Origin of the sequence: Actinomyces naeslundii, from assembly GCF_001956585.1 — a bacterium.
Classification (GTDB): Bacteria; Actinomycetota; Actinomycetes; order Actinomycetales; family Actinomycetaceae; genus Actinomyces; species Actinomyces naeslundii.
The window spans coordinates 1-57,671 of record NZ_MSRR01000019.1 but is presented as its reverse complement, the minus strand read 5'-3'; the positions used below and the strand labels follow the sequence as shown (position 1 = coordinate 57,671).

Below are 57,671 nucleotides of genomic sequence, written 5' to 3'. Positions count from 1 at the left end.
CCAGGTCTTGCGCACGAAGAACTCCCCCTGGCGTACCCACTCCTCCGGCTCGACCTCATAGACCGGGATGACCGGCCCGGCCACCGCCTGGCAGCCGGTCGAGGCCTGGAGCCCCACGAGGGCGGCGAGCCAGCCGGGCTCGGGCTCCTCGTCGTCGTCGATGAAGATGAGCAGGTCGCGCTCAGTGGTCTCATCCAGTGCGCGGTTGCGCACCGCCGCCACACCGGGCCGCTCCTCGACGACGTAGCGCACGTTCATATCCCCCGCCGTCGGCTCATCCGCCGAGGCACGCACCGCCACCCCGGCATCCGCCGCCGCGGCAAGAGCGGCCTTACGCCCAGAGCACTGCGCGTCGTTGTCGATGACGAGGACCTCGGCGTCGGAGACGGTCCCGCCACTGGGCTCGCGCGCAGCCTGCTCCGCGACCTGTTTCAGGACCCCTCCGATGGCCCGCTTCAGGTCATCGGGACGCCGGAAGGTGGGGATGGCGATCGTCAGCCGGCTCATGCGCCCTTCCTTCCCGTGCGCATCGCATTCCGCCGACTGCGGGGGCGACCGTACTCGCGCACGTGCCCGCCCAGCGCGCCCACGACCATGCCCAGCCCCCCGCGCGAGGAGACCTCGTAGCGGGCCTGTGCGGGCACGTCACCGCGGATGCGGGCCACGCCGGCGCGCGCCCCGTCGACACCGGCCTTGGCCAGCCCCTTGATCCCGTAGCCCAGACGCAGCCTCAGACGCGCCAGTCCCCCCGACGTGCCGTCGGCGGGTCCGGCCGTGTCGATACGCACCCGGGCCCAGGACGAGCCCGAGCGCAGGGAGCGCTCCAGCACCCAGGTACGCCTGGCTCGGGCGGCGGGCACGCGCTTGGTGACGACCGCCCCGGCCGCGAAGCGGATGACACCACCGGCCCGGGTGAGCTGGCGGGTGAAGAGGGAGTCCTCGCCGCCGGTGAGCCCGTAGCGCGGGTCGAAGCGCAGTCCCAGGCGCTCGACGACGCCCAGGTCCAGGAGCAGGTTGCCGGTGTCGGCGCTGCGAACCTGGGCGCCGTCGGCGGCCTCCCAGGAGTCGAAGGCTCCCGAGGCGGTGACCCACGGCGAGGGGGTGTCCTCGAAGGTGGGCGGCGTGGGGCCGGTGACCGCGGCGCATTCCTGGGATCGCCAGGTGCTCACCAGGGAGGCCAGCCACCCCGGTGAGGGGATCTCGTCGTCGTCGATGAAGACGAGGGCGTCGGAGCCGCGGGCCTCGCTCAGGGCTCGGTTGCGTCCGGCCACGATCCCCGGCTCGGGCTCGTGGACGTAGATCAGCCGCGACGTCAGCGCAGAGACTGCCGAATCATCCTCCCCGAGCGGTTCCGGCGATTCCGCCGGATCGCTCCCCAGCGCCGCCCGTGCGGCCTCGACGACGGCTCGCGCCCCGGCCTGGGGGTCGTTGTCCACGATGAGCACACCCGCCGTCGCATCCGGCCCGGAGACGTCGTCGGCCTGCTCCAGCAGCTGGGGGATGACCTGCGCCAGGTACTCGTTGCGGCGGTAGGTGAGCATCGCGATGGTCAGGTGCACGTCCAGCCCGTCCTTCCTCCCGCCTACCGGCGGCTCACGGCGTGACATCAGGGTCTAACGGTACTATCACGAGCCGGGTACGCCCCCACGGTCCGTTCCCCGCCCGACGTCGCGAATCGCCCTGTCGGTTCTCGACCCGTCCTGTCACTGGAAGGCTCCTGTCCCCATGACCGCCACTTCTGAGCCCACCCTGAGCACCGACGCCGCCGAGACCGCGGAGTCGGCCGCGCCCGAGAACGTCGGCGGGCTCTCCGGCCACGAGCTGCTCTCCCGCACGGCGGTCGTCGTCGTCAGCTATGACTCGGCGGCGCTGCTGGAGCGCACCCTGGCGCGCGTGGCCGAGGACTCCCCCGAGGCCCGCATCGTCGTCGTGGACAACTACTCCACCCCCGCCGCCCGCGAGGAGCTGGTGGCGCTGGCCTCCTCACGCGGCTGGGAGGCGGTGCTGCCGCAGACGAACACGGGCTTCGGCGGCGGCATGAACCTGGGGGCGGCACGGGCCCGCGAGCTCGGTGCCGACCTGCTCGTCCTGCTCAATCCCGACGCCGTCATCGCCCGGGCCGACCTCATCCGACTGGCGGCCAGGGCCTACGCGGACCGCTCGGCCCTGGTGGCGCCGGTGCTCAAGGACTCCACCGGCCGTATCGTCTCCGACGGAATCGTCGTGTGCCTGGCAGATGGATCGATGCGCTCGCGCCGCTCGCCGCGCCCGATCCCCCCGGGCGGTACCCAGCCGTGGCTCTCAGGGGCCTGCCTGGCCCTGTCGACGGATCTGTTCGAGGCAGCCGGGGGCTTCGACGCGCGCTACTTCCTGTACTGGGAGGACGTGGACTTCTCGGCCCGGGTGCTGGCGGCCGGCGGCAGCCTGGACCTGGCGCGCGGCGCCGTCGCCGTCCACGACGAGGGCGGCACCCACTCCGAGGCTCAGGGTTCCCATGATTCGCAGGACTCCGAGCAGGGGAACCGTTCCAAGTCGGACATCTACTACTACTACAACGTGCGCAACCGGCTGCTGTACGCGGGCCTGCACCTGGACCGGGCCACGCAGCGCCGTTGGGTGGCCACCGCCGGTCGGGCCGCTCGTGAGATCGTCCTGCGCGGCGGCAGGCGCCAGCTCCTGCGCACCCGGCGCCCGCTCGTCACCGCCGCTCAGGCCACCCGCGACGGGCTGAGACTGCTCCGGGCAGCTCGCCGTGGCGAGCTGCCGGACGTCGATGAGCCCCTCATCCGCGGCTGATTCAGCCTGCGCTTCCGTATCCCGTCGTGTCCTGTCCGCCTCGCTTCCGAGGCACGTGAGTGTCATGTCACCTGAGACACTCGCTCCGGCGGGAATCCACGGTAGGGCTGGTCGTCCTGGAGGCGACGACGAGCCGATGAAAAGGGGCCTGGCAGGTGCGGGTGTCCATGAAGCGGCATCAACACCGCGCAGGCTCCCACAGGCCGAGCCAGAACCGCAGAACTCCGAGGATCTCTGCCGGACTCATCGACGGCGGGCTCACTGATGTCCGCTGTGTGGACACCGGGCCGCTCGCGTAACCGGGGCCAGGATCTTCACGGCAGATCCTGACACCCCCGGCCTCATCCGCCCCTGCGCAAGGTCCCAGTGGCACTGACTCAACACCGGCTCCGACCCGAGCCCTTTCAGGTCGGCCCACTCCGCAGGGGTAGGGATGTACTGGCCAGGGATTGTGAGTACTGCCCGAGTCCCCGCGCCTCATGGAGTACACCCAGACCTTGCCCAGTAGCCCCCGGTCCTCGTGCAGTACACGCCAGGCACCACCCAAACGACCAAGCCCGCTGCCGACAGAACGAACAACGACAATCGCGCTCGAGATACCCGCCCTGCCGGCTTCTTGAGATGTCATGACACCGAAGCTCTCGGAAGCCACGAGACAACGCATTCTTCGTCCCGCCGCCGACGTCGAATCGGCGGCGGGACGCATCAGGCTGTCCGCCTCACAGGTAGTGGGCGCGCAGGTCCTCGGGAGTCGTGGCGGACAGGTCGGCGAGCGTCACGTCGAAGACGGTGCGCGCACCGGACTCGCCGCGAGCGGCCAACCTCGCCACCGCGCGCGCCGTGGCGGCCAGGACCGAGCCGGTGAACTCCGGGTTGGAGCCGAGCTGCAGCTCGAAGCTCACGGTCTCGGCCACGCCGTCGGAGGTGTGCCCGCGACGGATGACGGAACCGCCGTGCGGGATACCCGCATGCTCGGCGGCCAGCTCCTCGGCGGTGATGAAGGTGACGGTGGTGTCGTAGTCGGCGAAGTAGTTGGGCATCTCCACGATCTCCCGCTCGATGCGGGCCAGGTCAGCGCCCTCCTCGGCCACCACGTAGCAGTCGCGCGTGTGCATGGAGCGAGTGGTCAGCTCGACGTCGTCTCCGGCCTTGACCGCGGCGACGGTCGCCTCCACCGGGCGGGTGTACTGCTTGGCGTCCACGACGCCGTCGATGCGGCGCAGGGCGTCGGAGTGCCCCTGGGAGACGCCGGGCCCCCAGAACGTGGTGGTGGCGCCGTCGGGCAGGACGGCCTCCCCCAGGACCCGCAGCATGGAGAACAGGCCCGGGTCCCAGCCGGCAGAGATCAGGGCGACCTTCCCGGCGGCCTTGGCGGCCGCGTCGACGGCGGCGAAGTGCTCAGGGATGCGGGCGTGGGTGTCGAAGGAGTCGACCGTGTTGAACAGGGCTGCCGTCGCCGGGGTCTGCTCGATCAGATCGGTGGCGGAGCCCCCGCAGTTCAGGCAGACATCGACCTTGTCGGCCCAGGCGGCCATGTCATCCACGTGGGCGACGGGGGCCCCCTGGGTGGTGACCGAGGCCGGGTCGCGCCGGGTGAAGACGACGACGAGCTCCATGTCCTTGTTCTTGGTGATGGCCTGCTCGGCGCCACGGCCGAGATTGCCGTATCCGTTGATCGCTACCCTGATCATGGTTCCTCCTAGTGGATTCTCGCTACAGGGAGATCCTAGAGACGGACCGTGTTGCCGCCGTGTGACATATCGGAGAGTGGCCGAGTGCTGGTCGGCGGGCGTCCAGCCGGATCCATGCCTGTGGTCAAGGCGGATCACATCGACGCCACGGCACCCCCGGTCCGCGGGCAGCCGTTCCCTGTGCAAACCACAACGGGCCGGGCCGGGAAGAACAAGCTTCTTCCCGGCCCGGCCCGTTGCCAGCAGGTGTCAGTGCTGCTTGATGGTGACCTTGTCGACCGACAGGGTGACGGTCTCCGGCCCGGCCGAGCCGGACATGTAGGTGGTCAGGCCCACGTTGCCGGCCTCATTGAGGGTCTTGTCGTTGTCGACGACCTCAACACCCCACTCGGCGGGCTCGGTGTTGCCGGCCCAGAGCTTGGCCTGGATGTTGGTCGACTCCGCACCGTCAACCACCATGCGCAGGTGGAGCGGCTGGCCAGCCGTGTAACCCTGCGGCAGCACGTAGCTGCCCAGCGAGGTCTCCCGGCCCTTGACCACGCGCGAGACCGTGATAACGGGGTTGCCGGCGCTGCCGACCCGAACCGTGGCCTGGTACTGGCCGGCCTTGGTCGAGCGAGCGGCGTAGGAGATGAACGCACCGTTGCCGGAGGGCACCGCGTCCAGGGAGAAGTCCACGACGGCGTCGGTGGAGGTCGACTTGATCTCGTCAGAGATGATCGACGCCGAGGAGCGCGGACCGGCCATGGCGATCCGGCCACTGGTGCCGTCGACGGAGAAGGCCGCTGCGTTCCAGGTGGTCTTCCAGGAACCGCCGGTGGCGGCCTTGCCCCAGCCACCGTTCACGCTGCGCTCGAAGGGGTCCTCCAGCAGAGCCTTGCCCTCGGGCTGCTTGTCCTTGTCCTTACCCTTGCCGGCGTTGTCCTTGCCATTGTCCTTACCCTTGCCGTCGCCCTTGTCCGGCTCGACCTGCTTGCCGGTGGCGGCGGTGTAGTGCTCGGCGATCTGTCGGGCGGACAGCGGTGTGCTGTAGACAGCGGCCTCATCAATGTCGGCCTGGATGTTGGTGTTGGAGGGCTGCCCGTTGACACCGCTCAGGGCATCCCCACCGATACGCCAGTAACCGGAGTAGCTCTGCCCCTTGGTCATGGAGCCGTCGAAGGCGGCGAGGTTACCGTCCACATAGAGCATCGCGCCGGAGGTTGGGCTCAGCGAGGCCACGATGTGGTGCCACTGGCCGTCGTTGTAGCTCTTGGGCGTGGTGATGGTGGCGAGCTTGCCCGGGTAGAGCATGAAGCTGAGGGTGCCGTCGTCACGCATGTACACCATGCGGTCACGATTCCACGACTGGTTGGTCGCGGAGGAGCCGTAGCTCATGATCGCCCCGCCCGAGGTCGAGCTGGTGCGCACCCATGCCTCCATCGAGAAGGCCGTGGGCGCCTGGGAGGCAACGCGCGTCGCGGCGTGCGACTTGTTATTGGCGTCCGAGGTCATGGTCAACGAGGCTCCGGAGCCCAGGACGGACCCGCCCCCGCGCTTGTAGGCCTTGCCGCGGATCGTCATGTTGCGCTCGGCCACGAAGTCCTCGGCCTTGTCGCCGCTGGTCTCATCGAAGGACCAGTAGTGGGCGGCGCCGTCGGCCAGGACGCGGGCTCCGTACTTACTCAGGCCCTGTCCCTCACCGGCCTTGACAGTCACCCAGTCGGAGGTCGTGGAGGCGCCCCACTGGTCGGTGACCTGAACCCGGTAGCGGTGAGTGCTTCCGGGGTCGACGACGTCGGTGGCGCTGAGGTCGGGGCGCTCCCAGAAACCGGCGGTCACCGACTGGCTGGAGACCGGCTGGCCGTTCATGGAGTCACGGAAGACGTTGTAGGTCAGGGTCTTGTCATCACGGTCCCAGTTGGCCTTGAAGGACAGGGACACGACGCCGGCGCGCGGCGAGGAGCCGGAGACCTTGAAGGCACCGCCCTTGTCCATGGGGCCCTGCTTGTTGGGGGCGATGTCGCGGCGGGCGAAGCGCACCAGACCCTGCTGGGCAGTGCCGTTGACGGCCAGGAACTCACCTCCGTAGACGACGTACTTGTCATTGCCCTCGACGGTCCAGGTCGCCTGGACGGCGCCGGAGATCTTGCCCGGCGTGAAGTCGGGGTAGAAGTTGAGGTTCGTGGTGGCGTTCTGGCCGGCGTAGTTCTTGTAACCCCAGCCGTGGTTCTCCTCCACCGTTCCGGTGGCGGCGTTCGTGTAGGCCACCGCGTTGTGGTAGTGATACGCGACGTCCGGGAAGCCGCCGATGTTGGAGCAGTCGTGGGAGTGGCTGGCGGCGTAGACGACGTCGCCGGCGGGCAGGACGTCGTAGGAGTCGCCGTGGCAGTCGGCCATGTAGTCGATGTTCCCGGTGGTCCAGTTCAGGCGCATGACGCCTTCGAAGGTGCCCAGCCGGGAGTAGCTCGCGGCGTACAGGCCCTGCTCGTCGGCCTTCACGCTCATGACAGAGGCCTCGGCTCCGGCACCACGGACCACGCTGGAGACATTGTTCTTGCGCAGGGTGCCGTCGGTCTCGAAGACGGCGATCCCGTGACCGGGCTTGTCGCTGCCCCCGACGGACTCGAAGGCCCCGCCGATGGCCACGGCCGAGCCGTCAGTGGCCTCAACGATGCTGCGCACGTAGTAGTTGTCGATCTTCGGAGCGAAGCCTGTCACCTTCTGGGTGCTCAGGTTGATCGCGGCGACACGCTGGCGGGCCGAGGAGTTGATCTGAGTGAAGGCACCGCCGATGTAGAGCGTCTGGCCATTGGCGGAGACGCTGAGGGCCTTGACGCTGTTGTTGGCGGAGGCCCCCAGGGGCACCCGCTGACCGTCGGCGGCCCTGACCGCACCGACGCGCCACGCAGTCTGGTTGTTCAGTGTCGTGAACTCCCCGCCCAGGTAGAGGGTCTGACCGTCGGCGGAGGCGGCGATCGTGTTGATGGTGGCGTTGGTGGTGGGAGCCCAGTCGAGGATCTCTCCAGTGTTGATGTTGTAGGCCATCGCGTTGCCGCGCGGCGACTCGTTCTGGCCGGCCGGCGAGCCCGCGGGCCGGACCGCGGAGAACTTTCCGACGGCGTAGACGACGTCGCCCACCACGACCTGATCCCAGACGATGCCGTTGATCTGGGCGGTGGGCAGGGCGTCGGCGGAGACGGTGCTAGGAGCGCCGGCAGCGCCGGCGGGGGCCGGGTCCGCGGCGGCGGGTGCTGCCGGGGCAAGAGTGACGGCGCCAAGGGGGATAAGAGCCGCAGCCAAGAGGCCGCTCAGAAGTCGGCGGGGGAGCTTCACAGGTATTCCATTCAGAACATACGCAGATCACGGACACACAACCTCACGAGCGGCTGGTAATCCGTACCCGACCAGGGTCGACGGGTCGGCTTATAGTACACCGACAACAACTCCCCTGCCGAGTACTTGGCGCATACCACAGCCCAGAACATTTTCGGACGACGTCAACCTTTCGGTCAGATCGCACCAAATCCCCACTATGGCAATGGTTTCGCTACACCCATAAGTCTTAATCATCAAAACCAGACTTTGCATCGACATTATTCAGGTTGATCTCAGAGAGAGGTCAGGCAATGTCACAGCACGGCAACACGACAGCCCTTGCCTCACCGCTCAGCGCAGACACACAGGCGCCGTCCGAGCTCGCTTCGACGAGCTGCGGACGGCGCCTGGAGGGGAAGAGCCGTAGGAGGACAGATCCTGCAAGAACGACGACCTGCGTCAGCCGGCGGACCCCCGGAATGTGGCAGCACCGTGGTCCGCCCCCAGATCAACAACCACCTTGACGCTCGCGCGATCCTCAGCCGGGATGACGAAGGCGCGATTGACGGTCACCGTCTGACCGGCGGCGAGCGAGGCGGGCACTGCGTCCGAGGCCGAGACGATCTCACTGGCGGGCGTACCGCCACCCTCGCCGTAGTTGACCGTGGTGGACAGCACGCTGGCCAGTGCCAGGTCCTGACCGGAGTTGTTCGTCACCGTCACCGGCACCAAGACACCGGGACCTCCCACTTCAGCGGGTCCCGAGGCGAAGTCCTGAGCCTGGAGCTTCCCCAGGGAGATGACGACGTCCCCGTCAACGCGGACCGACTTGTCCAGAGACACCTCAGGGTACTCGTCCTTGGACAGGTCGCCAGTCTCAACGGCCTTGGGGTCGATCGAGGAGGCGTCCGGGGTGGCGACCTCGTTCGACGGCGACGGAGGAGCCGGCGACGGCTTCGCGGTCTGGACCGTCGGAGTGGTGGCGTTCGAGGCCGCGGCAGGTGCCGAGGCCGCAGCCGACCCACTGGCAGACGCGGACGAAGCGGATGAGCTGGCGGCACTGTGGGACTTCCCGCCTCCGCAGGCGGCCAGCCCCAGCCCCAGTACCAGGACGGCGGGCAGGATCAGCAATCGAGTTCGTGACACATGCCGAAGCGTACGACCTCCACGACGCGCAGCGACGCCATCGGCGGCCACTGAGTTCGGGAGCACATCGCTACCGATCTGAGAACCGGAGGACTCAGCCGGACGTCGGAGATGACGGGCGGACTCGGCGGGATTCATGGTCACCACCACCACCAACCGCCACCCTGGTTGTTGTCGCCAGCGTTCTGGTCCCAACCGTCCTGGTTGTCCCAGTCGTCCTGGTTGTCCCAGCCGTCCTGGTTCTTCTTGTTCTTCTTATCCTTCTTGTCCTTGTTCTTCTTGTCCTTGCCGTCGTTGTTGTCGCCGTTGTCGTTGCCGTTGTTGTCACCGTTGTTGCCCGGCTGAGCACCGGCGTTGCCCCCGCTCATGGAGAAGCGGACGATCCCCTGCTGGGCGGTTCCGTTGACGGCCACGAACTCACCGGCGTACACGAGGTACTGACTGTTGCCCTCGACGGTCCACACGGCCTGACTCAGCCCGCTGTAGCTACCGTTCTCAAAACCAGGCAGGAAACCGTCGTACTGAGTGGGGGCGGGCTGCCCGGCGTAGTCGCTGTAGCCCCGCGCCGTGTTGGACCTCACGGTACCGGTGGCCGTGCTGGAGAAGCCGACGGCGTGGTGGTAGACGCCCTCGTCCGAACGGTCGGAGAAGCCTCCGATGTTGCTGCAGTCGTGGGCGTGACTGGCGGTGTAGATAACGTCATTGGTGGGTAGTACGTCGTAGCTGTCACCGTGGCAGTCGGCCATGAGGTCGATGTCCCCCGTGGTCCAGCTGGCGCGGAACATCCCCTCGAAGGTGCCCTCCTGGGAGTAGCCGACGCCGTAGAGGCCCTTGGAGTCCGACTTCAGGCTCATAATGCCGGAGTCCTTCCCGCCGTTGTGGACCACGCTGGCGACATTGGTGTGCCGCAGGGACCCGTCCTTCTCCAGGATGGCCACGCCGTAGCCGTCGGAGGATCCCCCCACCGTGGTGAAGGAGCCACCGATCGCCACTGCGGAGTTGTCAGCTGCCACCGTGATGGACCGCACCATGAAGTCGTCGACTGCGGGCGCGAAGTTGTTGACCTTCTGGGTCTTGAGATCCACGGCGCCTGCGCGCTGACGCGCCGAGGAGTTGATCTGGGTGAAGGAGCCCGACATGTACAGAGTGGATCCGTCAGGCGAGAGCTCCAGGTCCATGACCGCCCCGTTGGCCGAGGCAGCCAGCGGCTTGCGCTTGCCTGCAGCGTCGACCGCAGCGACTCGGTAGGCGGTCTCATCATTGACGGAGGTGAAGTTGCCACCGAGGTAGATGGTGGATCCGTCGGCAGAGGCCTCGACCGCGCTGATCTTGCCGTTGACCTTGGGCGCCCAGTCCAGCAGCGCACCCGTGGTGATATCGAAGGCCATGGCGTTGTAACGAGGGGACTCGTTCTCGCCGTCGGCAGCGCCGAACGGACGGGCGTTCTTGAACTCTCCGACGACGTAGACCGTGTTCCCCACGACCGCCTGATCCCAGACGATGCCGTCGATCTGAGGAGTGGGCAGAACCTGCGGGGAGGCGAGAGTGACCTGCCCCTGGGCAGCAGCAGCCGGGGGCGCGGCAAAAGTAGGGGCGACGAGCGCACCAAGAGCGAGGGGGAGGGCGGTCAGGACCGCCCCCACACTGGAGACAGCACGGGAAGGATGCACGAGTGCTCCGTTCTTAAGACGTGAGGGAACCTGGGTAAGTGGCGCAATATGACGGGGCAGCCCCACTCGCAGCCCGAAGGGCTGGTGGTAAGACCGGCGCCGGTCACGAGGCTATTACAGAGGTAACGTCTTGATAACGGTTCAAGCAGACTTTGTTCCACCTCTTGTTGTGGAATCAATCACTAACGTTGCCAGAGCGTACCCTCTGCCCACTTTTCTCACAGATAGCCTCTCATTAACCTGCGCTGGGTTCCACACCTGATTCTTGACCGGAATGCCCAGCCCGCGCCCAGGTGGAGTAGACCACCTGCACCGGCGCCAGTCGGGTCCTGCTCCCGCACCCCGACGGCTCCGCGATGGCGCACCGATGGCGCGCCAGTACGGCCCCACTGGGCATCCTCGCCTGAGAAATTGCAACGGAACCGCACGCATTCCGCAGGTGTCGGATCGTGTCTGCCTCTAGACTCCTGACCAGGTGTCCCGGGGTCTACGTCTACGCGGCGCAACCACCCGGCGGGTACGCACGAGCTCGCGGGCAGGAGCCGAGTCTGCTCGTCATCCTCGTTGCCCGTATTGTCCGCGTTGTCACCACCCCGGCGTCATCCTCCTCGGTGATCCTCCACCCGGGCCGCCGTCGGCGGTCAGATCCAACCAGGGTCACCGGTTCCCATCCCTGACCGGCTCCGCCGCCTTTCGAAAGGACTCCGTTGACTGCCGTGAACCCGAACCGGCTCCGCATCGCCATGATCGGGACGCGTGGCGTCCCCGCCCGCTACGGAGGTTTCGAGACCGCAATCGAGGAGGTCGGCCGCCGCCTGGCCGACCGCGGCCACCAGGTCCTGGTCTACTGCCGCAACCCTGAGCCGCAGACCCCGCTTCCCAGCACCTACCTGGGGATGCGTCTCGTCGAACTGCCCTCGGTCAAGAACCGCAGTCTGGAGACCCTGTCTCACACGGCACTGTCGGTAGTCCACCTGCTGCGCCGTACCCACCCGGACGCCGCCTTCGTCTTCAACGCCGCCAACTCCCCCTTCCTGCCCGCACTGCGCGCCGCCCGCGTCCCGGTGGCCACCCACGTCGACGGGCTGGAGTGGCGCCGCGGCAAGTGGGGTCCCACCGGCAAGCGCTACTACCGCGCGGCCGAGGCCCTGGCCGTGCGCTACTCCGACGCGCTCATCGCCGACGCCCAGGGCATCGCCGACTACTACACCGACGAGTTCAACGCCCCCACCGACCTCATCTCCTACGGTGCGCCCCGGATCACGGCGGACACCTCGCGCCTGGCCGAGCTGGACCTGGTTCCCAAGGGCTTCCATCTAGTCGTGGCCCGCTTCGAGATGGAGAACCACGTCGACGTCATCGTTGAGGGATACGTACGCTCCGGGGCCACGCTGCCGCTGGTCGTCGTCGGCTCAGCGCCCTACGCCGACGACTACACCGCCCGGATCCAGTCGCTGGCCGACGACCGCGTCCGGCTGCTCGGAGGCCTGTGGGACCAGGAGCTGCTCGATGCTCTCTACGCCGGCGCCCTGGTCTACTACCACGGCCACTCCGTGGGCGGCACGAACCCCTCCCTCCTACGCGCCATCGGCGCTGGGGCCGCGGTGGACGCCTTCGACGTCTCCTTCAACCGCGAGGTTCTGGGGGAGGCCGGTCGCTACTGGGCCTGTCCCGACGACGTGGCCGCCCTGGTCACCTCCGCCGAGTCCGACGTCGAGGCCCAGACCGCACGTGGCGAGGAGTCCCGAGAGCGGGCGGCCCTCTACGACTGGGACGAGGTGGCCTCCGGCTACGAGGCCCTGGCCCGGCGCCTCGCACTCGAGGGACCGACTCGCCACCGCCCCAGCGGGCGTCGTACCGGGAAGGTGAGCCTGTGAGCCGGGGCGAGGCGGGCGGTGAGCGCACCAGCGCCGCTCGGGTCCTCGTGGCGCATCCCTCCCCCGATCTCTACGGCTCGGACTGGCAGCTGGTCGAGACCATCCACGGACTCATCGAGACCGGTCACGAGGTCCTCGTGGCCCTGCCCCTGGACGGTCCCCTGGTCGAGGTGCTGCGCGAGGCCGGCGCCCGCGTGGCAGTCATGCCTTTCACGGTGCTGCGCAAGGCCTTGCTGAGCCCCCGGGGACTGGCGAAGCTGTCCGTTCAGGCCGCTCCGGAGATCGCCCGGCTGCGCGCCGTCATCCGCGCCAGCCGGGCCGAGGTGGTCCTCACCAACACGGTGACGATCCCGTGGTGGCCGGTAGCCGCGAGCGCGGCCGGCGTTCCCGTGCTGGCGCATGTTCACGAGGCCGAGGACACTCAGCGCCGGATCATCCGCGCCGGACTCAATGCACCGTTGCTGGCGGCCTCCCGGATCGTGGCGAACTCCGGGGCCGCCCGGGACGCGCTCCTGGAGGTCCAGCCGCACCTGGCCTCCCGCACGGAGGTCGTCCATAACGGGGTCGCGGGTCCGGACCATCCCCTGGAGGCCTTACGTCGACGCCGCCCCGGCGATCCGTTCCAGATCGCCATGGTGGGACGCCTGTCCCCTCGGAAGGGTGTGGACGTGGCCCTGGACGCCGTCGGGCTGATGCGCCGCTCGGGGGTGGATGCCTCCTTGAGCGTGTGCGGATCGGTCTTCCCCGGGTACGAGTGGTACGAGGAGGAGCTGCGCGAGCGTGCTGCCCAGCCGGACCTGGACGGGCACGTGGAGCTGCTGGGCTACGTGCGCCCCACCTGGCCGGTGCTGGAGGCCGCCGACGCCGTCGTCGTGCCCTCACGGGCCGAGCCCTTCGGCAACACGGCGGTCGAGGCGATGCACGCGGCCAGACCGCTCGTGGCCTCCCGGGTCCAGGGCCTGGCGGAGGTCGTCACCGATGAGGTCACCGGACTGCTCGTGCCCGCCGACGACGCCGAGGCTCTGGCCGAGGCACTGGGGAGTCTGGCGACGGACCCGGACCTGGCGACCCGGCTGGCCGAGCAGGGCGAGCGCGAGGCGGCCGAGAGGTTCTCCGTGGTCGGCTACCGCGCCACCATGGCCCGGATCGTCGACGAGCTCCTGGGGCGCTGATCCGCCCAGGCCTGCAGTTCTCGCGTAGCCCTGCTGAACAGCTGCAGGGCTACGCGAAAGATGCCCGACTCGGCGCCGACGACGCAAGGCATCAGCGCCGGGCGGGGCGCAGGGGGTCGTCGGCCAGCCCCAGGGACAGGCTGAGCTCACCCTCGAAGGGCTGATCGGGCCGCTCGAAGGGGACGACGCCGTCGCACAGGAAGACGGCCATCTCCACGAAGCTGGAGAAGGAGGCCCCGATGAGGTGCTGGGAACTGGCCAGCAGGTAGAGGTCGACCAAGCCCGAGCGCACACCCTTGATGGTGTTGTAGCCGCCCTTGTCGGTGAGGAAGACGCAGCCGTCGAACTCACCGGCCAGCTGCTCCTGGGCCTCGGGGGTGTCGCAGGACAGGAAGAAGGGGACGTCGGGGTGGTCGGCACGGATCTGACGCATCCGGTTGGCGAACCACTCCACCGGTGAGGACTCGATGGTCTTGGCGTGCGAAACCGCGTGGGTGCGAACCTGGATGCCGACGTAGGGGCGTCCACGCAGGTGGGCGTCGTAGAGGGAGCGGACCTGGTCGGCGATCTCATCGACGGGCGTGAGCTCGCGCAGGCGCTCGGTCCAGGGGCGCGGTCCGGTGCGTGCGACCCCCTCCTCGGCTCCACCCTTCCAGGAGGGGTCCTCCCAGGTGATGGGCAGACCGTGGGAGTGGATCTGCCACAGGTGGGCGCGGCGCAGCACGGGCGTGATCTGAACGCCCTTGGGCTGTCGCAGTCGTGCCAGGGGCATGAGCGCCCGGGAGGTCAGTCTCGACACCGCGGTGCCCTCATCGAAGTGCCAGAGCTCATCCATTCGGGGGCCGAAGTACTGGTCGGTGCTCCACACGTAGTAGAGGTCGCGGTCCTCGACCCGGGCGAGCTCCTGGGCGGACAGCAGCGCACGCACACGGTTGCCCAGCCCATCCTTGCGTCCCGTATAGACCAGTAGCGCCTTGCGGCCGGTAAGCAGAGACATAAGATTCCTTAAGCGTCGATTGTCAACGGGGTGGCGGAGCGCCGCGATCTACTGGGCGTCGCGCCGCAGGTCCCGGTACCACTTGGGCAGGGCCAGAACCACGTAGCCCACGTACCCCAGGAGCATGACGCCGTAGATCCACAGGAAGACCGTGGGGGCGAAGCGGGTCATGAGCACGAAGCACATGAGCCCGTAGTCCGTGGGAGCCGACAGGACGGACTTGATGACGCCCGGACGGGACTCGTCCTTGGCCAGTGGCGTACCGCCGTGATAACGCAGCTGATAAGTCAGAATATAACTGAAGAAGTGGATATTCTGAATCGCTCCGAAAGCGAGCGGAATAAGCAGTACCGGCGGCGTCAGGTCCGCAAAACGAAACAAGGAGATCGCGATGGCTCCATGAATTGTCGAGAGCTTAATAACGTCAGCAACATGGTCGAGCCATTCACCGGCCTTAGAACCACCATTGCGTAATCTTGCCAGCTGCCCGTCAGCGGCGTCGAGGGCATAACCGAACATGAGTAGCAGCGCGGTCGCCACGGCCGAAGCGACTGTGGGACGCCACAGGGCGATGAGGGCGATGCCACTGTAGGTGCACAGTGCGGAGAGCACCGTCACCTGGTCCGGGGTCGCGCCCAGACGATGGGCGACGGCCGCCAGGACCCGCCCTGCTGGCCGATTGATAATGCGGGAGTAGAGGGGGGCGCCGGCCTTGGACTTCTGGGCACGGGACAGGGCCCGGATGTTCTCGGCGATCGTGGGGGAACCGGAAGGGGCGCTCATGAGGCATCTCCTTGGATGAGGCCCGGGGGCCGGGCCGGGATGTTGGATGGAGAGGAGGGGAGTCAGGGAAGGTCGGGGAGCGGGCGAGCAGGACGGAACCGCACAGGCACGCGGGTGGCACCGACAGGCCCGGAGCCGTCGGACGGTGGGGCGGCACTCACCGCCCCACCTCCTGCGCCTGAGACTCCGCCAGCTCGCGACGACGCCTGGCCACGTCGCGGCGGACCCACCAGGAGTACGGGACGATCTGGCACAGGATCACCGAGATCACCGAGCCCAGGATAGGGCCGGCAGCATCGAAGGGCCCAATGAGGACCCAGGAGATGGCGAGGTTCATCGGCACCAGGATGAGGACCGGCACCACCTGGAACTGCAGCCCGCGTGGATCGGTCATGTACATGCCCAGAGGCTGCTTGCCGGCCTCAACGGCGACGTAGGCGGCGAAGGCCCACACAAGAGCGGCCGGCAGGACGATCTTGCCGTGAGACATGACCCGAGCGGCCCAGGGGGTGACGGCCACCAGAGCCAGTGCCAGGAGGAATCCGCCCCCACTGAAGATCATCGCCGGCTTGAAGGGGTTCTCGATGCGCCTGTCGGCGCGGGCGCGGGCGAACATCGGCCACATCGCCACCCCGGCCGCCATGACGGTCTGGGTCAGCATGTTGAACAGGTTGTTGGCCAGGTTGTACTCGGCCAGAGCCTGTGACTGACCCAGGTGGGACAGAAGGAGCCGGTCGGTCTGGAAGGCGATCGGGATGGCCAGGGACTGGAGGAGCTGGGGGCCCGCGGTGTTGACGATGCGAACGCCTCGTACACTGCGCAGACGGGGCACGTCCTGGAGAGCCCCCGCGAACAGGGGCCGGGTGGCGCGCCAGGCGACGACGATGCAGATGACCGAGACCAGCGCGTTGGCGACGTAGGAGTAGATGGACACGGCATTACCGCGCCCCAGGCCGGTGACGATGGCCAGCAGGAGGAAGCAGGACATGGCCGGGGAGACGACGCCCTGGCTGATGACCTGCGTGGCCGAGCGCCCCAGGCCGATGATGACGCGCTGCCCCACGGACAGGGGGAGGGCTGCGGCGTAGATGACGAGGCAGACGGTGGCCGTGAGCCCACCGCCCTCCATGAGCTTGCCCCCCAGGAGCCAGGGCCAGGCCCCCAGCAGCAGGATGACGATGCCGACGGTACTGATGACCAGGGCGGAGCCGAGCAGCACCCGGACGGCAGTGGTGATCGTGCGACGCACGACCGAGTCGTGAGCCGGGTCGGTTGAGCTGGCCACCGTATTGAGGATGACCGCACCGATCCCCAGGTCGGTGAAGGGCATGAGCGTGGGGAAGGTGGCCAGCAGACCGTACTGGGCGAAGGCATCGGCTCCGAAGTGCCGGATGATGAGACTGGTGTTGACCAGGCCGAACACACCCGAGACTCCCATGACCACAACCTTGGCCACGGCTGTGGTTCCCACAGAGGACCAACTGGCACCCGATGACGACCCACGGCGCGCAGCTCCCCCGAGCCGCCGCAGCAACGAGCGTCGGGAAGCCGGGGGCGGCGTCGTCCCAGCATCCGCCTCACCCCCTGAAGGGCCGAGAGCTTCTGCCGCCCCTGCAGGTTGTCGACAACCAGCAGAGCCCAGTGGATCGTCACCCACCGTCGAGGCCGTCATCGAGGGCACCGCAGGTGTCGAGGAACTCGACTGGGTCACATCGCACTCCTGATGTTGTAGGAAGGTAACAATCTGGCATCGGGAGGACACCTGAAGTCAGACACGAGACTAGACACATCATCCTCTACGACCTGCTATCTTTTGTTTATAGACTTGTGACATTGACCGACCCCCACCCACCCCCCTTGGCACAACCCCAGCAAACCTGGCCTGAGCAGGCCAAATGCCCCCTGCTGGAAGAACCCTGAAAGGTCCCTCATAAGTGCATTGGCATCCCTGTATCGTTGCGCACCTGTAACATACACTCGACCCAAACTCACCTCGACTCCTCACTTCAACCCTGCGATCTTGGCCACTTCCCACAAATAACGCCCGCAAGAGTTAGTAGCATTCTAAAACTGCTGCTGTTCACGACGTCCCGTCAGCACTACTCGACAGTTATTGCCCACCCTCGATCATCCCTGCGGAGTCCACCTTGTCTAGTTCGACCCTGACACTGCCCCAGCGCGAGCAGCACCGGCGTCCCTCGACAGCAGCAGCCGGTGCCATCTCCCCCACCGCTCCGCGCAGTCCCTGGGCGCGCACGCGCCACGACCTCGTCATCTGGCTCGTCCTGTCCGACCTCTTCGCCATCGCCGTCCCCATCTGGGTCGCTCTCCTGAACGGCCACCTGCCACTGGTCTGGTCCGCCGCCACCGTGGGCGCCACGATGGTGCTCACGGCCTGGTTCCTGGGCGCCCTCGGCATCGACGCCGTCGAGCAGGCCGGGCCGGGCACGGGCCGTTACGTCGCCGCTGCTGCCGTGAGCGTCCCGGTTGCCCTGCTGCTGGCCGACCTGTCCGAGGTTGCCCGGACCACCTTGCTCGTCTCCCTGGCGGTCCAGCTCCTTCTGGCCATCACCGGGCGATCCATCGAGTCCGGTTGGCTGCGCCGTCGCCGCCTCGAGGGGCACGCGCTGCGCCGCACCCTCATCGTCATGGGCTCGGGCGCCCAGCCCATGCTCACCCAGCTTCGCCGCCATCCCATGGACGGCTTCCTCATCGTGGGGTACCTGTCCTCGGGCCAGGACCGGGCCTTCCACTCGGCCGAGCCCGTCCGCAGTCCCCAGCACATCGCCCAGACCCTGCACGCCGAGCGCATCGACGCCGTCATGACAGTCGGCTCGGTCACTCCGGAGGACCTGGTCACCCTCATGCGCGGCCTGGAGGGCACCCAGGTGCGCCTCGTCGTCGCTCCGGGCCTGCAGGACGTCGTGCCCGGACGCATGCGGGCCCTGACCGTCACTCAGGGGTGGACCGGCCTCATCGCCGTCAAGACCCGCCGCACCCGCGCCGCGGGCAAGGCCCTGTTCGACCGAGTCGCCGGCGCCGTCGGGCTGGCCCTCATCTCTCCGCTGCTGGCGGCCACCGCGATCGCGATCCGCATCGACTCGCCCGGACCGGTCTTCTACACCCAGACCCGCGTGGGGCAGAACGGCAAGCCCTTCACCATGTGGAAGTTCCGCTCCATGTACACCGACTCCGACGCCCGCCGCGCCTCGGTGGTCAAGTCCGGCGGCGACGCCGGCAACGAGGTGATGTTCAAGGACCGTCAGGACCCTCGTATCACCCACGTGGGCCGCTGGATCCGACGTCTGTCGATTGACGAGCTGCCCCAGCTCATCAACGTCGTGCGCGGGGACATGAGCCTGGTGGGGCCACGCCCCGCCCTGCCCGTCGAGGTCGCCAAGTACGACGCCGAGGCACTGCGTCGTCTTCTGGTCAAGCCCGGCCTGACCGGCCTGTGGCAGATCTCCGGGCGCTCGGACCTGTCCTGGGCCTCCACCGTGGCCCTGGACCGTCACTACGTGGAGAACCGGGGCGGAGCCCTGGACGCGAAGATCTTCGCCGGAACGCTGCGCGCGGTTATCGGCGGAAAGGGAGCCTACTGATGATCACCGGCTACGTCCCCGGCGGCTTCGACATGCTGCACGTGGGGCACCTCAACATCCTCACCGAGGCGGCCAAGCGCTGTGACCACCTCATCGCGGGAGTGGCCACCGACGAGTCGCTCGAGCGGATGAAGGGGCGAGGCCCCATCGTGCCCCTGACCGAGCGCATGTCCATGGTGGCCGCCCTGCGCATGGTGGACTCCGTGGTCCCGGACTACGACCAGGACAAGCGCCTGGCCTGGAAGCGCTCGCCCTTCGACGTGCTCTTCAAGGGCACCGACTGGAAGGACACGGACAAGGGTCGCCGCCTCGAGGCCGAGATGGCTGAGGTCGGCGCCTCGGTGGTCTACCTCCCCTACACCCCCACCACCTCCTCGACGATGCTGCGACGAACCCTCGTCCAGGAGGTCGCATCTCGCAGTCCCCAAGGGGCCCAGTGACCACTTCACGTAACGACTTCGAGGCGCTCGACAGCTCGTCGAGCAGCATCGACTCCGCCGCAGCCGCCTCCGGTGCCGGTGACGGCGGAAGCAACCGATCCGACTCCAGCACCGCTCAGACCGATCAGGACTCCACCGGCCGTCCCGGTCTCCTCGCCCGTGCCGCGAGCGCTCTGCGCCCCCGGCGGCGGGCCAAGGCCTCCAGCAACTCCGCCAAGGCCGCCTCCGACGACGCCGTGGAGGGCATGGGATCGGGGCTCACCTCCGGAACCACCACCTCCCGCCTGGCCGCGACCTTCCGCATCCCCCAGTCGCGGGCCCAGCGTCAGCGGCTGCGCAAGCGCCTGTCCTCCCTGGCCGCCGTGCTGTGCGTCGCCGCCCTGGGAACGGCAGCCTGGCTCCACGAGGGCGTGGCCCAGGCAGACCTGCACCTCAACGACGGCGGCGTGTGGGTCACCTCGACCTCCAAGCACCTGGTGGCCCGCCTCAACTACCCCTCCCGTGAGGTCGACGGCACGATCCGCACCTCCTCATCCTCCTTCGACGTCACCCAGAACGCCGAGGACATCCTGGTCCCCGACTCCGGGGACGCCTCGGTCTCCTCGGTCGACCCCACCCAGGTCTCCTTCTCGGGACGCACCCAGCTCACCAAGGGCACGACAATCGCCCAGGGCGGCGACCGGGTGATCGCCATCGACAAGGTCCAGGGAACGATCCGCGCCGCGAAGACCAAGTCGGCCGGCTCCCTGACCGCCGCGGCTCCCGTGGTCTCCGGCATGCCCGACGTCGTGGCCGTCGTCGGCCAGGACGGCGCCATCCACGCAGCCTCGGCCACCAGCAAGTCCCTGGTCTCCCTGGAGGCCAACGACAAGGGCTGGGAGGAGGCCACCAACACCTCCTTGAAGCTGACCTCCGGCACCGATCTGGCCATCACCGCCGTCGGCGACAAGCCGGTGGTCCTCGAGCGCAGCACCGGTATCCTCCACCTGCCCGAGGGCAAGACCGTCAACCTGGACACCTCCGGCCTGGCGCTCCAGCAGCCCGGCCCTGACGCCGACTCGGTCCTGGTGGCCTCCCGCAACGAGCTCATCTCCGTCCCTCTGGACGGGGGGAAGGTCACCAGGACGCCGTCGTCCAAGGAGAAGTCGGCCCCTGAGGGCGTTGCCGCCCAGCCGGTACGCCTGGGCAAGTGCGTCTATGCGGCCTGGTCCGGCTCGGGCCAGTTCGTGCGCAGCTGCTCCGGCTTGTTCAGCGGCGGCACCGAGACCCTCCACGATGACAAGCTCGCCGCGTCCTCGGCCCCGATCTTCCGGGTCAACCGCGACGCCATCGTGCTCAACGACCTGGAGACGGGCTCGGTGTGGCTGCCCAACGAGGACCTCGTCCTCATCGACGACTGGACGGACAAGACCGCCCAGACCGACGACAACGCCGACCAGAAGGACGACTCCGCCAACACCTCGGACTCCCAGACGCCGCCGGAGCGCACCGAGGAGAACCACGCCCCCAAGGCGGTCGACGACAACTTCGGTGTGCGCCCCGGCCGCTCCGCGCTCCTGCCCGTGCTGGCCAACGACTCCGATCCCGACGGCGACGTCCTCACCGCCACCCCGCAGGACAACGGCGGATCGCTGTCGGCCACCAAGGCCCAGGGCGGACTGGCCCTGCGCATGGATATCCCCGACAACGCCTCCGGCAGCTATTCCGTGCCCTATACCGCCGATGACGGGCGCGGCATGAGCGACTCCGCCGTCGCCACGGTGGACGTCCATGGCTGGGACGTCAACGGCGCGCCGAAGCAGATCACCACCCCGACCCTCACGGTCGCCGAGAAGGCCTCCGGCTCCCTCGATGTGCTGGGGCACTGGCTGGACCCCGACGGCGACGACCTCTTCCTGGTCTCCGCCCAGGGTGAGGGCCTCGACACCAAGGTCTCCAACGAGGGGACGGTCACGGTGCGTGAGCTGGGGGCCGGCACCGGCACCCGGGACCTGACCGTCACCGTCTCCGACGGCCGGGAGACCACCTCCGGCGTGGTCAAGGTCGATGTGCAGCCGGCTCAGTCGGCCAAGCCGATCGCCAATGCCGACCACATCCGCGTCGTCGCCGGCACCAAGGCCGTCGTCTCTCCCCTGGAGAACGACACCTCCCCCTCCGGGGCGACCCTGCGCCTGGCCGCGGTCCAGGAGGCCCCGGCCGGGACCTCGATCGACGTCGACCAGCAGGCGGGCGTCTTCACCTTCTCCGCCGACGCAGGTGCCCAGGCCCAGACCTACTACCTCACCTACGACGTCATGGACGGGGCCAATACGGCTCAGGGAATCGTGCGCGTGGACGTCACCCCCAAGGCCGACGCCACGGTGCCGCCCGAGGTCGAGAACGACACCGCCCTGCTGCGCAACGGCGGCTCGACGACGATCGCCCCGCTCAACAACGACTTCGACCCCTCCGGGGGGATCCTGGTCCTGCAGTCGGTCAGCGCCCCGCCCGACTCCGGCGTCACCGTCACGGTCGTGGACCACTCCCTGCTGCAGATCACTGCGGCCAGCACCGTCCCGGCCAATCTGACGGTGGACTACACAGTCACCAACGGGACCTCCTCCGCCACCGGGAAGGTAGCGATCGTCCCGGTGACCCAGTCCCAGCCCCAGCCGCCGGTGGTCACCAATGACACCGCCGTGGTGAGAGCCGGCGACGTCGTCACCGTACCCGTCCTGGACAACGACTCCTCCCCCTCGGGCCTCAACCTGTCGGTGGACTCGCAGGTCAGCCTGGTGGGCGACGAGCTCGGCACCGCCTGGGTCAGCGAGGACACCCTCCGCTTCCGCGCCGGCGACCAGCCCGGACGCACCTCCTACGCCTACACGGCCAAGGACGATCAGGGGCAGACCGCCTCGGGGGTCCTCACCGTGGAGGTGCGCGCGCAGGACGCCGAGCACAACTCCGCGCCCTCACCGCGCAACCTGGAGGCCCGTACCGTGGCCGGCTCGTCCACCAACATCACCGTGCCCCTGGACGGCATCGACCCCGACGGCGACTCGGTGAGTCTGGTGGGCCTCAACCAGGCCCCCTCCCTGGGCTCGGTGGAGGTCAACTCCTCGTGGCTGACCTACAAGCCCTCCGAGGGCGCCTCGGGCACCGACACCTTCACCTACGTCGTCGAGGACCGCTTCGGGGCCCAGTCCACCGGCACGGTCCGCGTGGGCGTCGCCCAGTCCTCCCCGCTCAACGTGGCCCCGGTGGCCACCGACGACCTGGTCGTGGCCAAGCCCGGACGCACCGTGGCCGTGGACGTCCTGTCCAACGACCTGGACACCGACGGCGACACCCTGTCCCTGGAGGGCGACCCGGTCTCCAGTGACCCGTCGCTGGGCGTGTCCACCCGTGCCGGGCGCCTGGTGCTCAACCTGCCGGACAAGGAGGGCAACCACTCGGTGGCCTACACCGTCTCCGACGGGCGCGGCGGCACCGATACCGGCACCGTCACCGTCCAGGTCTCCAAGGACGCGCCCCTGGCCAACCCGGTGGGCGTGGACGACTACGTCACCGTCGACCAGGTCGACGCCAACGGCAAGGTGACCATCCCGGTCCTGGACAACGACAAGGACACCGACGGCTCGCCGTGGGACCTCAAGCTCTCCTCCTCCGACCCCGACGTCGAGGTGGGCAAGGACTCCATCAGCCTCACGGTGGGCGAGACCCAGCGGCTCGTGCTCTACACGATCACCGATGCCGACGGGCTCACCGGTCACGCCGTCGTCGTGGTGCCTGCCCGGTCCGCCCTGCGGCCCCGCATCAACCCCTCGGCCGTCCCGGCCCATGTGCCGGCGGACAAGACCACGGACATCAACCTGTCCTCCTACATCCTCACTCGGGAGGGCACCAAGCCCGTCATCACGGACGCCTCCTCGATCCACATGGCCAAGGGCACCAAGGACGCCAAGACCGCCTCGAGCGGAACAGCCCTGTCCTTCACGCCCGACTCGGGCTTCACCGGCCAGACCTCGGTGACCTTCACCGTGGCCGACGGCACCGGCTCGGACGCCCTGAGCTCGACGCTCACGCTGCCGATCGTCGTGGACTCCTCGACCAACAAGCCGCCGACCTTCACGCCCACAGAGGTGAAGGTGGCGCCTGGAGAGGGAGCCGTGACGGCCAACCTGGCGGCCATGACCAGCGACCCGGACCCGAGCGACAAGCTCTCCTTCCAGGCCGGCCCGGCCCCCGCGGGCTTCGACATCTCCCTGAGTGGTTCGTCGCTGTCGGTCAAGGCGTCCGACAAGGCCACCGAGGGCACCACCGGCTCCATCCCGATCACCGTCTCCGACGGTGTCAACCCACCGGTCAGCGCCTCGCTGCCCGTGCGGGTGAGCGCCTCCAACAAGCCGCTCATGACAACGGCTCCGATCAATCTGGAGTCCCGTAACGGTGAGGCGGTGAGCGCCGACGTGTCCAAGGCGGTGACCAATCCCTTCCCGGACAAGCCGATCACCCTGTCCGGCACCCCGACGATCACCTCCGGTCAGGGCACCGTGAGCGTCTCGGGCACCACTGTCACCATCACCCCGAACGCCGGCTTCCACGGCACCATCACCGCGCAGTACAAGGTGCTGGACTCCACGGGCTCCGAGTCGCGCGCCGTCACCGGCACGATCACCGTGCAGGTTGGGGGTGTGGCCCCCGCGGCCCCCTCCGGTGTGAACGTGGTTCCCGTGGGTGCCGACTCGGCACGCGTGTCCTGGACCGACGGCGCCGCCAACGGCTCCCCCATCACCGGTTACAAGGTGAGCGTCAACGGCTCCGAGCAGACCTGCACCACCTCGAACTGCCTCATCGGCAACCTGACCCCCGGCCAGACCTACAACATCCAGGTGGTGGCCACCAACAAGTACGGCGACTCCGAGGCCGCGACGGTGCCCTACCAGCACAACGCCACGGCCAAGACCCCGGCCGCGCCCGTTCTGGCAGCGGGCGCGGGCAAGGTCACCGCCAGCTGGACCGAGGTGGAGGACCCCTTCGGAGGGGCAACGACCTACGACGTGCGCCTGTCGGACGGAACGATGCTCACCGGCGTGGCCGGGGCGTCGACCTCCTTCGACGTCACCCCGGGACGGGCCTACACCGCCCAGGTACGGGCCAGGTCCAGCCAGGGAACGGTCTCGGAGTGGTCCTCCTCGTCGAACCCTGTGACGCCCTACGGTGAGCCCGGCGCCCCCGGGACCCCCGTCATCACCCCCAATGGGAACACGGTCACTGTCAGCTGGCAGGCGGCCAACGGCAACGGCAGTCCTGTGAACTACACGCTGCACTACTCCAACGGGAACGACAGCGACTCCAAGAGCGTGGGGGGCGCCACCTCCACCACGGTCACGATCTCCCGCGGGACGTGGACCTTCTGGGTCGAGGCGGACAACGGCCACGGGTCCAAGACCTCGCCCCAGGCCAGCTACAGCTACAAGCCGGCCCCGCTGACCCCCTCGACCCCGGCGGTCAAGGCCACCGGCAACAGCGGCGAGCTCTCCGTGAACGCCTCGCCCCGGGCCGGCAACGGCTGGAGCGTGGGCGAGCTGACGGTGGAGTACTCCGTCGACCAGGTCAACTGGACCAGCTCCTCGACCATCCGGGGCCTGACCGACGGGCGGGCCTACACGGTCTACGCCCGGACCAACGGCGGCGGACAGTACTCCGACGTCGTCGCCTCCTCCCCGGTAGCGCCCTACGGTCCGCCGTCGGCGCCCTCGGTCAGCTGTGAGCTCACCGGCAAGAAGCAGAAGAAGGTCTCCTGCTCCTGGACGCCCGGCGGCAACAACGGCGCGGGCACCAGCTACGAGCAGACCGATAACGGTGGCGGGACCGTGGAGGAGATCGAGGTCGGTGACACCTACGAGGGCAAGCTCAAGCGCGGCGAGTCCCTCACCTGGTGCGTACGGGCCCGGACCAACGCCGGCACCTCGGAGTGGGGCTGCGACACCGTCACCAGGCCGCCCAAGCAGAGCGACGATGACGACGATGATGACGACGACAAGCAGCGCGTTGCGGTCGGCACCGAGCAGCAGTTCTACGTGGACCACACGCAGAGATGCCGTCCCTTCGGCCCCTGGGGCACCTGCTACCAGATGGTCTTCGACCTCTCCGGCAACCCCAACAGCACCCTGTCCTGCGGCTACTGGTACTGGGACACCTGGAACTGGCAGCCCGCTTGGAACGAGGAGGAGATCACCCTCGATAAGAACGGCTACGCCCGACACAAGTTCCCTCACCGGACACCGAACTGGAACCAGACCGTCACCTGCACCCAGCAGTAACCGGATCATTAACCAGATCGATGCTCGGTACGCCACAAGTCACATACTCACCTCTCTCCACCCGAAGGATCATTGATTCCATGCCGATGACCCCCGAGAACGCGACATGGTTCGCTGACGCCTTCTCCACCATTGTCAACAACGTCGGTCAGGCGCTGCTCGACAAGGAAGACGTGATCAAGCTGGCCCTGACCACCATGCTCTCCGAGGGGCACCTCCTGCTGGAAGACGCCCCCGGCACCGGTAAGACCGCTCTGGCCCGGGCGCTGGCGGCCTCGGTGCAGGGAACGCACTCTCGTATCCAGTTCACCCCCGATCTGCTGCCCAGCGACATCACGGGTGTGACGATCTACGACCAGAAGACCGGGTCGTGGGACTTCCACGCCGGCCCGATCTTCTCCTCCATCGTCCTGGCCGACGAGATCAACCGGGCCAGCCCCAAGACCCAGTCGGCTCTCCTGGAGGTCATGGAGGAGTCCCAGGTGACGGTTGACGGCGTGCGCCACACGACCGAACGCCCCTTCATGGTCATCGCCACCCAGAACCCCATTGAGCAAGCCGGCACCTACCGCCTGCCCGAGGCCCAGCTCGACCGCTTCCTCATCAAGGCCTCCGTGGGATACCCGGGCAGAGAGGCACTCACCCAGATCCTGTCCAGCTCGGCCCACCCGGACCGTTCCAAGAACCTGTCCGCGGTGGTGGCCTCATCCGTGGTGGCCTCCATGGCGGACCTGGCCGCCACCAACCACATCGAGAACTCGGTGCTGGACTACATCGGCGCCCTGGTTGAGGCCACGCGCACCGCCGAGGAGACCCGCATGGGCGTGTCCACCCGCGGCGCCATCGGCATGGCCCGGGCCGCCCGTGTCTGGGCCGCCGCTCAGGGTCGCAACTTCGTCCTGCCCGACGATATCAAGGAGCTTGCCGAGGTCGTCTGGGCCCACCGTCTGGTCATGGACCCCGACGCCGAGTTCACCGGCGCCACCGCCTCCGGCGTCATCACCGCCGCCCTGGGCCAGGTCCCCGCGCCCACGACCCGCGACTGAGCCGCATGACGCCTCACACGACGTCGCAGGCCCCTGCCCGCCAGGTCCGCCCGGACCCCGCGGGCCAGGCCGACGCACCCGCACCTACCGTCGCCTCCCCGAGGTCCTCGGGAGCGTCGACGTCCTCGAAGACCGCAGCATCGGCTGCGTCGTCGGCATCCGCGAGCGCCGCCCTGACGGCCAGGCCGGCGCGGTCCCGCCTGACCGACGCCGTCGCAGTGCTCCTGCGTCCGCTGCGCTGGTTGACGCACACCATCACCCCGATCGGTTGGGGCAGCGTGGTGCTGCTGGTGGCCTGCGGACTGACCGGCGCCGTCATGGGGTGGCAGGAGGCCTGGAGCGCGGCCATCGTCGTCGGCATCGTCGTCGTCACCGCCTGGCTGTGGCTCATCCCCCGCGGCGGCTACTCGGTCAACCACGACCTGCTCGAGCCCCGCGTCACCGTGGGCGACCACGCCCTCATCCGTCTGACGGTCACCAACCCCCGCCCGCGGCCGCTGCTGCCCTCTCGCATGGAGATGCCCGTGGGACCGGGGCGCGCCGTCTTCGTCGTCCCCACCCTGACCCCCCGGGCCGTGCACGAGCGCGGCTTCATCCTGCCCACGCAGCGCCGCGGCATCGTCACCGTGGGCCCGGTCCTGGCGGTCCAGCGCGACCCGGTGGGTCTGCTCCAGCGCGAGCGCTCCCTGACCACCCCGCAGGACATCCACATCCACCCGCGCACCCTGCGACTGGGCACCGTCCTGCACGGCGTCCTGCGCGACATCGAGGGCGCCGTCACCCAGGACCTGTCCAGCTCCGACGTCGCCTTCCACGCCCTGCGCGACTATGTTCCCGGCGACGACCGGCGCAATGTCCACTGGCGAACCACCGCGCGCACCGGCAGGCTCATGGTGCGCCAGTTCGAGGAGACGCGCCGCTCCAGCCTGCTCGTCCTGCTGTCCACCCGCCAGGACGACTACACCGGTGGGGAGGACTTCGAGACCGCGGTGTCCATTGCCTGCTCCCTGGCCATGGACGCGATCCAGGACGGGCGCGAGGTCCGCTTCATCACCCAGATCGGCGCCCTGCCCACCTCCTCGGCCCTGCGCATGCTGGACACATCCTGCCTGCTGAGCACCGGTGAGGACGATGTCAGCTGCGACCTTCTGGTGCGACACGCCTGTACGGCGCACCCCGAGGCCTCTATCGTCGTCCTTGTCACCGGTCAGCGGGTCGACCGCGCCACCCTGGCCCGGGCCCGCGGCTTCGCTCACGCGTCCATGGTGACCGTCACCTTGCGCGCAGGTCAGCAGGGCCTGTCACGCCACCACGCCGGAACGATGCCGGTTGTGGACATGGACCGTCTTGAGCAGCTTCCCACCGCCCTGAGGCGAGCACTATGACCCCGTCGACGACTTCCACCACACTGCCCCCGCGCACCGCGGACTCCCCGCTCTCCGGCTCCCCCGCCGGAGCACCGTCCCCGGCAGAGGCTCCCTCGCACGGCTCGGGAGCCCCCTCGACACGCTCACCGGAGTCGGCCTCCTCCTGGTCGACGACGTCATCGCGGGCGCGCAGCCTCTACAGCACCGAGACCACTCGGCCGGCCCGATCGATCACCGGCGCCGGTCCGCTCCTGTCGCGGCCGTCGCGGCCGGCGCTCTCCGCCCGCCGCTTCCTGCCCCCCAGGCGCGGTGCCAAGCCGCCCACACCTGCTCTCGCCGCCCTCGAGCTGACGGTGATGGCCGGAGTCATCGCCGTCGGCGCGATTCCCTTCCTGCCGGTCTTCGCCTCCCTGGTCGGCTGCCTCGCCGTCGGCTACGGGGCGCTCGTCGGCACCCTGACCGCGATGGCCTGCTCGCGCCTGCGCCTGTCGGTGCTGCCGAGTATGGCCGCCCTGGCGCTGGTGCACGTCCTGGTCGCCCCGTGGCTGCTGACCGACGTCGGCTCCGGGCTCGCGGCGGTCAAGACCGTTCTGGCCTCCACGGTCACCGTATGGCGCGATGCACTGACCGTACCGATGCCGCTGAGCTCCTTCAGCGGGATGACGGTGCTGCCGTGGCTGACCGGCCTGGTGGTCTCGGCACTGGCGGCCCGTCTCATTCTGGCGGGCCGTGAGGTTCTGGCAGGTCTGACTCTGGTCGCCCTGCCCGTTGTCGGCATCGGCTGGGGCGGGCAGGAGGCCGTGCGCCCCACCGCGCAGGGCATCCTGTTCGTCGTCGGCGTGCTGACCCTGTGGACCTGCGGTTCCTTGCGGCAACGGCGCAGCCACGTCATCGAGGCCCTGGACCTGAGCTCCTTCTCGACCACCTCGGGGACCACGAGTGCCAGATCCACCGGCGACCTCGGCCGGGTGGCCCTGCGCGGGGCCGCCATCGCAGCCGTGCTGCTCATCGTCACCTCCCTGGCCGCCCTGGCTCTCACCCCCACCGCCCCGGCCTCCCGGACGGTGGTACGCGACCTGTTCCAGCCGCCCCTGGACGTGACCGAGTACGCCAGCCCGTTGTCACTGATCCGCACCCTGGAGACGGACAAGGCTCACACCCGGCTCATGAAGCCCACCAACCTGCCCTCGGGCGGACGCATCCGCATCGCCGCCATGGACTCCTACGACGGCCTGTCCGCCCACATCGGGCAGAACGAGAACGGCCAGTCGCGCTTCGAGCGCATTGGTGACAAGACCCAGCTGACGGTCAACCGGCTCGACGGGCGCAAGCAGACCTCCTCCCTGACCATCGAGGACTACAGCTTCCCCTGGGTCCCCACGATGCCCGAGACGATCCGTATCGAGTCCTCCGGCCCGCGTCAGTCGGCTTTGCGCGAGGGCATGTTCTACGACAAGTTCTCCTCCACCGGCATCGCCACCAGCGGTCTGGCCGAGGGCGACGTCCTCACCGAGCGGGTCGCTCCCTACACCTCGCCCTCCGAGGCCGCCCTCAACAAGGCCTCACTGGCTCAGACCGCGCTGGGGCCGATCGAGCAGGTGCCCCCGTCGGTGGCCTCCTTGGCCAAGGAGACCGTCGGAGCGGAGTCCAACCCCATCGCCCAGGTCCGGGCGCTCCAGCAGCGCCTGCGCACGAGCTACTACTCCGACGGCACCAAGAGTCCCTCCCAGCCGGGACACGGGGCCGCCCGCATCGCCTCGATGGTCGAGGCCGACTCCCTCATCGGCGACGACGAGCAGTACTCGGTCCTCATGATGCTCATGTGCCGCTCGCTCAACATCCCGGCCCGCGTGGTCATGGGCTTCGACCCGACCACCGACGGCGACGCCAAGACCGTCACCGGTGAGGACGTCAAGGCCTGGGTGGAGATCCCCTTCGAGGGCCTGGGGTGGGTCTCCTTCGACGTGACCCCGGACCGCGACCAGGTCCCTCAGCAGCAGACCACCCAGAAGGTCTCCAACCCTGAGCCCAACGTGCTTCAGCCCCCGCTGCCGAACGAGGACCCGGCCCAGCTGCCCCCCAACTACGAGGACCCCCAGCGCGACGACCCCCAGGACGATGACAAGGGCGGGCTGCCGACCGCGGTCATCGTCGTCGGCGGCTCCCTCCTGGCCATCGCAGCGGTGGTGGGATCCGTCCTGGGCTGGAAGGCCTGGAGACGCAGCCGACGGCGCGCACGCACCGGTGTCGGCAAGGCTCTGGGAGCCTGGGAGGAGATCCTCGACCGAGCCCGCGACCTGGGTCGCGTCCCCGGGTGGGGAGCCACACGGCGCGAGGCGGCCGAGCAGCTGGACCCACACTTCCCGCAGGCCGATCTACCCCGTTTCGCCGGAGCAGTCGACACTCAGGTCTTCAGCTCTGGGGAGCCTCCGTCGTACGCTCTAGGGGAGTTGTGGGATTCCTCAGACGCGATTGTCCGCTCCATGGGCGCGCAACGTTCACGTCTGGGACGGGCGCTGGCCCGCTTGTCCCCGCGTTCTCTTATCCATCCCGCCGGGAGGCGGTCACGTCGACCCAGGAGGTTGCGGTCATGACGGTCACGGCTGACCCCCGTAGCAGCGCCCCGACCGCTGCGGGACCACCGACTTCCTCGTACTCATCCAGTGACTCCTCGGGAGCCGAGGCCATCAGTCCCTACGGTGTCGCACTGAGTGACTCCCCCGATCGGGGCCGGACCGGCGAGGCTCGCCGGTCCGGAGGCACCGAGTCCTCGGCCTCTCCCGAGGACAGGCCGCACCCGCCTCGTCGTCGTCTCCCCCCGGCTCCGGTCAGGGCGCGTGTTGTGGCGGGGGCGATCGACCTCCTCGCCGGTTCTCTCCTGTTCGGGGGGCTGACGACCCTCATCTGGCAGGTCGCAGGCCGCCCGGCCATGTTCAGCGGGCTGATCGCCTTCGGGGTGGTCGTCGGGCTGCGGTGGCTCGCCATCGCAGCCACTGGCTGGTCCCTGGGAGGGCTACTGCTCAGGATCCGCATGCTGGGCGCCCGCAACCAGACCCCCTCGCCGCTGGGCTCCTTCCTGCACGCGGACCTCATCCTGGCCGTCAGCATCACCACTCTCGGCCTGGGCACCGTCGCTCTCATGCGCACGGCGGCCGCCGACCCCGAAGGGCGCGGGTGGCACGACAAGCTCTCCGGGATGGCGCTGCTTCACACCCGCAAGACGAAGCGACCCGACCGGCCCACCATCTCGGCAGCCGAGCCGGGGGGCCGGCCCACGAGCGAGCCCGCCTCCCGGGCCGCGGTAAGGTCCGCCGCTCCGGAAGGATCCTTCACCCAGGACGCCGGTGAGGCTTGGGACGCTGCCAAGCGCGCCGCCTTCTCCGCCCCGCGCAGCGAGCAGAGCGCCGCGGGCCAGGAGCCCACCACGCCACCATCCTCGAAGGCCGCTGAGGCGCAGGACGAGTCCCCCTCCCGCCGTCGGCGCTCCGAGAGGGCCGAGCGGAAGGCCGAGAAGAAGGCGGGGAAAGCCGCAAAGCGCAGTTCTCGAGAGGGCTCCGCACGCTCACGGGCCGGCGATCAGGTTCCGCAGGAGGGTGCCGAGACCACCACCGTGGGAGCCCAGAGCGCCACAGAAGCGGGAATCATGACCTCCCCCGGTGGGACGGCATACCCGACGACATCGGATCCGGTGTCCTCCTCCATCCGCAGGCCCCGGCCTGCGCGGCCGGGGCAGCCCGCACGCCACGCCGGCCGCGCCCTGACGACTGGTTCGCCCAGCAGCGCCACCTCCCAGACGGCTTCAGCCACCGCCGCCGCCTACACTGCTGCGGTCTCAGGCAAGGCGGCCTCCGCTGACGGCTACGGCGTCATCAGGGCTCCCAAGGTGGTCAAGGCGGCGAAGGCGGCAACCGTGTCATCGTCCTCGGCGGCGTCGGCCGCATCCGCCAGCCCGGCCGTCTCCGAGACCGATGCCGCGGCCGTGGCGGCGGCCTCCGCCACTCCCATGGATCCTCAGGCCTCCGCCGCGCTGGCCGCCGCTGAGGCTTCCGCCATGTCGGCCGAGCAGAGGCAGTCGACACGATCGGCGCAGTCCGCACCGTCCGCCACCTCCGCCACGGCGCCTGCCCAGAAGGCCGTGGAGAAGTCGGCAACGAGCAGGACGTCCACGAGCACGGAGCCCCCCGCGAAGCCGGCCGGCGCTCCCTCCGGGGCGGGCCGCCCCTCCTCCAAGCAGTCCTCGCAGATGGACGCCGAAACCGCCACCCTTGACGCGGTCGAGGACACACCGGAGCCCTCTGAGTCCACCGACCAGTCGGAGCCGTCATCGACCCACGGGCCGCCGTCGGAAGCGACGACGCCCTCAGCGGAATCCTCCAAAACGGCGGCTGATTCTGAGGCATCCCAGGCCTCCACTTCGCAAGATGCGACACCATCGACACAAGTCCCGCGCTCGAAAGCCACAAAACCCGTAACATCACAGACGATGGAACCACGACACGCCCACGCCCAGCGCTGGAGGATTCAGTCCGGTCTCACCGGCAAGAAGACCTCCGCCTCGTCTGCTGCACCTACTGAGGATCAGCGAGAGCCGGCGTCACAGCCCGGTGTTCCTCGTCGCGAGAGCCTCTTCACCCCCGAGCGGCACCACTTCGCCTCCGGGGCGGCCTCGGCCCCGGAGGTCGCGCACACCTTCGACACCTCCAGCATCCTGCCCTCGGGGGACCGCAACACGCAGGCCCTCATCGACTCGGTGCCCTGGTCCTCGGTCCCGACCTCGGTGGACGCCGCCACGGTGGACTCCCTTCCCGAAGGAGTCATCGTCACCGACGACGACTCCTCCCGGAAGCCCGAGGAGGCCGAGGTGTCCTCGCCCCGGGCGGCCCAGATGGACCTGACTAATCCCTCCACAGTGCCCGGTGGTGTGCCGGCATCGTCAGAGGGCCAGGCTCACCCGACCGTACGCAGTCACCGCAGCCATGCTCAGGCCCCCGTCAGTAGCGGCTCGACCAGCGCGACGGCCACGGAGGAGACGCCGTCCCGGCGACCCCACACCACGCACCGCTTCCAGGGTCCGGGAATCCCGGCGCCCGCGGAGGAGGCCGAGGCTCCGGCCTCGCGTCGTGAGCGTCGGGACGCCGCCCAGGCCCCGGCGGGTTCCCGGACGAGCTCGGCCGCGAGCACGTCACGGCGTAGCGGAGCCCGTACCGGGGACCGCACCGCCGGCGTGGCGGGCAGCCTGACGAACGCAGCGGCTCCCACCTCTGCCCCTGCGGCCGCTTCTCACCCCACTGCCGCCTCGGTTCCCGCCGTCAGCGCCCAGGCGGCCACACCATCTCTGCCGTCGGCCTCCTCGGCCTCTCCGGCCCTGTCAGTGCGTCTTGTCCCGCTGCTGGGTGGCAACCCGATCCTCATTCACGAGCCCACGGTCGTGGGCCGCGACCCCGACAACATCTCGGCCTACCCCGGTGCCGAGCGCGTCGCCCTCGACGACCCCACGCGCTCGGTGTCGAAGACGCATGCGGCGATCTTCCCGCTGCTGGACGGAGTGTGGGTGACCGACCTTCACTCCACCAACGGCACCCGGGTGGAGTACCGCGACGGACGCAGCGTCGAGGCCGTACCGGACAAGGCGCTGTCCGCCCTGGAGGGCAGCACGATCTTCTTCGGTCGTATCGCCTTCAAGGTGGAGGTCGTCTGAGTCCGACGCCGAATCCTGCACGCAGCCGGGGCCCGCACTCGAGTGCGGGCCCCGGCTGCTTCGCTTCCTCACCTGCCTGGAGGGTCGGCAACCGCCTTCACGGAGTGTCGACGCAGGCGGTCTTGGCCTGGGAGGCCTTACCGTCTGAGCGCACCGCCGTGACCTCGAGGCAGGTGCGCCCCTCCTGGGCCCCGACGACGACCTCGTTGGTGCGGACGGAATCCAGCTCGGTCTCCTCATCGGGAAGTTTGACGCGGTAGAGGTAGCTGCCGGTCCAGCCGGTCTCAGGCTCTCCCCAGGTGAACCGCACCGTGCCGTCACCCAGTGCCTCACCCTCGATATCGCCCACCATCGGAACGGATGCCTGCAACGGGTTGACACCGGTCGGCGGGGCGATGGTGGCGATGGGGTTGTCCGGCTTCTTCTTAGTGTCCTGGGTCTGGGAGAAGATGATCGCGCCGATGACGGCCACGACCATCGCCGTGACCAGCACGGCGGTCAGAACGGTGCGCATCCGGCTCGGGCGGCTCGAGTCGCCGCCGGCCTCTGAGCCCGACGAGGCGGACTCGTCGTCGCCCTCGGGGTCCACCCGCATGGCGATGTGCTCGCTGGTGACGTCGACCTGGTTGAAGACCCCCATCTTGGTGGCGGTGTCGTTCTCATCCGAGCTGGGGCGCCTGGCGGACTTCGCAGCCTTGTCCGGCTCCTGGAACAGGTCGACGGTGGTGATCGGCAGATCCAGCTCGGCCTGGACCTGCTGCAGCGCACGTGCGAAGGCCAGCGCCGTCGGGTAGCGCGAATCAGGATTCTTGTCCATCGCCACCGACAGCACGCGGTGCAACGACGGCGGAGCGTCCTGACGACCCAGCGGAGGCAGCGGGTCCTTGACAATGCGGCGGGAGAGCTCGTAGATGTCCGGGATGCCGTCGGTCTCGAAGGGGCTGCGCCCGGTGAGCATCGCGAAGGTGGTCGCGCCCAGGGAGTAGATGTCGGAGGCCGGATTGGCCGAGCGCATCCCGACCAGCTGCTCGGGGGGAGCCCAGGGCACGCTCATGCCCCGCAGCTCCTCGGATGCCTCCGGGCCGCTCATGGCGGAGATGCCGAAGTCCGAGAGCACCGGGCGACGGTACGTGGTGAACAGGATGTTGGCGGGCTTGATATCCCGGTGGACGATGCCGGCCCGGTGAGCGGTCTCCACCGCTCCGGCGATCTGGATCGCCGTCGACAGGGTCTCAGCGACGTTGAGAGGGCCCTGGCGCAGGATGGCGCCCAGCTGCGGCGGTGGGCAGTACTCCATGACCAGGAAGGGGTGTCCGTCGGCGGAGACGCCCGCGCCGTAGATGGACAAAATGGCTGGGTGGGAGGAGACCCGCGCCATGAGGTTCGCCTCCGACTCGAAGCGGGAGGCGGTCTTGTCCTCGACGTCAGCGTTCATGACCTTGACCGCGACCTCGCGGCGGGGCATGTGCTGCTCGAAGAGGTAGACCGTGGAGTAGCCTCCCGCTCCGAGTCTCTCCAGGTAGGTGAACCCAGAGATAACCGGAGGCGGTCCCTTGTGATCCAGCATCAGGGGAGGTTCTCAAAGGCGAGGGTCTGGCCGTCGCCGAGGTCGAGGACGTCTCCGCTGCGCAGGAGCACCGGGGTTGCCGAGGACAGGCGCACAGGCGCCTCGTTCTGGCGGTTGAGAACGGTGCCATTGCAGTTACCCAGGTCCTGGGCCAGCACGCTCCACGCATCCAGATCGATGAGGATGTGGTTGCGTGAGACGAGCTGGTTGGGGCTGGCGACGGTCAGCGGGCGGAGGGGGACCTCCGCGACGCTGGTGATGTCGTCGGCCACAGGGTTGCGACCCACCAGGAGGGGACGGTTGAGCTCGATGCTCTCGCCGCCGGAGGTCACCACGCGCCCCAGAGGGGGGCAGGCGACCGACTTGGCCGGACGGTTGAGCTCGGCTCCACAGACGCGGCACACGGTGTAGTTCGTGGGGTTGGGGTGGCCTTGGGGGCACACCGCCGACAACACGATCCGGATGGCGTCGGGCTCGCTGGGAGAGCTTGCCGAGGCCGGGGACGCCGGGCTGGATGGTCCGGAGCCCACGAGCGAGACGAGCTCGCCCACCAGGTCCTCGGGCAGGCCGTTGATGGTCTGTCCGTCATGGTCGCCGCGGCCCGGCCCCTCGGAGCCCCCGGTGGAGGGCTCGTCGGCGGAGGGCTGCACGAGCCCGACCACCGTCTCGGCGACTGCGGCGGATCCTGCCGACTCAGCAGCCTCCGCCGAACGACTCGGCTCCAGGGGACCGAGCCCCTGGTTGAGCAGCTCGGCGCGCAGCTCCTGGGAGAGGTCCTCGGGCAGGCCGTTGATGGTCTGTCCGTCATGGTCCCCGGAGCGTACGGGCTCGTCCTCGGCATGCGCCTGCGCAGCGGCCTCGGCGACAGCGGTGGCCTCCGCGACCACAGCGGCCTCAGCTGCCTCGGCAGGCACGACGTCAGCCGGGGTCTGGGCGACCTCGGCGGCCTCGACGGCAGCGTCCTTGATACCAGCAGCCTCAAGATCCTCGCTCGACGGGGGTGGCGGGGGCGGGATCATGGCCTCTGCCTCCGGAGAGGAGGGGATCGGCAGGGCCGGGATATCGAAGACGGGGGCGATCAGCATGTCCTCGCCGGAAGCCTCCGGTGAGGACGGGGTGGTGACCTCAGCAGCCTCAGGAGACTGGGCGTCCAGGGTCACGGCAGGAGCCTCAAGGGGCTCAGCACTGTGGGCACTGTGAGCAGAGGTCGCACTCTGGCTCGACTCCTCGACGGCCTGAGCATCGGCCTCAGTGACCTCGGCGGTCCGAGTACCCTCAGCGAGCTCCTCGGAAACCTCGGCCGACTCGACTGACTCGACCGGCTCGGCTGACTCGACTGACTCAGTCGACTCAGCGGCACTCGCGATACCGGCGACGACGGCCAGCAGGTCAGCGGGTCCGTCGGACTGGGCGAGCTGGTCGACCTCCTCAGGGGAGCCCGAGACCTCGGCAGAGGTTGCGGACTGGCCCACCTCGGCGGCCTCGAAGGACGCGGCGAGCTCGGCGCCGTCAAGAGCCTGCTGCTCGGCGTTGTCCTGCGCGATCTCGATGAGGTCGTCGACGACGTCGGGAGAACCGGCGGCTTCGGCAGGAGCCCCTTCAGACGAGTCGTCCTGCTCCGAGTGGCCCGACGACGCGGACTGACGGCGCGAGGAACGACGCGATGCTCGACGGGAGGACCGAGAGGACCTCACCGCGGCGGCGGGGGATCCGGCAGAACCGGCAGCGGTGGTGGAGTAGTCAGGACCGGCCGGGTCAGGGTCATCGTCGTCGGAGTCACCGGACCCCTTCGACGATGCACGGCTGGGGGACGGGGTCCCGCTCGACTTCTCCGACCCGCGCAGCACCAGGTGACCGGTGCTCACGACGGCGTCCACCGCCGGGCGACGCACCTGACCGGCGCCGTCGGGCGCGCTGACAATGACCGAGTTGGGGGCGGTCACCGTCGTCTCGAACCAGGTGGTGACCGCAGAGGCGTCCAGCGCCTTGCCGTCGACCTCCATCTGCGGGGCACCGCGCAGCGCCACGTGGAAGACGTCCTCGGGCGCGGAGACGGCGAGCACGAAGTCCGGGATCGCGCCCAGACGTCCGCCCATCCCCATCACCAGCTCATCCAGGGCCCGCGTCAGCGAGGCCTCCTCACTACGCAGCAGCCGCCACAGGCGCTCGGTGAGGTCCTGCGGAACCGACGGGGGCAGGATCATCACAGCACGTGGCGTGACCACGCCTGTCCACGAACCCTCGGTCCACCAGACCTCGTTGTTCGCGCTGCCGTTCGGGCTGTTTGTCATCATATTTCTCCTCAACGGACGATACAGACACCGTCACCCAAGTATGCCTGGCGTCCTCGGTGCACGTACTCCGCTCGGCCCGGCGAGAGTCGATGAACCCCCTCCTCGTCCTCGACGTGAGTGCCGTTGGTGGACCCCAGATCTGTGACCAGCACCCCATCGGAAGCAGGCACGAACAACGCGTGCGTCTTGGACACGGAGTCCTCCGAACGGAGCACCGCAACGAGCTGGGCATCCGGGTGGGACTCGATCGGGGCCGGCCGACGCCCGAGAACAATCGGCCCCAGAACTGGGATTACTGACCCCTCAACCACTAGGGAGCAGGTCGACACCGAGGTCGGCCTGGCACTGAGGAGGACCGTTCCGGACAGTCGATCAAACCAGGTGCGCTGTTCAGCACGCCATAGTGAGAGGATCCACAAAACAAGGGGGGCAACCCCTGCGGTTGCCGCCAAAGAAAGGACTAAAAATGCGACGTAAATCACCGCTGAGCGTCCCGGCGAGCCGTTCGGGTCGACCACCTTCCGGAGGCGGACCCCGGTCACCAACCCGCCGGGTGTGGCGCCGGTCATCGCCATCATGGCAGTCATCACAACGATAAGCAGCACAACTGCCCCGACAGCGAATAAGATTCCACAGCAGCGCTCCGTGACGGCACAGAGTGCGATGATGAGCCCGGCATCTACTAGCACGCGGACCACACGGCGGCGTGCGGATGCAGGCATAATTGTCGTATGTCGCTCTCGGGTCCTCATAGGACAGACATGGTAAGCGCCCAGTCCACTGCCTCGCAGTCAGACGAGGTCTCGGAAGGAGCACACAGTGCAGATCGCGGTCACGCCTGATCCCCAGCGATGGGTGATCATCCCGCCCTTCCCACCTCCGGGATGGGCCCGGGAGGAGGCGAGGCACCGCAGCGCCCACCTGGGAGTCACCGGTCCGCAGTGGCGTTCCGAGCTGGAGTCCCTGCTCAATGAGCTGCAGGCCATGGAGCGCCAGGGGCGCTTCGCTCGCCTCATGCACATCGACGACGTCGCGCACCCGCCCTTCGTCATCGACCTGAGCCTGGAGATCGCCAAGGATGACGGTTCCAAGGAGGGGCGCCGGGCCACGCAGCGCCAGATCGTCGCAGCCCTCCTGCCCGAGGCCGAGCTGGTGCGCCTGCGGCCGGGTCCGGACATGGTGGGGTTCTCCGCCTTCTACGAGTCCAACGGCCCCACCCAGGGCGTCGTGGTCCTACGACTGGCCGGACTGCCCACCGTCCCGGTGGACCTGGTCATGCGGCTGTGGGGCGCCGCCGCTGAGGACATCGCCCCCAACCTGGATCATCTCGTCGAGCTGGCCCGTCAGGTCGCCCCCGTCGTCTGATCCGCCCTCGAGAGGCCCCGGCCATCCCGCCGAGGTCGTCAGAGCAATCGGTCCCGTCTCCCCTCGTCCCTTCCTCACCGTTCTTCCCCGCCCCGTCCCGGTTTCCCCTCGAGGTCCTCCATCAGGGCGCGACGACCGCACTCGGATCAGGACTCCACCATCTCAGCCGCCTCGAGCCACTGCTCCTCCAGCTCGGCATGGGATGCCTCAGCGGCCACGAGCTCGCGGCCGAGCTCGGCCAGCTCCCCCACCCGGGCCGGATCGGCTGAGACCTCCTCCATGCGCACGTGCAGCGCAGCGACCGCCTGGGCCGAGCGCTCCATCTTGCGCTCGATGCGCCCCAGCGCCTTCCTGGCCTCGTGGCGCCTGGCCCCGCTCGAGGCACTGCGCTCGGCCGGGGCCCCGCCCGTGGCCAGCGTCGTCGTGGACTCCGCAGAACCGGCTGAGGCTCGCGCCCCCCTCGATCCTGCGGCCTCACGGCGCAGCTGGAGGTACTGCTCCACCCCACCGGGCAGGTCGCGCACGCTTCCGTCCCCCAGCAGGGCCACCTGGTGGTCGGTGACCCTCTCCAGGAGGTAGCGGTCATGGGAGACGACGACGAGGGTGCCGGGGAAGGAGTCGAGGATGTCCTCGACGGCGGCCAGGGTGTCGGTGTCCAGGTCGTTGGTGGGCTCGTCGAGCAGGAGCACGTTCGGCTCGGTCATGAGCAGCCGCAGGAGCTGGAGGCGACGGCGCTCTCCGCCGCTGACCTCGCCGACCCGGGTCCAGGCGCGCTGGCGGGTGAAGCCGAGACGCTCAACGAGCTGAGCGGCGGTCATCTCCTTGTCACCGACGACGACCCTCTCCCCCACCATGGCCACGGCCTCGACGACGCGCAGGTCCGCGAGCGCGTCGAGCTCGTGGGTGGACTGGGACAGGGTGGCCACCTGGACGGTCTTGCCACGGGCGACACGGCCGCCGGTGGGCTCCTGGACGCCTTCGAGCAGGCGCAGCAGGGTGGTCTTGCCGGCTCCGTTGACGCCCACGACGCCGACGCGCTCACCGGGTGCGAGTCGCCAGGTGACGTGGCGCAGGATCTCCCGCTCCGACGAGGCCGCGACCCCGTCGGCCCCGTCGGCACAACCGGAGGGGACCGGGTGGCGCACGGTGACGTCCTCGAGGTCGAGGACCTTCTTGCCCAGGCGGGCGGTGGCCATGGCGGTCAGGGCCACGGTGTCGCGCGGAGGCGGTACGTCGGCGATGAGGGCCTCGGCGGCCTCGATACGGAAGCGGGGCTTGGAGGTGCGGGCCGGGGCGCCGCGGCGCAGCCAGGCGAGCTCCTTGCGCAGGAGGTTCTCTCGCTTGACGGCGGCCACGGCTGCCTGACGAGCGCGCTCAGCCCGGGCCAGGACGTAGGCGGCGTACCCGCCGTCGTAGGTCTCGATGCGGCCGGCCACCTGGGGGCGCCCGCCGCCGGGGTCGACACCGGGAACGACCTCCCACACATTGGTGCAGATGGCGTCCAGGAACCAGCGGTCGTGGGTGACCGTGACCAGGGCGCCGGAGCCTCGGCCGCCGGGGCCGGAGAAGCGGGCCTGGAGGTGGCGGGCCAACCAGTCGACGCCCTCGACGTCGAGGTGGTTGGTGGGCTCGTCAAGGATGACGACATCGGCACGGCGGGTAAGGACCGCTGCCAGGGCGACGCGGCGGCGCTGACCGCCGGAGAGGGTGGCGACATCCGCATCGAGGTCGAGGTCGGCGATGAGCCCAGCGTGGATGTCGCGCACCGACGGATCGGAGGCCCATTCGTGCTCGGGGACCTCACCGGGGATCGCGGTGCGCACGGTAGCGCCCGGCGGCAGGTCGTCGGACTGGCTGAGAACGGCCACGCTCACGCCGCCGGTGCGGGTGACGCGGCCGCCGTCGGGCTCCCGCTGGCCGGCCAGCGCCGCCAGGAAGGTGGACTTGCCGGCGCCGTTGGGGCCGAGGACCCCCACCCGGGTGCCGTCCTCGATCCCCAGAGTGACATCATCCAGGAGCAGGCGGGAGCCCACGGTCAGGCGCAGGTTCTCCACGCCGAGCAGGTGCGCCATCAGCCCACCACCCGGGCACCGGACACGGGGGCGTCGGCACGCAGGACACCGGCGACCAGGCCCGAGGCCTTCAGCGCGCGCGAGACGCGCTGGGCGCTGCCGGGGTCCTCGACCAGAGCGGCGATGGTGGGTCCGGAGCCGGAGACGATGGCGCGCAGGGCCCCGGCCTCCTCGGCCACGGCGATGACCTCGGCCAGCTCCGGGCGCAGGTCGAGGGCGGCAGCCTGGAGGTCGTTGTCAAGGGAGTCCGCCAGAGCACGGGCGTCGCCGGCGCGCAGGGCCGCGGTCAGGGCCTCGGGCACGTCGCGCACCGCGGGTTCACCGGCACCGGCCAGCTCGTCGAAGCGGCGGAAGACCGCCGGCGTGGACAGCCCGTCCTCGGCCAGGGCGAAGACCCAGTGGTAGGAGCCTCGGGTCATGATCGGGGTGACGAGGTCGCCGCGGCCGCTTCCGACGGCAGTGGCCCCGGTCAGGGGGAAGGGCACGTCGGCCCCGAGGCGGGCGGCCAGGGCGGAGAGCTCGGGCAGAGGGAGTCCCGTGCCCCACAGGGCGTTGCAGGCCACGAGGGCGGCAGCGGCGTCGGCCGATCCCCCGGCCATGCCGCCGGCGACGGGAACGCGCTTGCGCAGGAGGAGGTCGACGCCCTCTCCCACACCGGTGGCCTCGGCCAGGAGCTTCGCGGCCCGCACGGCCAGGTTGGAGGCATCGGTGGGGACGTCGGCATCGGGCTCCTCAAGAGTGAGGGTGACGGTGCCGTGGTCCTGGGCCGACTGGCGGCGGGCGGTGACGGTCTCGATGAGACGGACCGCCTGGAAGACCGTGGTGAGCGGGTGGTAGCCGTCGGGGCCGGGGGCGCCGACGGACAGGAAGAGGTTGACCTTGCCCGGGGCCTCGACCCGCACGGAGCTGGCCGAGCCGCTGCGGGGCGAGGCCGACGATGAGTCGCAAGAGGGACTGGTGGGACCGCTGGGAACGGCGCGCAGATGGCTCATGACTGCTCCTGTGAGGTGAAGGAAGACGCGGACGCGGCGGCGCCGTCGGCATCGGCGGGGTGCAGCGCCTCGGCCAGGGCGGCGAAGGCGGCGATGTCGAGGGTCTCGCCGCGCCGCGCCGGGTCGATGCCGGCGGCGCGCAGGGCGGTCTCGGCGGCGTCGGCTCCTCCGGCGAGCTTCGCCAGGGCCTTGCGCAGGGTCTTACGGCGCTGGGCGAAGGCGGCGTCGACGACGGCGAAGACCTGCTCGCGGGTGGCGCGCGTGACCGGGGGGCGGCGTCGGACGAGCTCGACGAGGGCCGAGTCGACGTTGGGAACGGGCCAGAAGACGTGCCGGGAGATGGTCAGGGTGCGGCGGACGGCGGCATACCAGGCGGCTTTGACGCTGGGGACGCCGTAGGTGCGCGAGCCGGGCTCGGCGGCGAGGCGGTCGGCGACCTCGGCCTGGACCATGACGGTGATGGTCTCCAGGCTGGGCAGCGCCTCCAGGACGGTGAGCAGGACGGGGACGGCCACGTTGTAGGGAAGGTTCGCCACGAGGCGGGTGGGCGGCTGCGCCCCGGCCTCCCCCAGGGGCTCGGGTCCGGTGATGCTCAGCGCATCGGCCTCGATGACGCTGAGGCGACCGGCGGCCTGGGGCATGCGGTTGGCAACAGTGACAGGCAGGGCCCGGGCCAGGAGGGGATCGATCTCGACGGCGATGACGCGCGCCCCGGTCTCCAGGAGTGCCAGGGTCAGGGAGCCCAGTCCCGGCCCGATCTCCAGGATCGTGTCATCGTGGTGCACGCCCGCGCTCTTCACGATGCGGCGCACGGTGCCGGCGTCGTGGACGAAGTTCTGCCCCAGGGTCTTGGTGGGGCGGATCCCCAGCGCCTGGGACAGGCCCCGGACCTCGGTGGGCCCTAGGAGACCGGAGGCTCGCGAGCCGGGCGCTGCGGGGCCCTGAGAATCGTGAGGGTCCTTGCGGGTGCGGTCCGCACAGGCGGGGTCGGATGAGACCTCCGAGGCGGTCTCGCGGGTTCCTGCAGGGTCAGGCCCGCCCATACGGGCGGATCCTGCCGAGGGCACCTGCGCATCGGGTACCGGCAACGTCATGGGGACACAGTAACCGGCGTCAGATGGTTGTCACTATGAGCTACCTGGGAACACGCCGTATGCTTCCTGCATGGTCGGTCGCGCCTCTCAGGTCGCGCGGGCCGCTCCGGCGCCTCAGCGCAGGCCGAGCTTGTCGGCGCAACCGGGCCACTGGCCCCAGCCGGACTGAGCCTGAAGCTTCTTGGCCATGGCGGTCTGGGTCGCGGCATCGGCCTCGTGCGGGTAACCGGTTCCGCCCAGGGCCTGCCAGGTCTCCAGGGTGAACTGGTACATGCCGTAGAAGCCATTGCCGGTATTGGTCTGAGGGTTACCACCGGACTCGCACTGAGCGAGCTTGGCCCACACGTCGTCACCGACGTCACCGCCGGTCGTGCCGGCGCTGCCGCCGGATGCCGAACCTCCAGAGTCTGCGGAACCTCCAGAACTGCCAGAGCTGCCAGAACCGCCAGAGCTGCCGGAGCTGCCGGAGGAGTCCGACGGCGCCGAGGGCGCGGGGGTCTGCTCCTGGGACTGCGGCTGCTCCTGCTTCTTGGCGGCGCCGGTACCCACGAGGACGACCTCATCCACCTTCTGGGTGACGACGACCTGCGCGATCGGAGTGCGGGAGACCTCCTTGCCGCCGACGGTGGTGATCTCGTAGGTGGTACGCACGACGCCGTCGACACCCGGCGTGGCGACCTTGGTCTCGCCCTGAGGCAGGTCACTGCTCTCCTGCTGGACGGTGCCGTGGGGATCGGTGGCATCAACCGTCTCCGTGGTCACCTTCTGGGCACTCGGCGTGACCGAGACCCCACTGCGTCCGCCCTCGGCGCCGAGAATGTCGGCGTGCTGGTTCGCCGTGTCGGAGGACGAGCCGTTCTGGCCGACTCGCACGGCGGCGTAGGCACCTCCTGAGACCGCCACCGACAGGGCCAGGGCCGCCAGACCGGCGCGCAGCGCCATGGTGCGTGTGCTTCGGCGTTCCTGGTCCGCCTCCTGCGAGGCCGGGGCGCCCGGGTCCTCCGGCAGGGCATGGGCGTGGCGATGGGGGGTGGGAGTCACGGGGAGACGTCCTTCCAATCGACGACGAGCGTCACGGTAACGGAACGACGAAGGTCCTGACAATAAGGCACCTCACCCCGATGTGAGTCGCCTCTCACTCAACACACGCCCGGCGGCGCCCACTCCGCGAGGAAGGGGGCGCCGCCGTGATGCGAGATGCCTGCGAACCCAAGCGGGTCCGGTCGACTCAGTACCAGCCGACGGACTCGGAGTGGGCCCAGGCGGAGCAAGGAGTGCCGTAGCGGCCGGAGATGTAGTTCAGGCCCCAGGTGATCTGGGTGCTGGGGTTGGTCTCCCAGTCGCTGGCCACCTCGCTCATCTTGGAGCCGGGCAGCGCCTGGGGGATGCCGTAGGCGCCCGAGGAGGCGTTCTCGGCCTGGTAGTTCCAGCTGGACTCACGGTTCCACAGGTTCTCCAGGCAGGAGAACTCGGAGTCCCCCCAGCCATGGCCGGCCATCATGGACCGGGCGATGGCCTTGGCGCTCTCAGGGTCGGTCCCCGCGCCGGGGTCGGCAGCCGGGGCGGGCGTGGAGGGGGCGGCATTCCCCTGAGCGCCCTGAGCACCCTGAGCGTCCTGTGCGGCGGAGTCGCCGGAGGACTGCTGGGCGGCTGCAGCGTCCTGCTGCGCCTGCTGAGCCCCGGTGCCGACGAGGACGACCTCATCCACCTTCTGGGTGACGACGACCTGCGCAACCGGGGTGCGGGAGATCTCCTTGCCGTCCTGGGTGGTGATCTCGTAGGTGGTGCGCACGAGCCCGTCGACGCCGGCGGTCTCGACCTTGGTCTCACCCTTGGGCAGGGCGTCGCTCTCCTTCTGGACCGTGCCGTGAACCTGCGGCTCATCGACGGTGGTGGTGGAGATCTCCGCGCTGGCGATCTTGCCGGCCCCCTGCTTCTCGGGAGCCTCAGTGGCCTTCGGCTTCCCATCGGCCTCACCGCCGATCAGTCCGAAGGAGCCGCCTGAGGAGGAATGCCCCTCGTCACCACCGGCGGAGATGGCCGCGTAGGCGGCTCCGGAGACGGCCAGAGAGAAGGCGGCTGCGGCGCCCCCTGCCTTGAAGAGCATGGGGGTCAGTGCGGTCTTGGCGGGGCCTTCGGCGCGTCGGCGGCCGTGAGCACCGGGAGCGGTCCGCTTCTTGGCGGCCATGGATCCAAGGCCGGCGAGTGTAGTACTCAGGGAGCTGGTCTGGGAGTGACGACCCACGATAGAACTTCCTTCGTTTGACGACTGCATGTCACCGTAACCGATGACCAAGGGGCGTGCCAATGCGCCTGCTCACACCCCGAGGGCTTGTGACCGAACCGTGCGGGCACCCCCTGATTCCTCGCTGCTTTCCGCCTGAGACCAGTCTGAAAGAACGGTGGTAGCCTGGGAGTGATTCGTCCGGACATATTCCGTCCTATGACGACTGCGCGCGCCCCTTTGCCAGACTCCGATACGCTCACGACCCGCGCCCCGCAGGACATCAGGGGTGAGGCTCGTCCTACCAGGCCCCGTAGACGGTCTCGGTGGTGGCCTGCAGGCGACGGCAGAGCAGCTCCTCGCTCAGCCCCCGCTGCTCGGCCAGGAAACGGACCGTATCCCCCATGAGGTAGGAGGCGTTGGGCCGGCCGCGCCAGCGCTTGGGAGGAAGGTAGGGCGCGTCGGTCTCCACCAGGAGGAGCTCATCGGGCAGGACGGCCGCGGCCTCGCGAAGGGGCCCGTTGGCCGGATATGTGAGCGGGCCCGCGATCGAGGCGTACCAGCCGCGCTCGGCGCAGACGGCGGCCAGTTCCGGGCCGCCTGAGAAGCAGTGGAACACGGTGCGCTCAGGGGCGCCGTCAGCCTCCAGCACCTCCACGCAGGCGGCGTGCGCGTCGCGGTCGTGGATCTGCAGGGGCAGGTCGAGGTCCTTGGCCAGGGCGATGTGCGCTCGGAAGGCCTCACGCTGAGCGGCAGCGCCCTTTTCACCGGTGCGGAAGAAATCCAGTCCGCTCTCTCCGACGGCGACGACGACGTCGGCGTTCGCCCTGAGCGTCTCCTCCAGGCGGGCGATCACGGACTCGATCGGCTCGGTGTGGTGCTCCTGCGCACGAGGAGCGAGCCCGTCAGGCCCGGTCTCGCGAACCCCGGCGTGGAGGACGGCCTCATTGGGATGCACGGCCAGGGCCACGCGCACGCCCGGCAGGTCTCGGGCCAGGACCACGCTCTCCTCCCAGGTGGTGACCTCGCAGGCGGAGGTCACCACGCGGGTCACGCCGACGGCGGCGGCGCGCTCAACCAGCTCGGCGGCACTCAGCGGCACCTCGGACCCGGGCCCGTCGACGTCCGCCGCGACCGGCAGGTGCGTGTGGTTGTCGGTGACCGGAGCCGCCAGGGGGGCGACGGCGTCGGCCGGCGGCCATGAGCGATCGCGCTTCCTGGGGCTCATAGGAGCTCAGGCGCCGGTGACGTCGTCGGGCACGGAGCCGGCATAGCGGGCCAGCTCGGCCTCGATGATCGACTCGTCCAGCTTGGTGAACACAGGAGTCGGCTTGGCCACGGGGGTACCGACAGTGACCGGGTGACGTTCCCAGGTGGGGGCGTCCTGGTAGTCGCCGGTGATGATCGGGTAGCCGGTGCGCCCGTCGAAGGCCTCGGGCAGACGCTCGGGGTCGAGCTCGTCGACCTCCTCGATGCGGGGCATCGGGGCGATCCGGCCGTTTCCACCCAGGACCCGGTCGACATCGTTGGCGGCGTGCGGCAGGAAGGGCGAGAGCATGAGATTGAGATCGGTGACCACCTGGGCCAGCGTGTGCAGGACCGTGGCCAGACGGGCCTGGGTCTCCGGGTCGTCGCCCTTGAGCTTGAAGGGCTGGGTGTCGGCGACGTACTTGTTGGCCTCGCCGACCAGCCGCATCGCCTCCCCCAGGGCCGCTTTCTGCCGGTGCTGGGCGATCAGGTCGCCCACGGAGGCGAAGCCGGCCTCGACGGCGTCGAGCAGGGCCCGGTCGATGTCCTGAAGCTCGCCGGGCTCGGGGATCTGCCCGAAGCGCTTGTGGATCATGGAGGCGGTGCGGTTGACCAGGTTGCCCCAGCCGGCCACGAGCTCGCCGTTGGTGCGACGCACGAACTCCGCCCAGGTGAAGTCGGCGTCCGCGGTCTCCGGACCGGCGGCGCAGATGAAGTAGCGCAGGGCGTCGGCCTGGTAGCGCTCAAGGAAGTCACGCACGTAGATGACGATGCCGTGGGAGGAGGAGAACTTCTTGCCCTCCATAGTGAGGAACTCGCTGGAGACCACCTCGGTGGGCAGGTTGAGCACGCCCAGGCGTCCGGGCTCACCGCCGTTCTTGCCCTGGCCGTTGTAGCCCAGGAGCTCGGCGGGCCAGATCTGGGAGTGGAAGACGATGTTGTCCTTGCCCATGAAGTAGTAGGACAGGGCCTGCGGGTCGTTCCACCAGGCGCGCCAGGCCTCGGGGTCGCCGCTGCGGCGCGCCCACTCCACGGAGGCGGACAGGTAGCCGATGACGGCGTCGAACCAGACGTAGAGACGCTTGGTGGGCTGGTCCTCCCAGCCGGGCACCGGGATTCCCCAGTCGATGTCGCGGGTCATGGCACGCGGGCGGATGTCGCCCAGGAGGTTCTGGGAGAACTTGATGACGTTGGGCCGCCAGGTACCGGAGGCCTCGCGCTCGTCGAGCCAGGCGCCCAGGGCCTGGGCCAGGGCGGGCAGGTCCAGGAACCAGTGGGTGGTCTCCACGAACTCGGGGGTCTCACCGTTGATCCGCGAGCGCGGGCTGATGAGATCGGTGGGATCGAGCTGGTTGCCGCAGGTGTCGCACTGGTCCCCGCGGGCGCCCTCGGCACCGCAGATCGGGCAGGTGCCCTCGATGTAACGGTCGGGCAGGGTGCGTCCGGTGGAGGGGGAGATCGCCGAACGGGTCACCTGCTGGACCATGTAGCCGTTGTCCCGCACGGTGGTGAACATGTCCTGGACCACGTGGTAGTGGTTGCCTGCGGTAGTACGGGTGAACAGGTCGTAGGACAGGCCCAGGGCCACGAGGTCCTCGACGATGAGCCGGTTGTTGCGGTCGGCGAGCTCACGGGCGCTGAGGCCCTCCTCGTCGGCGGCAACGAGGATCGGGGTGCCGTGCTCATCGGTGCCCGAGACCATGAGGACGTCATGACCGGCCATGCGCATGTAACGCGAGAAGACGTCTGAGGGAACACCGAAGCCGGCGACGTGGCCGATGTGACGCGGGCCGTTGGCGTACGGCCAGGCGACTGCGGACAGGATGTGGGTCATGGGGCCACCCTATCCGGTTCCCGACCGTTTCAGTCCCCACCGGCCGGGCGCACCAGCGTCATGGGTTCGATGCGGTGGAGGCGGCGGCCCCGTTCAACGAGTCGATGCCCCTGGCACCGCCGCGGGCACGGCCTCAGATACCGCTCGCGGCACGCTTGGGCCCCGGGGCGTCGCGCCGACTGGGGACCCGGCGTGCCGCACAGCCTGCGGATGCCCACCGGTAGCCGGTACTCTGTCCGGAGTCATACGGCAACCGCTCGACTCATGTCTAGACATGTCTGTGAGATGCTCCCGTCTCGCGATCGAGCCTCGTCCGCCCTCATGACATGTTCCCGCACGCCTCCGACATGGACACGATGGACCAGGAAGGCCAGCTATGTCCCAGTATCCCGGCTACCAGTACCCCGGCTCGCAGTACCCCGGATCCGTTCCCGGCTCCCAGCACTCCGCGAGCTCAGCCGGCTGGCCGGCGAGCAGCTATGACCCGGCCCTGGCCGGAGGGCAGCCTGCTCAGTACCCGTCGGCCGACCCCTTCCAGACATCTGAGGCCATCTACCCGGGAGCCGCCAACCAGCCAACGACGTCGAAGAGCCTCACGGCTCCGACTGTCCTGGCCGCGGCCGGACTCGCCGTCCTCCTCCTGGCCATCATCGGTGGGATCGGTTCCTCGGTGACCCGCGGACAGTTCGACGCCACCATCACGAGCCTTCCGGACGATCAGGCCGCCACGGTCGAGCTGGACAAGGGCAGCACCTACGGACTCTTCTACAGCGACGGTGACGACGCACCGGACTGCTCAGTCACCTCACCCAACGGCGACGATGTCACCACGAAGTCCAGCTCATCGTCCACCAAGGTCAAGGGCTCCAAGCTCTTCACAACCTTCTCCTCCAAGGAGTCGGGCGCCTACACCGTCGACTGCAGCAGCGCCTCGGGAGTCTCCGTGGGGGAGATCGTCGCCCCCTCGTCGGCGAAGAGCACCCTGCTGTCACTGTTCGGGCTCGTCGGCGCGATCATCATCGCCATCATCGGGATCGGCATGGGTGCCGGCGGTATGGCCTGGCGCTCCAAGCTGGCCGCAGCGAGCGCCACGCCCGCCCCGACCACCGCAGCCGGATCATTCGGCGGGATGACCGGCGCAGAGCCCGGAGCCCCGAACGTCTACACCCAGGGCGCCTGGCAGACGGACCAGCAGGCTCAGGGGGGCCAGTACGCGCAGCAGCCCCAGTACCAGCAGCCTGCGCCGGCCGCTCAATCAGCCCCTTACGCGCCCTCGGCAACCGGGGCCGGAGCGCCCCAGTACCCCCAGTACCCGCAGACGGCTCCGACCGCCCAGTTCGGCTGGGCCGGGCAGCAACCGGTTCAGCAGCAGCCGGGGCCGGAGCAGCCCTCGGTGTTCACTCAGCCCGTGCAGCCGGGCCAGTACAACCAGCCCGGTGGCTGGCCGGCGCAGTAGCCAATCCCCTTGATACCGCACGGGTGCCCTTGCCGACTCAGCCTCGGCAAGGGCGCCCGTGCGTCAGTCAGACCCCTGGGAGCGAGGGCCGCTGCGGTCTCAGAGGAGGCTCTCAGCGCGTGGGGGTCAACTCGACGCCGGCGGCACGCATGTCGTCTCGGGCTGCGCGCCCCAGCTCGGGGCTGACCGGCTCGGTGAGGTCGGTCAGGACCCGCACCCGGTAGCCCTGCCCGACAGCGTCCAGGGCGGTGTCCTTGACGCAGTGGGACTCGGCCAGCCCGACGACGTCGACGGCCTCGATGTCAGCGGCTCGCAGGATGTCCGCCAGGCCGCGCCCGTCGTCGTCGACGCCTTCGAAACCGGAGTAGGCGGCGGCGTACTGCCCCTTCTTGACGGCGGCGTCGGCGACGAGGCCGTCCAGGGCGGGATGCAGCCGGGCCTCGTCGGTGCCGGCCACACCGTGGACGGGCCAGGTGTCGATGAAGTCGGGATCGGGAGAGAAGTGGTCACCGGGGTCGATGTGCCAGTCCTGGGTGGTGACCACCAGGGCGTAGTCGTCCCGGTGGGTGGACGCGTAGGCGGCGATCCGCTCGGCGACGGCGTTGCCGCCGGTGACCGCCAGCGCGCCGCCCTCGCAGAAGGTGGGTTGGACGTCGACGACGATAAGGGCCCGGCGCACGCGGTCCCCCGGACCATTGGGCTGCTCGTTGCTCATGAGCCGACCATAGCGGAACCGACCCGGCCACGAGCCTCGGTGGCCTGAGGTACCTGACCCGGTCGAGGCGCACCGGGCCGGGTTGAGGACGGCCGTGCAGTGCCCCGCGGCTCAGGCCGTGGTCTCACGCAGCTCGAGGGCGGCCCGGTAGACCTCGTTGGGGCGCAGACCGAGCTCACCGGCCACCTGGGCGGCCGCGGCCTTGAGACGCATGCCGGTCCCGGCCAGCGCCAGGGCCCGGCGCGCGGCGTCCTCGGAGCCGACGACGACCGGCTCGGCACCGGCGACGACGAGGACCACCTCCCCCAGGACGCCGTCGGCCGTGGCCCGGACCAGCTCGGCCAGTGGGGCGCGCAGCACCTCCTCATGAGTCTTGGTCAGCTCCCGGCACAGTGCCGCCGGACGCTCACCGCCGAGGACCTCGGCCATGGTGACCAGGGCGTCGTGGACACGACGAGGGGACTCCAGGAAGATCATGGTGCGCTCCTGGGTGGTCAGGGACTCCAGCGCGCGTCTCCGTTCCCCCGGTTTACGGGGTAGGAAGCCCTCGAAGCAGAACCGGTCGGAGGCCAGCCCGGACAGAGCCAGCGCGGTCAGGACCGCGGAGGGTCCCGGAGCGACGGTGACGGGCACCTGGACCTGGACGGCCGCCTGAACGAGTCGGTAGCCGGGGTCGGAGACGGACGGCATGCCGGCGTCCGAGACGACCAGGACGCGTCTGCCGTCCCGGGCGGCCTCGAGCAGCTCGGGGGCGCGGTCGCGCTCATTGTGCTCGTGGAAGGCGATGACGCGGCCCCGGGTCTCAACGTCAAGACGCTGAGCCAGGGCGCGCAGCCGGCGGGTGTCCTCGGCGGCGATGAGGTCGGCCTGCTCCAGGGCGCAGCGCAGGCGCTGGGAGGCATCGGAGACGTTACCGATCGGGGTGGCGGCCAGGGTGATGGTTCCAGCGCGCAGATGAGGGCTGTGGGCGGGGAGCGCGGCACCGGCGGATTCGGCATCGTCCTCGGCGGGCGAGATGCTGTCAGTCATAGGACACAGTATGTCGGTGCGACCTCCATGACACCTCCGCCTAGACTCGGGGTGTGACGACTCCGAGCGCACTGTCTCCCGAACAGTCCCCCGAGCAGTCCTGCGACGGCTCCCTCGACACGGACGTGGAACAGGAACGAGCACAGGAACCTGCCCCGACACAGGCTGAGACGCCGGATACCGCTCCGGCCGGGCCCGACGCCGGCGGGCGCACCGAGACCGAGCTGCGCACTGCGCTCGGTCTCGGCCCGGTGGACCGCGTGCTGCCCCGTGCTGTGAGGATCCGTGGGTGGATCGCCACCGGCGTCGTCGGCGTCATCGCCGCCCTGCTGCGTCTTATCGGGCTGGGCCACCCCAAGACGCTCATGTTCGACGAGATCTACTACGTCAAGGACGCCTATGCCCTGTGGCACCTGGGCTACGAGGGGAACTGGGCGAATAACTCCGATGCCGCCTTCGCCTCCGGGGACTTCTCCGGACTGTCCACGGAGGCGGCCTACGTCGTCCACCCCCAGCTGGGCAAATGGCTCATCGGCGCCGGCATGGAGGTCTTCGGACCGTCGTCGTCCTTCGGTTGGCGGGTCATGCCAGCCATCGCCGGGATCCTCACGGTCATCCTGCTGACGCGCCTGACAATGCGCCTGACCCGCTCCCCTCTGCTCGCGGGCCTGGCCGGCTTGTTCCTGGCGATCGACGGCGTGGCCCTGACCGAGTCCCGTATCGGGCTGCTGGACGTGTTCATCGGCTTCTTCGCCACCTTGTCCCTGTACTGCCTGGTGCGCGACCGGGAGTGGTCGCGGGCGAGACTGGCCCGCAGAATGGCCGGGACGAAGCCCGGAGCACGGGCACCGCACGCCACGATCCGCCCCTGGCTGCTGGCCACCGGTGTCACCCTGGGACTGACCTGCTCGATCAAGTGGTCGGGGCTCTACCTCGTCGCGGTCGTCGGCATCGCCGTCGTCATCTGGGACACCCTGGCGCTGCGGCGGGTGGGGGCACGAGCCTGGTTCCTGGAGGGCACGGTCGCTCAGGGCGTGAGCGACTTCTTTCAGACGGTTCCGGTCGCGGTTGCGGTCTACGTCGGGTGCTGGTGGTCCTGGTTCACCCACCCCCTTGCCTTCAAGCACGGGTGGACGGCGGAGCAGCTCGAGCAGGGCGGGCCGGTCCCTCTCCCCTGGCTGTCCAGCTATGTCGACGACTCGCTGTTCCAGAAGATCAACGACTTCGTCGCCTACCACCAGCAGATGTACGAGTTTCACGTGGGTCTGGCCTCGCCACACACCTACCAGTCGAAGCCCTACGGCTGGCTGCTGCAGACCCGGCCGACCTCCTTCTTCTGGGAGGACAAGACGCAGGTGCCGCAGACCTGCTGGGGCGGCGACTGCGTCCAGGCGATCACCTCGATCGGGAACATCGTCATCTGGTGGTCGGCGGTGGCGGCGCTGGCGGCCGTCGTCATCATCGGGCTGAAGAACCGTGACTGGCGGGCATGGGTGCCCCTGCTCGGCTACCTGGGCCTGTACGTGCCGTGGTTCCAGTACAGGGACCGCACGATCTTCACCTTCTACACGGTGGCCTTCGTCCCCTGCGTCGTGCTCATCCTCGTGCTGGCCCTGGGGATGGCTGCGGGCCTGGTGCCACCGCTGCCGGGGTCCAAGAGTGCTGAGGCACAGGTGGAGGCCCTGAGGAAGCGGCAGATCGGTCCGGGCATCCGGCCCTGGCGCGGGGTGGGGGCCCGCTTCCTGGGCTTCGGTCCGCAGTTCGGGCGCACGCAGGTGTGGACACCGCCGGTGGTGGAGACCGACCCGGGCATGTACCGCATTGTCGAGACTGCCGGCAATGCGGATGACGACCTCGAGGCGGAGGACGGTGCCCCCGCTGTCGCCGTCGACGCCCTCCCCCGGGCCGAGCAGGACGGTTCACAGCGGGCTCAGGCCATGGCGGAGCTGACGGGTTACGGCACCACAACGGCTACGGCACCGGACGTCACCAGCGACAACGACGAGCTGGAGGGAACCAGTCGGCGCAGCCCGTGGGCAACGCTGAAGAACTGGACGTCAGTGCCCACATGGCAGATCCGCTCCGAGGGCATCTTCCTCATCATCATGGTCACGGCCCTGGCCTGCGTCGCCGCGGCCTTCTGGTGGCCGATCTGGACCGGGCAGAACGTCTCGCGCGCCTTCTGGCTCTATCACATGTTCCTGTCGTCCTGGATCTAAGCCGGACGTCCGGTGCCGCAGCAGCCGGGGCACACAGCCAGAATCAAGCCTGGCGAGATCGCCGCGACCGACGCTCCGTGATGGTCAGCAGGCCGATTCCGGCCAGGATCCACGCGAGCGGGACGGCATAGCCCCACTGCCATCCCGCTCCGTTGAAGTAGGCCTGGTTCAGGACGGCGCGCACGACGTTACCAGTGGGAAGCAGCCTGCTGATGATCTGATACGGAGGCGTCAGGAACGGCATCGGCAGGATCCCGGTGGCCGTGGCGTTGCCCAGCGTGACGAACAGGACGGCTGTCACCACCTGCCCCAAAGGGCCGACGACTTCGAGGAGAGCAGAACCCGTCGTCACCGCGGACAGGCACAGGAGCGAGACCATGGGCCAGCTGCTCCAGAAGGTACCGGGTGCGATGGCGAACCATGAGTCGAGCATGAGGGATACCAACAGGCCGGCGATGGCAGAGACCCCCAGCATGACTGCCAGCCGGGCTCGCAGTGACAGCCCAACCTGGGAGCCGACCGACGACAGCGCCTGGGAGAGGACGAAGCCGGTCAGAGCGGTACCGAACACTGCGAAGAACACGCTTCGGCCCGGGGAGGCGTTGGCCGCCACCTCCGGGGTCGTGTTGGTTACCCGCACCACCATCCCCGAACGCTCCGAGACTCGCTGCGCCACCGGCCGCATGTAGGCCAGCACGGAGGTTCCATCAACGCTGGTGTAGTACAGTTCCACGCTTCGAGCCTCCCCATCCAGCGAAACAACACCGTAGACCTCGTGGCGCGAGAGGCGCTCAAGCCCCTCCTCGCGACGAGTCATCTGAACCAGCCGGTACCCATCGCCCACAGCATCCTGCAGACGTGATGCGTCGGCACCAACGACAGCCACGGGCAGACGGTGCGGCTCCGGGGCGTTGAACACCTCGATGTAGAAGTAGCTGAAGAGCACTCCGGTCAGCAACGCGGAGATGGCCACGGTGAGCACCGCACGAACGACGGTCGCGCGCGGAACGGAACGGGTATTGACGGCGTCTTCGGCAGACGATGAAGACATCAGATCCTCCTGTAGTCATTGACCGATAACCAAATGAGGTTATCAGTCAATGACTACAGGTGTCACGGCGTCTAGGATGATCCCATGAGGGAGCCATCCACATCCGGCGACGCCGAGCCAAGGACGTCGGGGCGTGACCGCATCCTGGAGGCGGCACTGCACCTGTTCGGCAGATACGGGTTTGCTCGCATCACCACCGACCGCATCGCCCGTGAGGCCGGCGTCAGCCAGGCCTACGTGGTGCGTGCCTTCGGATCCAAGACCAAATTGATCCGGACCCTTTGCGAGCAGGCCTCCACACACATCGAGGAACTGTTCCGCGACACCGCTCCCTTGAGCGACCCCGGCCAGCGCCGCGAGTTCAGCAAGCGTTTCCAGGAGCTGGCCTTCTCGTCTGACGAGCTCAGGCTCCTGGCTCAGCTGTTCGTCTGCGGCACCGACGAGAAACTCGGCCCGCTGGCGCGCGAAGGATTCACTCGAGTGGCCCATCTGCTGCACGACGACCTGGGCATTCCACGTGAAGAGACCAGAAGCCTTCTCGCCGTCGGAATGCTGGCAACGACATTGTCAGCACTCGACTACGACCGCCCGGCGGACCCGCTCGTTGAGTACCTCTTCACGGGCGAGGCGCCCCTTGGAGACGACTCCACTGCTGGGAGTGGCCATTCTTCATAGTCCAGCCCCGTCCGGGTGGAGTATCTCGCCTGGGACTCGTTCAACCCCAGTCCGGCGGCTCATGCCTTCATCGACTCCATTCCAGCGCCTTCAAGGCAGCCACGCCACTGACCGACGTCTTCTTCACAGACAGCACGTACTGCGTTGCCATGAAGAAGACGTCGGCGTTGAGGGCCGGCCTGGACCACTGAGAGTCAACGGGTCCGGGGCAGGCACGGTGGACTCTGCACCTGGGCGGCGGAATCGAGCACCTGGCTGGGCACGCTCCGAGTCAAGCACATGCGCAGCCGCGAGGTGCCCGAGTCCGTTTCCGAGCCCATCACTTGTGGCACAGTGTGGCGTCGACGGCGTCCTTGTTCCGCTGGTGCTTCTCCTTGGCGGAGCTCTCCGGGTTGTTCTGGTCGGCGATGGCTGTGGGCAGGGCGGTCACGGCGACGGTGACGGCGGTGCCGTCAGGTCCGACGGCGTTGTCGGTCTGGTACCCGTGGATCGTCCCGCCGTGGCCCCAGGAGGTGCCCCCGCAGCTGAGCGGAGTACCGATGAGGCCCAGCCCGTACACCGTCCCCGGTCCAAGGTACGAGCTGGCGTCAACCGCTCCGTTCTTCATCTCGTCGATGCTGGCCTGGGTCAGCAGCCTGCCGTCGAAGACGGCCTGGAAGAAGGTGTTGAGCTCGCTCGGGGTCGAGACCATCGCACCAGCCGCCCACCCCCAAGCCGGATCCATCTCGGTAATATCCTCCAGCTTGCCCTCAGCACTGAGGTGGTACCCCTGAGGGTGGGTGCCCTTGATGCTCCTGTCTCCCGGGGCCGGGAAGTAGGTATGCGACAGACCCAGCTTCTTGACGATGCGCTCATCAATCTGCTCACCCACCGGCCGCTGGGACACCCGCTCAACAAGCATCCCCAGCACGATGTAGTTCGTATTGGTGTACTTCCACTGGGTCCCCGGCTCGAAGGCCGCCGGCTTGCCCAGAGCCGTGCCCAGCAGGTCCCTGGGCGGGATGTAGTGGTCCTTGACTTGGAAGATATCGCCGCTACCGGGAGTGGTGTCGGTGTACTCGGGCAGGCCGCTGGTGTGCTGGAGGAGCTGGCGCACCGTGATCTTTGAGCCGTCAATGCCCTCGCCCTTGATGAGGCCGGGCAGGTAGGTCTCGATCGGCTCATCAAGCCCCACCTTGCCCTCCTGAACCAGCTGCATGACCACCACGGCCACAAAGGTCTTCGTGTTCGACCCAATCCTCACCTCACCGTCCATCGGCGGGGCCTGACCCGTCTCCAGACTGCCCTTACCCACGGCCACCCCCGCGGACTCGCCCTTGCTGTCCGTCACCGCCGCCAGCGCCGCCGGGTAACCGGCCTCCACCAGCCCCTGCGCCCGGGACTTCAGGCTCTCAGCCTCCCCCTTCGACGGCGCCGCCGACGCCGCACCACCAGCGGCACCCAACGCGATCGCCGCCGCCACAGGCACCGCCAACACCCGCCACACCAGCAACCGGCGACGAGACGAGCGGGACGACGACGGGCTGGTGGCAAGGTCTACGGATCGAGGGCTGCCATGAACTGCTCTGCTATTGCGTGTGTTGCTCATGACCCCAGTGTCGACAATTCACCGGCCGAACACCCTCACCTACAGCACAGCACCCACTGTCCATCAGGACAGTCCGCGCACAACAAGAAGCCGGCTCGGAACCGTTGTGTTGCGGTTCCGAGCCGGCTGGTGGTGTGTGCTCGGTGGTGTCCTACTCTCCCGCACCCTGGCGGGTGCAGTACCATCGGCGCTGTCAGGCTTAGCTTCCGGGTTCGGGATGGGGCCGGGCGTTTCCCTGTCGCTGTGACCACCGAGACGACTGAACAGGCAGTGCGTCAGTGTGTTCCTGTGATTGTGTTGTCGGGTCGCCTACCGACACACGCACGAGCACGCTGGGTGCTTGTGTGTGGTTGGGGGGTGG

Annotated in this window: 37 protein-coding genes and 1 rRNA gene (1 of these 38 running past the window's edge); 14 read left to right on the top strand and 24 right to left on the bottom strand. The window is 69.0% G+C overall.

Annotated features, from left to right (window positions below):
- Both BKH33_RS09435 and BKH33_RS09430 read right to left on the bottom strand, forming a co-directional pair.
- On the bottom strand, positions 1–507 hold the 5' portion of the coding sequence (locus BKH33_RS09435; RefSeq protein ID WP_076081374.1) for a glycosyltransferase family 2 protein. The gene continues 486 nt to the left of window position 1, outside the view; 507 of the gene's 993 nt are visible here — the first part of the coding sequence; the start codon lies at positions 505–507; its stop codon lies beyond the left edge, outside the window.
- Positions 504–1,559, bottom strand: coding sequence for a glycosyltransferase family 2 protein (locus tag BKH33_RS09430; protein ID WP_003784527.1), 1,056 nt, complete (start codon positions 1,557–1,559; stop codon positions 504–506). Before BKH33_RS09430 ends, BKH33_RS09435 begins: the two co-directional genes overlap by 4 nt.
- Before the next feature lie 166 nt (positions 1,560–1,725).
- Here BKH33_RS09430 and BKH33_RS09425 point away from each other — a divergent pair, with 166 nt between their 5' ends.
- Positions 1,726–2,796: a glycosyltransferase family 2 protein gene (locus BKH33_RS09425; protein WP_076072775.1), complete on the top strand. Its 1,071-nt coding sequence runs from the start codon at positions 1,726–1,728 to the stop codon at positions 2,794–2,796.
- Between the two features lie 719 nt (positions 2,797–3,515).
- On the opposite strand, the gene BKH33_RS09420 is transcribed toward BKH33_RS09425, so the two are convergent.
- From BKH33_RS09420 to BKH33_RS09405, 4 genes are all read right to left on the bottom strand, one after another.
- Complete coding sequence (locus BKH33_RS09420) at positions 3,516–4,487, bottom strand: diaminopimelate dehydrogenase (RefSeq protein ID WP_003783468.1); 972 nt, start codon at positions 4,485–4,487, stop codon at positions 3,516–3,518.
- 249 nt (positions 4,488–4,736) lie between these two features.
- Positions 4,737–7,802: a LamG domain-containing protein gene (locus tag BKH33_RS09415; RefSeq protein ID WP_003783473.1), complete on the bottom strand. Its 3,066-nt coding sequence runs from the start codon at positions 7,800–7,802 to the stop codon at positions 4,737–4,739.
- A gap of 441 nt (positions 7,803–8,243) precedes the next feature.
- Positions 8,244–8,915 (bottom strand): hypothetical protein, encoded by a 672-nt coding sequence (locus BKH33_RS09410; RefSeq protein WP_043539416.1) that lies wholly within the window; start codon positions 8,913–8,915, stop codon positions 8,244–8,246.
- A gap of 155 nt (positions 8,916–9,070) precedes the next feature.
- Positions 9,071–10,600, bottom strand: coding sequence for a hypothetical protein (locus BKH33_RS09405; RefSeq protein ID WP_003783475.1), 1,530 nt, complete (start codon positions 10,598–10,600; stop codon positions 9,071–9,073).
- A gap of 743 nt (positions 10,601–11,343) precedes the next feature.
- On the opposite strand from BKH33_RS09405, the gene BKH33_RS09400 reads away from it, so the two are divergent.
- A complete protein-coding gene (locus BKH33_RS09400; protein ID WP_076067541.1) occupies positions 11,344–12,477 on the top strand; it encodes a DUF1972 domain-containing protein in 1,134 nt (377 codons plus the stop codon).
- A complete protein-coding gene (locus BKH33_RS09395; protein WP_003782616.1) occupies positions 12,474–13,649 on the top strand; it encodes a glycosyltransferase family 4 protein in 1,176 nt (391 codons plus the stop codon). The genes BKH33_RS09400 and BKH33_RS09395 overlap by 4 nt, the downstream gene beginning before the upstream one ends.
- 91 nt (positions 13,650–13,740) lie before the next feature.
- Here the strand turns inward: BKH33_RS09395 and BKH33_RS09390 are convergent, their stop codons facing one another.
- The 3 genes from BKH33_RS09390 to BKH33_RS09380 all read right to left on the bottom strand — a co-directional run bounded on the left by BKH33_RS09390 (position 13,741) and on the right by BKH33_RS09380 (position 16,900).
- Positions 13,741–14,646, bottom strand: coding sequence for an O-fucosyltransferase family protein (locus BKH33_RS09390; protein ID WP_076072784.1), 906 nt, complete (start codon positions 14,644–14,646; stop codon positions 13,741–13,743).
- Positions 14,647–14,694: 48 nt separating this feature from the next.
- Positions 14,695–15,429, bottom strand: coding sequence for a CDP-alcohol phosphatidyltransferase family protein (locus BKH33_RS09385; protein WP_076072787.1), 735 nt, complete (start codon positions 15,427–15,429; stop codon positions 14,695–14,697).
- Positions 15,430–15,586: 157 nt separating this feature from the next.
- On the bottom strand, positions 15,587–16,900 hold the full coding sequence (locus BKH33_RS09380) for an oligosaccharide flippase family protein (protein WP_232621486.1): 1,314 nt from the start codon (positions 16,898–16,900) through the stop codon (positions 15,587–15,589).
- A 676-nt stretch (positions 16,901–17,576) separates the two neighbouring features.
- Between BKH33_RS09380 and BKH33_RS09375 the strand changes: the two genes are divergently transcribed.
- The 7 genes from BKH33_RS09375 to BKH33_RS09340 all read left to right on the top strand — a co-directional run bounded on the left by BKH33_RS09375 (position 17,577) and on the right by BKH33_RS09340 (position 33,887).
- Positions 17,577–19,031: a sugar transferase gene (locus BKH33_RS09375; RefSeq protein ID WP_003780648.1), complete on the top strand. Its 1,455-nt coding sequence runs from the start codon at positions 17,577–17,579 to the stop codon at positions 19,029–19,031.
- Positions 19,031–19,471, top strand: a complete 441-nt coding sequence (locus BKH33_RS09370; RefSeq protein WP_003780663.1) for an FAD synthase family protein — start codon at positions 19,031–19,033, stop codon at positions 19,469–19,471. The genes BKH33_RS09375 and BKH33_RS09370 overlap by 1 nt, the downstream gene beginning before the upstream one ends.
- Positions 19,468–25,776 carry an Ig-like domain-containing protein gene (locus BKH33_RS09365; RefSeq protein ID WP_003780652.1) on the top strand — a complete coding sequence of 2,103 codons (6,309 nt, stop codon included), beginning with the start codon at positions 19,468–19,470 and terminating at the stop codon, positions 25,774–25,776. The genes BKH33_RS09370 and BKH33_RS09365 overlap by 4 nt, the downstream gene beginning before the upstream one ends.
- A gap of 80 nt (positions 25,777–25,856) precedes the next feature.
- A complete protein-coding gene (locus BKH33_RS09360) occupies positions 25,857–26,822 on the top strand; it encodes an AAA family ATPase (RefSeq protein WP_003780679.1) in 966 nt (321 codons plus the stop codon).
- A gap of 5 nt (positions 26,823–26,827) precedes the next feature.
- Positions 26,828–28,207, top strand: coding sequence for a DUF58 domain-containing protein (locus BKH33_RS09350; RefSeq protein WP_003780650.1), 1,380 nt, complete (start codon positions 26,828–26,830; stop codon positions 28,205–28,207).
- Positions 28,204–30,783 carry a transglutaminase-like domain-containing protein gene (locus tag BKH33_RS09345; protein ID WP_003780660.1) on the top strand — a complete coding sequence of 860 codons (2,580 nt, stop codon included), beginning with the start codon at positions 28,204–28,206 and terminating at the stop codon, positions 30,781–30,783. Before BKH33_RS09350 ends, BKH33_RS09345 begins: the two co-directional genes overlap by 4 nt.
- On the top strand, positions 30,780–33,887 hold the full coding sequence (locus tag BKH33_RS09340; RefSeq protein ID WP_003780683.1) for an RDD family protein: 3,108 nt from the start codon (positions 30,780–30,782) through the stop codon (positions 33,885–33,887). Before BKH33_RS09345 ends, BKH33_RS09340 begins: the two co-directional genes overlap by 4 nt.
- Before the next feature lie 97 nt (positions 33,888–33,984).
- Here BKH33_RS09340 and BKH33_RS09335 read toward each other — a convergent pair whose 3' ends face one another.
- From BKH33_RS09335 to BKH33_RS09325, 3 genes are read right to left on the bottom strand one after another with little or no spacing between them, the layout of a single operon-like run.
- Positions 33,985–35,454, bottom strand: a complete 1,470-nt coding sequence (locus BKH33_RS09335) for a serine/threonine-protein kinase (protein ID WP_003780643.1) — start codon at positions 35,452–35,454, stop codon at positions 33,985–33,987.
- A complete protein-coding gene (locus tag BKH33_RS09330; RefSeq protein ID WP_003780682.1) occupies positions 35,454–37,748 on the bottom strand; it encodes an FHA domain-containing protein in 2,295 nt (764 codons plus the stop codon). Before BKH33_RS09330 ends, BKH33_RS09335 begins: the two co-directional genes overlap by 1 nt.
- Before the next feature lie 8 nt (positions 37,749–37,756).
- Positions 37,757–38,317 (bottom strand): FHA domain-containing protein, encoded by a 561-nt coding sequence (locus BKH33_RS09325; RefSeq protein WP_338070704.1) that lies wholly within the window; start codon positions 38,315–38,317, stop codon positions 37,757–37,759.
- Between the two features lie 250 nt (positions 38,318–38,567).
- Here BKH33_RS09325 and BKH33_RS09320 point away from each other — a divergent pair, with 250 nt between their 5' ends.
- Positions 38,568–39,113, top strand: a complete 546-nt coding sequence (locus BKH33_RS09320) for a hypothetical protein (RefSeq protein WP_003780678.1) — start codon at positions 38,568–38,570, stop codon at positions 39,111–39,113.
- A 146-nt stretch (positions 39,114–39,259) separates the two neighbouring features.
- Here the strand turns inward: BKH33_RS09320 and BKH33_RS09315 are convergent, their stop codons facing one another.
- From BKH33_RS09315 to metG, 7 genes are all read right to left on the bottom strand, one after another.
- Positions 39,260–41,185 carry an ATP-binding cassette domain-containing protein gene (locus BKH33_RS09315; protein ID WP_003780662.1) on the bottom strand — a complete coding sequence of 642 codons (1,926 nt, stop codon included), beginning with the start codon at positions 41,183–41,185 and terminating at the stop codon, positions 39,260–39,262.
- On the bottom strand, positions 41,185–42,177 hold the full coding sequence (locus BKH33_RS09310) for a 4-(cytidine 5'-diphospho)-2-C-methyl-D-erythritol kinase (RefSeq protein ID WP_043538780.1): 993 nt from the start codon (positions 42,175–42,177) through the stop codon (positions 41,185–41,187). Before BKH33_RS09310 ends, BKH33_RS09315 begins: the two co-directional genes overlap by 1 nt.
- A complete protein-coding gene (gene rsmA / locus BKH33_RS09305; protein WP_076142708.1) occupies positions 42,174–43,271 on the bottom strand; it encodes a 16S rRNA (adenine(1518)-N(6)/adenine(1519)-N(6))-dimethyltransferase RsmA in 1,098 nt (365 codons plus the stop codon). The genes BKH33_RS09310 and rsmA overlap by 4 nt, the downstream gene beginning before the upstream one ends.
- Positions 43,272–43,385: 114 nt before the next feature.
- Entirely contained in the window at positions 43,386–44,312 is a 927-nt protein-coding gene (locus BKH33_RS09300; protein ID WP_003780681.1) for a resuscitation-promoting factor, read from the bottom strand.
- A gap of 187 nt (positions 44,313–44,499) precedes the next feature.
- Positions 44,500–45,516 carry a G5 domain-containing protein gene (locus BKH33_RS09295; protein WP_003780653.1) on the bottom strand — a complete coding sequence of 339 codons (1,017 nt, stop codon included), beginning with the start codon at positions 45,514–45,516 and terminating at the stop codon, positions 44,500–44,502.
- 280 nt (positions 45,517–45,796) lie between these two features.
- A complete protein-coding gene (locus BKH33_RS09290) occupies positions 45,797–46,723 on the bottom strand; it encodes a TatD family hydrolase (protein ID WP_076142707.1) in 927 nt (308 codons plus the stop codon).
- Between the two features lie 6 nt (positions 46,724–46,729).
- Positions 46,730–48,577 carry a methionine--tRNA ligase gene (metG, locus tag BKH33_RS09285; RefSeq protein ID WP_003780669.1) on the bottom strand — a complete coding sequence of 616 codons (1,848 nt, stop codon included), beginning with the start codon at positions 48,575–48,577 and terminating at the stop codon, positions 46,730–46,732.
- A 376-nt stretch (positions 48,578–48,953) separates the two neighbouring features.
- Here metG and BKH33_RS09280 point away from each other — a divergent pair, with 376 nt between their 5' ends.
- Complete coding sequence (locus BKH33_RS09280; protein WP_003780673.1) at positions 48,954–50,033, top strand: hypothetical protein; 1,080 nt, start codon at positions 48,954–48,956, stop codon at positions 50,031–50,033.
- A 112-nt stretch (positions 50,034–50,145) separates the two neighbouring features.
- On the opposite strand, the gene BKH33_RS09275 is transcribed toward BKH33_RS09280, so the two are convergent.
- Positions 50,146–50,748, bottom strand: a complete 603-nt coding sequence (locus BKH33_RS09275) for an isochorismatase family protein (protein ID WP_003780647.1) — start codon at positions 50,746–50,748, stop codon at positions 50,146–50,148.
- A 111-nt stretch (positions 50,749–50,859) separates the two neighbouring features.
- Positions 50,860–51,777, bottom strand: a complete 918-nt coding sequence (gene rsmI / locus BKH33_RS09270; RefSeq protein WP_003780664.1) for a 16S rRNA (cytidine(1402)-2'-O)-methyltransferase — start codon at positions 51,775–51,777, stop codon at positions 50,860–50,862.
- A 53-nt stretch (positions 51,778–51,830) separates the two neighbouring features.
- Between rsmI and BKH33_RS09265 the strand changes: the two genes are divergently transcribed.
- Positions 51,831–53,996: a dolichyl-phosphate-mannose--protein mannosyltransferase gene (locus BKH33_RS09265; protein WP_003780658.1), complete on the top strand. Its 2,166-nt coding sequence runs from the start codon at positions 51,831–51,833 to the stop codon at positions 53,994–53,996.
- Between the two features lie 43 nt (positions 53,997–54,039).
- Here the strand turns inward: BKH33_RS09265 and BKH33_RS09260 are convergent, their stop codons facing one another.
- Positions 54,040–55,047 (bottom strand): hypothetical protein, encoded by a 1,008-nt coding sequence (locus tag BKH33_RS09260; RefSeq protein ID WP_003780654.1) that lies wholly within the window; start codon positions 55,045–55,047, stop codon positions 54,040–54,042.
- Positions 55,048–55,131: 84 nt separating this feature from the next.
- Between BKH33_RS09260 and BKH33_RS09255 the strand changes: the two genes are divergently transcribed.
- The gene (locus BKH33_RS09255; protein WP_003780657.1) at positions 55,132–55,722 is read left to right on the top strand and encodes a TetR/AcrR family transcriptional regulator; all 591 of its coding nucleotides are present in this window, start codon (positions 55,132–55,134) and stop codon (positions 55,720–55,722) included.
- A 319-nt stretch (positions 55,723–56,041) separates the two neighbouring features.
- Here the strand turns inward: BKH33_RS09255 and BKH33_RS09250 are convergent, their stop codons facing one another.
- Positions 56,042–57,310 (bottom strand): serine hydrolase domain-containing protein, encoded by a 1,269-nt coding sequence (locus BKH33_RS09250; protein ID WP_232621487.1) that lies wholly within the window; start codon positions 57,308–57,310, stop codon positions 56,042–56,044.
- 138 nt (positions 57,311–57,448) lie between these two features.
- Positions 57,449–57,565: ribosomal RNA gene (gene rrf, locus BKH33_RS09245) — 5S ribosomal RNA — on the bottom strand.
- Positions 57,566–57,671: the final 106 nt, after the last annotated feature.

What these genes read in the sequence shown, in the direction of transcription:
- BKH33_RS09250 (WP_232621487.1), bottom strand. Translation starts at nt 57,310, where the DNA reads ATGAGCAACACACGCAATAGCAGAGCAGTTCATGGCAGCCCTCGATCC.
- BKH33_RS09370 (WP_003780663.1), top strand. Translation starts at nt 19,031, where the DNA reads ATGATCACCGGCTACGTCCCCGGCGGCTTCGACATGCTGCACGTGGGG.
- BKH33_RS09290 (WP_076142707.1), bottom strand. Translation starts at nt 46,723, where the DNA reads ATGAGCCCCAGGAAGCGCGATCGCTCATGGCCGCCGGCCGACGCCGTC.
- BKH33_RS09400 (WP_076067541.1), top strand. Translation starts at nt 11,344, where the DNA reads ATGATCGGGACGCGTGGCGTCCCCGCCCGCTACGGAGGTTTCGAGACC.
- BKH33_RS09350 (WP_003780650.1), top strand. Translation starts at nt 26,828, where the DNA reads ATGACGCCTCACACGACGTCGCAGGCCCCTGCCCGCCAGGTCCGCCCG.
- BKH33_RS09425 (WP_076072775.1), top strand. Translation starts at nt 1,726, where the DNA reads ATGACCGCCACTTCTGAGCCCACCCTGAGCACCGACGCCGCCGAGACC.
- BKH33_RS09255 (WP_003780657.1), top strand. Translation starts at nt 55,132, where the DNA reads ATGAGGGAGCCATCCACATCCGGCGACGCCGAGCCAAGGACGTCGGGG.
- BKH33_RS09315 (WP_003780662.1), bottom strand. Translation starts at nt 41,185, where the DNA reads ATGGCGCACCTGCTCGGCGTGGAGAACCTGCGCCTGACCGTGGGCTCC.
- BKH33_RS09390 (WP_076072784.1), bottom strand. Translation starts at nt 14,646, where the DNA reads ATGTCTCTGCTTACCGGCCGCAAGGCGCTACTGGTCTATACGGGACGC.
- BKH33_RS09260 (WP_003780654.1), bottom strand. Translation starts at nt 55,047, where the DNA reads ATGTCTTCATCGTCTGCCGAAGACGCCGTCAATACCCGTTCCGTTCCG.
- BKH33_RS09420 (WP_003783468.1), bottom strand. Translation starts at nt 4,487, where the DNA reads ATGATCAGGGTAGCGATCAACGGATACGGCAATCTCGGCCGTGGCGCC.
- BKH33_RS09325 (WP_338070704.1), bottom strand. Translation starts at nt 38,317, where the DNA reads ATGACCGGCGCCACACCCGGCGGGTTGGTGACCGGGGTCCGCCTCCGG.
- BKH33_RS09345 (WP_003780660.1), top strand. Translation starts at nt 28,204, where the DNA reads ATGACCCCGTCGACGACTTCCACCACACTGCCCCCGCGCACCGCGGAC.
- BKH33_RS09335 (WP_003780643.1), bottom strand. Translation starts at nt 35,454, where the DNA reads ATGCTGGATCACAAGGGACCGCCTCCGGTTATCTCTGGGTTCACCTAC.
- BKH33_RS09330 (WP_003780682.1), bottom strand. Translation starts at nt 37,748, where the DNA reads ATGATGACAAACAGCCCGAACGGCAGCGCGAACAACGAGGTCTGGTGG.
- rsmA (WP_076142708.1), bottom strand. Translation starts at nt 43,271, where the DNA reads ATGACGTTGCCGGTACCCGATGCGCAGGTGCCCTCGGCAGGATCCGCC.
- BKH33_RS09360 (WP_003780679.1), top strand. Translation starts at nt 25,857, where the DNA reads ATGCCGATGACCCCCGAGAACGCGACATGGTTCGCTGACGCCTTCTCC.
- BKH33_RS09340 (WP_003780683.1), top strand. Translation starts at nt 30,780, where the DNA reads ATGACGGTCACGGCTGACCCCCGTAGCAGCGCCCCGACCGCTGCGGGA.
- BKH33_RS09275 (WP_003780647.1), bottom strand. Translation starts at nt 50,748, where the DNA reads ATGAGCAACGAGCAGCCCAATGGTCCGGGGGACCGCGTGCGCCGGGCC.
- BKH33_RS09385 (WP_076072787.1), bottom strand. Translation starts at nt 15,429, where the DNA reads ATGAGCGCCCCTTCCGGTTCCCCCACGATCGCCGAGAACATCCGGGCC.
- rsmI (WP_003780664.1), bottom strand. Translation starts at nt 51,777, where the DNA reads ATGACTGACAGCATCTCGCCCGCCGAGGACGATGCCGAATCCGCCGGT.
- BKH33_RS09280 (WP_003780673.1), top strand. Translation starts at nt 48,954, where the DNA reads ATGTCCCAGTATCCCGGCTACCAGTACCCCGGCTCGCAGTACCCCGGA.
- metG (WP_003780669.1), bottom strand. Translation starts at nt 48,577, where the DNA reads ATGACCCACATCCTGTCCGCAGTCGCCTGGCCGTACGCCAACGGCCCG.
- BKH33_RS09310 (WP_043538780.1), bottom strand. Translation starts at nt 42,177, where the DNA reads ATGAGCCATCTGCGCGCCGTTCCCAGCGGTCCCACCAGTCCCTCTTGC.